The sequence below is a fragment of the Epilithonimonas sp. genome (assembly GCF_032055105.1).
Taxonomy (GTDB): Bacteria; Bacteroidota; Bacteroidia; order Flavobacteriales; family Weeksellaceae; genus Epilithonimonas.
Genome location: NZ_DAMBRK010000003.1, coordinates 1 through 57671, shown reverse-complemented (window position 1 = coordinate 57671; position 57671 = coordinate 1). Strand labels below are relative to the sequence as shown.

Here is a 57671-nt window from a genome sequence, read left to right as displayed (position 1 = left end):
CTCATCCATACTCCTGCCTGCATTAGAAGAATATATCCGGCTCCTGTAGAAATCATATAAAGCACTGCTATAAAACTGTAAGCAAGCTGTAATAGAATAGAATTTAGAAAGAATAGGAAAAAACCTAAAGCAAAAGTGATAATTATATTTTTCCAAGTGATCTTTTCATTCTTAACACCCTTAGTGCCAAGGCAGCTTAAACCCAGTAGAACAACTGCAAACAGCTTAGAATAGATGCTTTGAGAAAATAGTCCTGCAGTCTTATTAAAATTATGGAGTATCTTATTGATAAGTTCCAGTGTCCATTGACGTTCAGCAAAAAATCCATAACAAAACCAATAAAGATGCATTAGAACTAGAATGATACTTACAGCCCTCATAAACGCCATAATTTTGGCAAGTCCTCTTAAATCGTCTTCTCCCTGCATATGTTTTTAATAGCATAGATAGCAGACTATGCAGAAATAAATGCTAATTGACTGTGATCGTCATTGATTTACTTGCGTTGGCATTATCGATCATATTGAGGTGTTTTTGATGATGATATCTAAATGCACCAATTGTATTAAGCATACTTTTACGTATATTCGTCTCTTCAAAAAATTCTTATGAACAGATTAAGTTGCCTTCCGCCGCCAAGAGCTTAATTTAATTATTCTTTAAAAGAGAAGCAGATCCACTGGTTAATGAAATCAGAGGACTATTGCTTATTTCCCCAATTATTAAATTTTAAATCTTCGCTTTTTGTTTTAAGCGGACACTTTGTTCATTATGAAAAAATCATATATTTTACTACACCTTTCTGTAGTACTATTAGGCTTTTCCGGAATCTTCGGAAAACTGGTAACATTAAACGAAGGATTGATAACCTTTTACAGGGTCTTATTTTCTTCAATCATTTTATTTTTTATTGTTAGAATCTACAAGTTAGATACAAAAATATCTTTGTTGGAAAAGCTAAAAATTGGCATGGTTGGTCTTTTGATCACGACGTCCTGGCTACTATTTTATGCAAGTATTAAATATTCCAATATATCGATAGGAGTTGTCTGCTATTGTATGGCAAGTTTTTTCACAGCGATTTTTGATCCTTTGATTAATCGTCGGAAGATCAAAGTTTCCGAATTATTATTAAGTGGTCTGACAATAATTGGAATCAGTTTAATATTCCATTTTGACAGTTCATTTAAAATTGGAATTATATTAGGTGTTATTTCTCCAGCTTTTGCCTCTCTTTACACGATTTATAACCAAAAGCTTGTCAGAACTTACGACAGCAAGCTTATCAATTATTATCAAATGATTTCAGGAACTGCTGGTTTAGGATTAATGCTACCGATTTATCTTCATTATTTTCCGGAAAAAAGTATTTTTCCGGATTTAAAGAATACTATTTACCTGTTTTTACTGGCTGGGTTTTGCACAGTTTTTATCTACATTACTTTCACTGAAATTCTAAAAAAGCTTTCTGCATTTACGGTTAATCTCAGTTTAAATTTAGAACCGCTTTATGCAATTATTATTGCATTTCTATTTTTTAATGAAGGCAGGGAGGTTAACTTTTCATTTTATGTAGGTTTATTTTTTGTAATGCTGTCTGTCATTATACAGACCGTAACCTCACTAAAAAAATCTTAGATTAATTTAAAAATAGCCTATCACATATGATAGGTTATTTTTTTCTTCTTTTTCGTTGTTTCTTGTTCATTTGAGATTCAAAAATTTGTTCCTCCTGATCACTATTTGCGTCTGAAGATAACAAGCCGTTAAATAGTCCATCAAATAATTCCGATATGCTTTCAGCAACAAATTGCTCGGTAGTGTTTTCTTGAAATGAGTTTTCTGGAAGATTATTGTTGAACATTACTTCAGGTTTCGTTTCTCTTTGATTCCACATCCCATTGAAGACATTGGCGGAAAGCTCTTTACTAAGCTGTGACCCATTCCACACTGATTTAGAAGGATGGTCGATGAATGTGATCCCGTATATTCGACCTTGCTCATTTTTTCTAAGGACAGTAGCGATTCCCTGTTCCTGGAGCTGCATTTTAAAAGAATCTTCAGAGTTGCTGGTGGTGATTGCTGTTTCTATTGTTCTTTTGAGAATCAATATTGAAGGGTTATTTTTCATTTCAACTCTGGACTTCTCAATGATTGCTTGAATATTCTCCAAGCCTGCATGCTTCCCGAATAGCGATGATTTAAAAGGATGACTTACTTTTTTGCCGTTTTCATCAATAGCAAAATAAACAATTCCTTTTTTCATTTTTCCATGGAATTCTCCGCTGACTTCTTCAAAAGTGATATTAAATTGAGAGAGTAAAGCATTGTATGCACCTATACTTTGAAAGTTATAAGTCTTGGGAATATGTCTGAGTACAGATGACATCTGAGTCTTGACATTTCCTTTGTCGTAATCAACCGGTTTAAAAATTAAGTTTTGATTGGTGCTTTGTATTTCATTGGCAGCTTTTAAATTATATTGCTTTTCAATTTTCCTACAAGCATCCATCGATCGATGATGGTCATAGTTATCAGGTATTTTCTTACCGTCAAGCTGAACACAGGTGGTTACAATATGAATATGTGACCTGTCGATATCAGTGTGCTTAAAAACGACATAGGGTTGATTGGCGTACCCCATTTCCTGCATATATTGCTGAGCCATTTCTCTGTAAGTTGAATCATCAACCCTATCATCTGGGTCTGGATTTAGAGAGATATGTCTTACTGGTTTTTCAGTTTTATTATTGGCAATTAAGTAGGGTTCAAAATACTTACGAAAAAAATTGACAGAATAGGGACGATCCCATAAATCTGGAATTTTATTTGTGAAGAGAACCGCTCCATTTTCATTGTCCACTTTCTGCTGATTGTAGGTAAGTGCGCCCCACATATTCTCGCCTTTTCCGATTTTAGCAATCATTTATCAGTGTTTTTTTGAATATGTTTTAGCTCAAATTCTTTGGTCAACTCTATAATCTGTTTACAGATTAATGCCAGTTCTTTCGTATGATTTTCAAGTTTAAAGAGGTACAATGACGCTTTTTTGTCTGTAAAATTTCGATAAAGAATTTTTACAATTTGATTATAATTGTTTCCAATGGACTGAAACTGGTAGAATAATTTAGTCAGTTGTGTATGGTAGTCCATCGTTGAAACATCTACTTTTATAATCTTTAATTCTTTCTGAAACAAGATTGTTGTAATAAATTTTGCTTTGTTAGCCATTCCCGAAGCATCAAATAACTTTAAAAAATGGATGTTTTCTTCATCCGTAAGTCTAAATACATATCTGTTTTTGCTAGGGTTCAGCTTAGGTTTACGCCCTCCTTTATTGTTTTTATTTGTTTCCATATTCTCCAATTTAATTTTAAGAAAATCACGACTTCGGAGTGATTTTTAAAGCCCCAGCCCGGGCAAGTTGTTTTGAGGCACGAAAAAAGTTATGAGGCACTCAAAACATAACTTGCCCCTTTCGGGTGAAAGGATATGTCTTTAATAAAATAGATTTAAAAACCCCTATCAATTTAGACCATCCTATTTCAAAACCTCCTCAGCCTTCTGAAGCAAAGTAAGCCACTATCGATAAGAAAAACAGTACAGGGGACAATGCCAAAGAATGACACATAATTCCAAAGCCGACCATTACAAAAGCACTGCTATACAAATGTTTTTCATTTGCATCAGATTGAGAGCAGGACTTCACAAATGCTGACTTGATAGAAATCTTGATTCTTTTAGATCTTGTATTCCTGCCTTCAGGATTTCCAGACGTCAATAGTTTATTGTTGAGTGATAGAACTCAGAAAATCTATCTATCAGGATTGCAAGAAGGGCTGCATTGAGTAATGAATGTCGTAAGGCTATCTAGTTAGCAGGAATTTCTGCCAACTATGTAGATAGCAAAATAGACTTATTGAAATCATTGCTGCCTTAAGACTTGCAGTCAACCATTCTGAAAATAAGGTTTAATTAAAATTTAAAAAAAATGAAAACAAAGAAACAACCAACAGTTATTGCATTTTCCACTCAAAAAGGAGGGGTTGGTAAAAGTACATTTACAACGTTGATAGCAAGTATTCTTCATTATCGGATGGGCTATCAAGTTGCGGTTTTTGACTGTGATTTTCCGCAATACAGTTTATTACAGATGAGAGAGCGTGATTTAAAAATAGTTATGCAGAATGAGGTTTTAAAAAAGATCGCTCACAAACAATTTACGACGATCAATAAAAAAGCTTATCCTATATTTCAGAGCAAAACCGATAAGGTTCTAGAAGAGATGAAAACGTATGTTAATGACAATGAGATTACTCCTGATGTCATCTTCTTAGATTTACCTGGAACTGTTAATACTGCTGGTATTTTAAAAACACTAACGAATGTTAACTACATTTTTTCTCCCATAACTGCCGATCGGGTAGTGTTGGAAAGTACTTTAAGTTTCACTGATGTATTAACCAATATCTTGATGAAAGAAAATCAAACGGAGATTCGAGGTATCCATTTATTCTGGAATCAGGTAGATGGAAGAGAGAGAACAATGTTATACAAAAATTACAGTAAGGTGATTTTAGATTTAGGACTGCAGTTGATGGAGACCACAATTACGGATAGTAAAAGATTTAGAAAAGAAGGGGAGGTTATTACAAAAATGGTGTTTCGTTCGACATTACTGCCTGCAGATCCTAAGTTATTAGGCCAATGCAGACTTGATCAATTTGTAGAAGAATTTTTAAGAATTGTCAAATTATAGCAGTATGGATAATGAAAAGAAAAATAACAATGCGGACAGCGATATAGATGAACATTATCTGATGTCCATAATGGCAGGAAGTTCCAAAAAAGAAGTTCGTGAAGAAAAGAATAATATCCAAAAGGATAAAGATACGTCGAAAAATAAGTTGAAAAGTAGAAAATCATCAGATCTAAATTATGTGGAGCATTTTCTGACCCATCATACAATGACAAAGCGAGGTGATAAAAGTATCTATATCCGTCCGGAGTATCACGAACGTCTTTCCCGAATTATTCAAATCATTGCTGATGATCAGATACCGTTATATGCTTATTTGGATAATATATTGGCTTATCATTTTGAAATGTTTGAAAAGGAAATTACTGAAGATTTCAATAACAAATACCGTCCAATCTTTTAATCTTAAATAGTATGGAACAAATTATAATCATCGTTTTAATTATTGTTATCGTAATGATTCTCTTAAACAGAAAGTTTTCAATTAGTATTAGAGAAAAAGATAATGTAACTAAAAGTACAAATCTGCCGTCGATTATGGGAGATACTAAGCCAAGAGAAAGACATCCATTGCCAATCGATACCAATGAGGGACAAAACAATGTACCATTTACAGAAGAAAATAATTTTGAATCAGAAACTACAGAAGAGGAACTTGAAAATGTTGATACGGCTAAAAATCTCGGTGAAATCTCAGTCAAGAATGAAGATTGGCAGGAGGATGAAGATTGGAAGTATCAGCACTCTAATGTTGAAAGCGGGGTTGCTACAGGGGTTACCTTTCAAGAATTGAGTACTGCGGGTCAGCTGCTTCAGGAAGAGACGCTGGAGCCTGACTTAGAACAACAAGCAGTAGATATCATTCAAAAAATTCAGGGAACCGAGCTTTTTGATCTACTAGAGAGTTCATTAGGAGATGCTTCAAAAAGAATTGCCAGCTTATTAAAGGAGAGCATTTCGAATGAAGATGAGATTATTTCATCCAAGCGAAGTAATTCTTCAGACAGTTTCGACATTGGGGAGTTTATTTAAATAAGCTCCCTTTTTTACACAATCTTGTCTAATTTTTTATGAATATAAGAAATGGTTGTCAGAATATCTAGTGCCTCTTCTTCGCTTATTTCAAATCTAATTTTTGGTTCATGAGCTGTAGAGTTTCTAATTAGTCCAAAAACTCCTTTTATTAAATTACTTAAGCCAATATGTTCGCTTCGGTCAGTTGGAGTGATAAAATCATTAATTTTTATCAGTGGGTTAGTTGTAGAAAATGCGGCGTCCGCAAGAGCATTTCCATCACTATGTAATCCCGTTACATCTCTGATTCTATCAGCAATACTTTTTGTTGATTCAAAAACAGAATGAAAATAATTTTCTACTAGCAGTTCAGCACTACAATACTCATAAATTTTTAAATGTGTATTTCGATTTTCTAACTTTTGTTTTAAACGGTTTGCACGTCCTTCAGCCTCTGAAATAGTCGTTGCTTTATCAACCAATCTAAACCTTCCTTCATCCGTAATCTCAACGCCAATAAACAAAAGTCGTTTGTTGATCTCCAGCCTTCTATTATGATATTGTCCCGTCCTAAAATAAGTTTACACAAAACAGACTTATTATGGAAAATCGAGAAAATACAGTAGAAAAGCGAACACAACAAGATTACACAATGGCTTTTAAATTAGGTATTGTTAGTCGTGTAGAAAAGGGCGAATTCACTTACAAACAGGCGCAAAAACATTACGGTATCCAAGGTAGAAGCACCGTTTTGGTTTGGCTTAGAAAATATGGTAATTTAGATTGGAGCAAACCCACCATTCATACCATGTTACAATCCAAAGAAACACCCGCCGAAAAGATTAAAAGACTAGAGAAAGAATTAGCTGATGAGAAACTGAAGACCAAAGTTCTCAATATGATGATTGATATCTCCGACAAGCAATACGGCACGCAGATCCGAAAAAAGTTTACGCCCAAACAGTCAGAGAACTCCAAGAAAAAGGATTGAGTTTATCAAAAATCTGCAGATTGTTTGGGATAAGCAGACAAGCCATTTACCAGCAGCGCCAAAGATTATGTGTTCGGGAAAAAGAATTGGGGAAAGTTAAACAATTCGTTGAGGAGATTCGTTTTGAACAGCCCAGAATAGGAACAAGAAAACTTTATTATTTGCTTAAAAATAAATTCAGGCTGGAAAACATAAAAATAGGCAGAGATGCGCTGTTCAATTATTTGCGAAGAGAAAACCTTCTTATTTATCCTAAGAAAAGATATACAAGGACCACTTTTTCAAAGCATTGGCTCAGAAAACACCCCAATCTTTTGAAAACGACTTGTCTCAAAAGAAAAGAACAGGTATTTGTAAGTGATATCACTTATGTGAAAACCAAGACGTATGTCTGTTATTTATCTTTGGTAACGGATGCTTACAGCAGAAAAATTATGGGTTACGAGCTGAGTGAAAATATGAATGCTGAAAATGTAGTGAAAGCTCTGAAAATGGCCGTGAGAAACAGGACGACTCATCTTCCGCTTATTCATCACTCAGACAGAGGATTGCAATATTGTTCCGAAGTGTATCAGAAAGTACTTGTTGAAAACAAAATAATACCCTCAATGACAGATGGCTATGACTGTTATCAAAATGCTTTAGCAGAAAGAATAAATGGAATATTGAAGCAGGAATTTTTAATTTACAAATGCAAAAACATTCAGGATTTAAAACAAATGGTGAAAGAAAGTATTTATATTTACAACAACAAAAGACCACATCTTAGTCTGAAGATGAAAACTCCGGAAACAATCCACAAAAAATCCGGAAAATCAAAATCTTCCGGATTAATATTTTAATTAAAAACTTGTAAACCTATTTTAGGACTAGTCATATAATTCTTCTTTGCGAACATATCTTACAGGTTGCAATGCGTCCTGAATAAATCTTAAGATGTGATTTGAACATTGATTCATGTTTTGCCAATTAGCAAAAGCAGCATATAAACGCTTCCATTTTGTTGCATAAGGATCTATATCTTCAATATTGGAATTTATTAAGATTTGTCCAATTTCAGTTCCCGTTAAACCATCAACAGTATCACCGATTGTTTTACATAAGCTTTCTAAAACTGGAGGGGTGAACATAGGACGCCTAGGATTAGCCATTCTTTAAAATTTATGATTACTCACCTACACTATTTTTCGAAGGTAGTGCTAAAATACAAAATTATCTCTGCTCAGAGTAATTAAAAGACAAAATCTGCCACTAAGAGACATCTTAAAAACAAGTTGTTTTTCCAAAGCACATTTGCTTCTGAGTATTGTAGAGAGCAGTTCTCATTAACAACAAAATGTTTACAAAATGGAAAAACAGAGAAAAAAACTGATGTGTGCATTTCTGGCAATCTTGATTGCTCCTTATGCTTTTTCACAGGGTAACGGAAGTGCCGGAATCAATGAGGCAACCCAGATGGTCACCTCTTATTTTGAACCTGCGACACAGCTTATCTATGCCATTGGTGCAGTGGTCGGATTAATAGGAGGCGTAAAGGTTTACAACAAGTTTAGCAGCGGTGACCCTGACACCAGTAAGACCGCTGCCAGCTGGTTCGGGGCGTGTATCTTTCTGATTGTTGCGGCAACCATCCTTCGTTCATTCTTCCTATAAAAAAATGACTATGAATACCTATCATATCAATAAAGGAATAGGCAGGACGGTAGAATTTAAGGGACTTAAGGCACAATATCTTTTCATTTTTTCAGGCGGCTTGCTGGGATTGCTGATCTGCGTGATGATTATGTATATGGCTGGGGTCAATACCTATCTGTGTCTAATTCTCGGAGGTGCCAGCAGTGGTCTGCTTATCTGGCAGACTTTCGCACTGAATGGAAGATATGGTGAACATGGTCTGATGAAAATGGGCGCTCGCAAGAAGCACCCTAGGTATATCATCAGCCGTAAGAGTATCTACCGCTATCTGAAAACTAATCGTAAAAAAACAAAAGAATGAGAAACTCTTCCAAAGCAGCCACTTTGGAAAGTAAGTTTCCACTGCTGGCGATTGAAAATGATTGTATCATTTCAAAGGATGCCGATGTTACGGTTTGTTTTAAAGTTAGGCTGCCTGAACTATTTACCGTTGCTTCCGCTGAGTATGAAGCCATGCATTCCGCTTGGTTCAAAGCGATTAAAACACTCCCTGATTTTACCGTTGTTCATAAGCAGGACTGGTTTATCAAAGAGAACTACAATCCAGATTTGTCAAGAGAAGACCAAAGTTTTCTTTCCAAATCATTTGAAAGGCATTTCAATGAGCGGCCATTTCTAAATCATTACTGTTATCTGTTTATTACAAAAACCAGTAAGGAAAGAATGCGGATGCAGAGTAACTTTTCATCTCTATGCAAAGGTAAGCTGATTCCAAAAGAGATTAAGGACAAGGAAGTCATCGGTCGTTTTCTTGAAGCTGTCGATCAGCTGGAGCGGATTATGAACGACAGCGGATACATACATCTTGAAAGGATGACCGAAGATGAAATATCTGGAACTGCGGAACAATCAGGATTACTGGAACAATATCTCACCTTATCGCGTGAATTCAATCCGTCTTTGCAGGACATCAAGTTAGGGTCGGAGGAAATGCGTATTGGCAACAACCGTATCAGTATGCACACACTGTCGGATACGGAGGATTTGCCGGGTACTGTTTCATCGCATAGCCGTTATGAAAAGTTAAGCACAGACCGCAGTGACTGTCTTCTGTCATTTGCTTCTCCTGTGGGACTTCTACTAAGTTGCAATCATATTTACAATCAGTATCTATTCATTGACAACAGTGATGAAAACCTTCGTCAGTTTGAAAAATCTGCAAGAAATATGCATTCATTGGCGAGATACAGCAGGGCGAATCAGATTAATAAAGAATGGATTGAGAAATATTTGAATGAAGCCCTTTCTTATGGTCTTCAATCTGTCCGTGCTCATTTTAATGTGATGTCGTGGTCTGATAATCCTGCTGAATTGAAGCAGTTAAAGAATGATACAGGTAGTGCTTTAGCCTTAATGGAATGTAAGCCCCGCCATAATACGACGGATACAGCCACCCTGTATTGGGCAGGAATTCCGGGCAATGCAGGAGATTTTCCGAGTGAAGAAAGCTTTTACACTTTCATAGAACCGGCTTTATGTTTTTTCACTGAAGAAACCAACTATCAGGATTCACCATCTCCATTTGGGATCAAGATGGCTGACCGTCTCACGGGAAAACCGATTCATCTGGATATTTCAGATCTGCCGATGAAACAGGGAATTATTACGAACAGAAATAAGTTCATCCTTGGACCTTCAGGAAGCGGCAAATCCTTCTTCACGAACCATATGGTACGACAGTATTATGAACAGGGCGCTCACGTACTTTTAGTCGATACTGGAAATTCCTATCAGGGATTGTGTGAGCTGATTAAAGGAAAAACGAAAGGTGAGGATGGGGTTTATTTTACCTATACCGAAGACAATCCCATTGCCTTCAATCCATTCTACACCGATGACGGAGTCTTTGACATTGAAAAACGGGAGAGTATCAAAACCTTAATTCTGACACTTTGGAAAAGAGATGATGAACCACCTACCCGTTCAGAGGAAGTCGCATTGTCCAATGCCGTCAGCGGATATATTGAAAAGATTAAATCCAGTGAAGAGCATCCTTCTTTTAATGGTTTTTATGATTATGTGAAAGATGATTATCAGAAAGTATTGGAGCAGAAGAAAGTCAGAGAAAAAGACTTTGATATTGCCAACTTTCTTAATGTGCTGGAACCTTATTACCGAGGAGGTGAATATGACTATCTGCTCAATTCAGAAAAGCAGCTCGACTTGTTATCCAAACGTTTCATCGTTTTTGAAATCGATGCCATTAAAGATCATAAGATTCTGTTCCCTATTGTGACCATTATTATTATGGAAGTCTTTATCAATAAAATGCGAAGGCTCAAAGGAATCAGAAAGCTGATCCTCATTGAAGAAGCCTGGAAAGCCATCGCCAAAGAAGGTATGGCAGAGTACATCAAATACCTCTTCAAAACAGTAAGAAAATTCTTCGGAGAAGCCATTGTGGTGACTCAGGAAGTCGATGATATCATCCAGTCACCGATTGTGAAGGAAAGTATCATTAACAATTCAGACTGTAAGATTCTTCTTGACCAGCGAAAGTACATGAACAAGTTCGATGACATTCAGGCAATGCTGGGATTGACCGACAAGGAGAAATCTCAGGTATTATCGATTAATATGAACAACGATCCACGAAGATTGTATAAAGAAGTATGGATTGGATTGGGTGGAACACACTCTGCAGTCTATGCCACTGAAGTTTCTACCGAAGAATATCTGGCTTATACCACTGAAGAAACAGAAAAGATGGAAGTGATGAATCTTGCATCAGAACTTGACGGCAATGTTGAACACGCCATCAAGCGGATTTCTCTCAAGAGAATCAAATCGAATAAAAAAGACCATTAAATCATTTAAAATTTTAAAACAATGAAAAATTTAATCATCAAAACAATGATGGCAGCATGCTTCGCTACCGTAACATTTGGAAAAGCACAATTTGTAGTGACCGATCCAGCCAACCTGGCATCAGGCATATTAAACTCTGCCAATGAAATTGTGCAGACTTCATCGACCGTATCGAATGTGATAAAGAACTTCAATGAAGTTAAGAAAGTCTATGAACAGGGAAAGGAATATTATGATCAGCTGAAAGCCATCAACAATCTTATTAAGGATGCAAGAAAAGTACAGCAGACTGTTCTTTTGGTAGGCGATGTTTCTGAAATGTATGTGAACAATTTTGGAAAGATGCTGAATGATCCCAACTTCAATGCTCAGGAATTAGCTTCCATTGCCAATGGTTATTCTGCACTTCTTACCGAGAGTACAGAGCTCTTGAAAGAACTGAAAGAGATCATCACATCTAACGGTCTTTCTCTCAATGATAAAGAAAGGATGGACGTTGTTGATCGAGTGTATAAGGAGGTTAAAGCATATCATAATTTGGTAAGATATTATACCAATAAAAATATTTCGGTTAGTTATCTAAGAGCTAAAAAGCAGAACAATACCCAAAGAGTGTTGAATCTTTACGGAACTTCTAATCAAAAATACTGGTAAGATGGAACCGAACAACTTACACGAAGTCCTGCGTTCCGTTTACGAAGAAATGATGCCGATGTGCGCTGATATGGCCGCTGTAGCCAAAGGCGTTGCTGGTTTGGGAGCCCTGTTCTATGTGGCTTTAAAAGTCTGGCAGTCGCTGAGCCGGGCGGAACCGATAGATTTGTTTCCGATGTTGAGACCATTTGCTATCGGCATCTGCATTATGTTCTTTACCACATTGGTTTTAGGAAGCTTGAATGGAGTGATGAGTCCCATTGTTCAGGGAAGCCATTCCATCCTCGAAGATCAGGTTCTTGATATGAATGATCTCCAGCAGAAAAAAGACCTTTTGGAACGGGAAGCCATGCTTAGAAATCCGGAGATGGCCTATTTGATTTCAAACGAAGAATTTGACAAAAAGCTGGAAGAGCTGGGTTGGTCACCATCGGATCTAGTCACAATGTCGGGTATGTATATTGAGAGGGAGATGTTCGCCATTAAGAAAGATATTAGGGACGGTTTTCGTGAATTTCTAGAAATCCTCTTTCAGTCCGCAGCTTTGGTGATTGATACCATCAGAACCTTCTTTCTGATTGTACTTTCAATACTAGGACCGATTGCCTTTGCTATTTCAGTATGGGATGGATTTCAGACCACTTTGAGCCAATGGCTGACAAGATACATCAGTGTCTATCTGTGGTTGCCGGTTGCAGATATATTTAGTGCTATTCTTGCCAAAATACAGACTTTGATTTTAGAACGGGATATCGAGATGCTTGCTGATCCGACTTTTATTCCTGATACTTCCAATACAGTTTATATCATTTATATGGTGATTGGCATAATAGGCTACTTTACGGTACCGACCGTGACAGGCTGGGTCATTCAGGCAGGAGGAGCAGGCAATTTTATGCGCAATGTAAACCAGACAGCTATGAAGTCAGGGAATGTTGCTGGAGCAGCTGTTGGTTCAGTAACAGGAAATATTTCGGGAAGATTATTAAAATAAAAAAATACAGTTCTATGGAATTTAAAACTTTAAGAAATATTGAGAGCAGCTTCAAGCAGATCCGACTATTTACGTTTGTTTTTGCGGTGTTGTGTTTTGGAGTCGTAGGGGTCGTGGTATTCAAATCCTACCAGTTTGCTGAAGAACAGCGCCAGAAAATCTATGTGTTGGACAATGGTAAATCTTTAATGGTTGCATTATCGCAGGATATGTCCATTAACAGACCTGTAGAAGCCAGAGAGCATGTGAGACGATTCCACGAATTGTTTTTCACGATAGCACCAGATAAGAATGCGATTGAAAGCAATGTAAAAAGAGCCTTTAATCTGGCAGATCAATCAGCTTTCAATTACTATAAAGACCTTCAGGAGAAAGGCTATTACAACAGGATCATTTCAGGTAATATTCAACAGAGGATTGAGGTCGACAGTGTCGTTGCCAATTTCAACAGCTATCCTTATGGCGTAAAGACTTATGCCAGACAATTTATTATCCGATCCAGTAATCTTACCATCAGGAATTTAGTGACAGACTGTTCTTTAGTTAATTCAGTAAGGTCTGACAGTAATCCGCAGGGATTTACGATTGAAAAATTCAATGTGATTGAAAATAGAGATGTTGAAACCGTTGAACGCTAAAAATATCGGTAATGAAAAAACTAAGAGATAAAATTGAACATTTTGTTTTGACGACAGAGAACCATTGGAAAACTCTTTCTGTAGCGAAACAAAGATTACTGACTAAGGTTTTCTTTGGCAGTTATTGTTTGCTGACGGTCATCGTCCTGATCTATGTTATTGTTTCAACGGGTCAAAAGAGTAATACAATGTCTATCGATCACATTGACGGCATTTCTACGAAGTTGATAGAAAAAGCTTCAGAACAGAACGATCTTACAGAATCACCCATTAAAAAATAGCATATGAAAGATTCAGAGAAAATTAAATTGACAGAAAATGATCTCCCTCAAAATACTAACGGAGTGAATGAAGATCCAAAAGCTCAATGGGAAAAACTGAAAAAGCCTATCATCTACTTTTTGATGGCTGCCGTGTGCGCATCTTGTTTTTACCTCATTTTTAAACCAAAAGCTAACAATGCTCTAGTTGAAAAGACTGGTTTTAATGCGGCTATCCCGCAGGCAAAGGATGGTCAGTTACAGTCAGATAAGCAAAAGGCTTACGAGCAGCAGTTGTTGGAGCAAAAAAATGAAGAAAAAAGGAATGCCGTAACCACCTTATCGGACTATTGGAATGACCAAAGCGGTTTAAATTCTAGAACTAATACATCTAGTCCAGTTGGTAGTGGTGGGCTTCAGCAGTCCGATCAGAATGCTGTGAACAGTTATCGAAATGCACAGCAGACCTTGAGTTCATTTTATGGTCGGGATGATCAGGAAGTCAATAATCTGAGGAAAGAAATTTCAAGATTAAAGAACGACGCGATGCAGAATAATGCTGCTCCTGCAGGACTTGGAGTGAACGACCAGCTAGAACTGATGGAAAAATCATATCAGATGGCAGCCAAGTATCTTCCAACGACTACTAAACAGGAAGAACCGGCACCAAAAGAAGAGGATGAAAAGTCAACAGAAAAGAAAATTAAGCTGATACCGGCAAAACCCTTCCATTCGAATATTGTCTCTTCATTATACAGAGAGCAGTCAGATAGTGCTTTTATTGCGGCTTTGAATCAGAATCGATTTTATGAGACACAAAACGATATGAAGAATTCAGCCTCATCTAAAAATGCGATAAGTGCTGTGGTCTATGAGACTAAGACTTTAATAAATGAAAGTACACTATCCATTAGACTTGCTGAGGGAATGCAATTGGGACGTACGGAAATTCCCAGCGGAAGTTTATTGATTGCTGCAGGTAAATTTCAGGGTGGAAGACTTCAGTTAAAAATATCTTCCATTCAATATAAGGGAAATGTCTATCCTGTGGAAATCAACGTCCACGATAATGATGGTCAGTCAGGATTATATATTCCTTATTCACCAGAGCAAAATGCGGTCAATGATATCGTCGCCAATATGAGCCAGACTTCAGGTAGCAATATTATGATGACCCAATCAGCAGGACAACAGATTGCTGCTGATCTGAGCAGGGGAGTCGTGCAGGGTTTGTCTGGCTATTTCCAAAAGAGAGTCAGACAATTGAAAGTCACAGTAAAAGCGGGTCATCAGGTTTTGCTTGTACCCAAAAATAATTAATCATAAAAAATTACAAATGAATACACAAAAGAGCCAATTTATTCTGAGGATGTTATTTCTGCTGTTTTTTAGCAGAGCATTTGGTCAGGATTCGGTAATGACCTATGTTTCTCTCGAAGAGGCAAGATTGGAACCTTACAGAATGCAGGTGACTTACAGTAAAACGAGCCATGTGATTTTTCCATCTCCTATTCGCTATGTTGATTTGGGGAGTGAATTGTTAGTAGCCAATAAGGCTGAGCCTATAGGCAATGTTCTCAGAGTCAAATCTGCAGTGAGGGATTTTGAAGAGGAAACCAATTTTTCAGTCATCACAGAGGATGGAAAATTTTACAGCTTCGATGTTTTTTACAGTTCTTATCCTGATACCCTCAGTTACGACCTGGTAAAGATGCAGAGAACGATTGAAAGTCAATATTCAACGGATGTACTTTTTGAAGATTTAAAAGGAAGCTCTTCTTCTTTAACAGATTTGATTATGGAAAATCTTCATAGGAAGAGTCGAAAAACGGTTAAGCATATCGCAGCGAAAAGTTTTGGGATTCAGTTTTCTGTTCGTGCATTACATGTGAATGACAATAAATTCTATTTTACCTTACAGGTTGATAATAGCAGTAATGTAGCGTATGATATTGAATTAATCAACTTTAAAATTTTTGATAAGAAGAATTTAAAAAGAACTGTTGTTCAGGATAAATTGTTGGAAGCACTCAGGGTTTATTCACCAATGACAAATGCCAATCATAATTCGAGCATAACTGCTGTTTATCTACTGGAGCAATTTACATTGTTAAAGGATCAGGTCTTAGAAATTGAGATTTTAGAAAGAAATGGAGGACGCCATCAAAAAGTTCAGTTAGAGAATACGGAGCTGATTAATGCAAAGTTGATCAATAGTTTAAATTTTAAAACCAACTAAGATGAGCAGATTATTAGTAGCAGTGCTTTTCATTTTAACAATGAATGTACAATCATTTGCACAGCAGATGATTCCAAAGCAAAAAGGATTTGAACTATCCTATTCCGTATTTCCTAATTCTCCAGAAAAGCAGAATTATGTTTTAGCAGCAGGACTTGTTTCTTATGCAAAGAACGGGAACTACTTGTTTGGATTGGCGGAATACAGCAGGAAATATTATGAATATAGGGCTTATGATATTCCCATCGACACATTTCTATTTAATGTTGGTTACAGTTTTTATTTATGGGGTGACTCAATGCGGAATGTCAATTTAAATTTAGGAATCAGCGGGCTTGTCGGTTATGAGCAGGTCAACAGAGGTCAATCAATTCTTTATGATGGTTCATTACTGACCAGTACAGAAAGCTTTGTTTATGGAACAGGAGGGAAGCTCTCATTAGAAAGCTATGTGACGGAGCATGTAGTTTTTATCGTCAATGGACAGCTTCGTTTTTTGCAGAACAGTGAGCTAGGTGCTTTACATGCTTTGTTTGGTTGTGACTAAGGTTTAATTTTTAAATAGATACTATGAACAATCTAATTAATTGTAAGATTTATAATCTATGGAAGTATTCATTCATCCTGTTTTTCCTAAGTTTTGTTATCAATTCGTGTCAGGATAAGGATTTGGAAATATTGCAGAACTTTCCATTTGAGGTGACTGTTATGCCACTTCCCAGTAAAATACAGGAGAATGAAACTGTCGAAATTAGAATCTCTTTGGAAACAGCCTCTAACTTTAATGAAACAAAATACAGCATTCGGTATTTTCAGTATGAAGGAAGCGGAAGACTGCAGCATTACAATGATTCACCTTATCTCCCGAATGATGAATATGAATTACCTCAAAAACAGTTTCGGCTGTATTACACTTCTGAATCATCAGAATCTCACAAATTCAGTATTTGGATAAAAGATAGTTTTGGAAATGAGAGTAAGGTTGATTTTGAATTCGACAATGCTTCGTGATAATTGAATTTAGTATTGTATTAATAGAAAGTTTTTATAAAACAGTAAAATAAAACCACAACTTTTTTGAGAGCGCTGGAATAGGGAAGTTAGTCAAATAGGTTGTGTCCAATCACCATGCAAAAAGACTATTCCGACCGAAGGCGGATTTGTCTTTTTGCCAAAAATTAAACCAAGCAGCATTTATTTGTTGCTTGGTTAATTCACAGACAAAACTCAAAGATGACCTTCGGAGGTAAAAGAGAAAAAATCCGTTGATGTTAAAATAAAATGATCGAGTAATTTAATATTAAAAAGCTCAGAAGCTTTTTTAATATTTTGGGTTACCTTGATATCTTCTGCGGAAGGTTTCAGATTACCTGAGGGATGATTATGAGCAATGATGATTGCTGAAGCATTACTCAGCAAAGCTGCTTGCAGAATAATTCTTACATCAACAATGGTAGAAGAAATTCCTGATTCTGAAATTTTTCTAATGCCTAACACCTTATGCGCCTGATTTAAATACAGGGCAAAAAAAGATTCTCTATAATCGATTTCGTCGGTATTAAAATGCTGGCGGAAGATATCCACGGCATCCAAAGAATTATTAACTAATTTTTCTGAATTCCCTTTTCTTGAATAACTCAATTTTATTTCGTTTACAATATTATATTTCATTGGTGTTGCTCTTTCACGGCAGAGACTCCTATTTCCCGTGTTTATTATCATTATTTTAGTTTAGGATTAAATTCTCGGCTCCTTGCTGAGCATATTTTTCACAAAGCTCAAAAGCCTTTTGGGATTTCATTTGTGCCGTACCACCTAAAATAATGGATTGCAGTTTTGCTTCATTATTTTTATAGCTTCTGACATTCTGAAAGTAGCCTGTCACAGCATTGTAAGCACCAAACAAAGTTCCTTTGGTTGTATTCATTTGCTGGCTTTCACTGATCATAGCGTAGGCAAAAGCATCTTCAACCGTATTTTTAAAAACAGTTGATAGTTCATCAAGATTACCTTTGTGCAAATGATTTAAGGTTTCTTTGTTAGGGCAGAGTGCCAGTTGAATTAATTTTTTCATTTCAGCATCACCGACTGTAATCTTTGACCAATAATTGAAAGTTTTTTCTAATTCATTGCTCAGTCTGGTGGCTATACCCATCACTTTATGGGCATCCTCCAAGCGTTGTTTTGCACCTGCAGTATGTCTAATTCTTACTACATTACTCATGCTTTTTAGAGAAGCATTTAAAGTATTTTGGCAAACAATGCGGATGGGCGTAAATGCGGCGGTAATACTTCCGCTTCCATCATGCGAGGTTGTTAGGAAGATATATTTTTCTGTGATGTCGTCACCATTTCCGACACGAATATAGTCAGGAAGTTTAGCCGTAATAAAAATTCTTTCGCCATTTCCTAAAGCTCCCGCTGTCTCGTATAAAATACCATCTCCACCGCCTACAATAGAATCAAAAAAAGAAAAGGCTTCACGATTTTGGACAATCTGGTAATCTTTTCCCACTACACCTAATATAGTATTGTTATCAGTACGAATATTTGCGAAATAGTTAGGAACTTCCAATTCAGAATCAATTATTTCAATGCCGTTGCTGTTCTCGATAATTCCCGAACCTTTAGTAAATAGGGGAGATTTTTCTACATCGTAGTCCAGCCCTGCAACCTTTATAGCTTCTTCGCTTGTTGGATGTTCCTGCACAAGCTGTCCTAAGTTGTGCCAAGCTTTTTCTTTTACAGTAAAAAATGAGTATTTTCCTGTGCTGTTGTTGAAATTTAAATTATGTGCCATGATAATATTTTTTGATGTTATTAATTGCTGTTGGTTTAGAATGGTAAGTCATCGCCTTTATCATTATCTGACGATTTTGATTTAGCAGTAGTCGCTCTATTTTGAGATGTGCTCGTGTTACCATCCTTTTTGCTACTGCTGTGTAGTTTGATTTGTGAGATAAGAAAATTTAATCCTGCATGGGCTTCTCCGTCTTTTCCTATCCATGCAGAAGTGTAGGCTCTACCGCTTAATTCTACTAAAGCACCTTTTGTAAGAATTTCAGCCACCTTGGGAGAAATCCAATAAGAACAATCGAAGTAGGTTGTTCGTTCGATTTTTTCGCCTTGTTTGTTGCGATAATTGTCGTTGGTAGCAATTGAGAAATTAACTACTTGTTTTTCATTGGACAGGGTGCGCACTTCCGCATCTCTTGTCAGTCTTCCGATAATGTTCATAACTGTTTGTTTTAAGATTGTACAATTTGATTTGTTTTTAATCTCTTCTCCGTCCACTTTTACAAAGCCTTGTCGGCTTCGCTGAATATTTTTCAAAAGAAAAACCGGAAAAAAGAAAGCAGATATGAAGTGTTGACAATGAGAAAAAGCCAAAAGGAAACGGAATAATTGGAGGGTACCTTTAGGGAGGAAACCGTTTATGCCGTAGTCTTTTGGTGGGATAAGCCGACGGCTGGCAACAATACCTTAGCTGCCTTTTTACCGGTTTATTATGGAAAATCTTACACAAATAACTGATGTTTTTATGTTCAAGACTGCTTGTTTCTTATTCACCAAAACATCCTCAAACAAGACAGAATTCCAGAGGGAGAGATTTATTAAAATCATAAAAATTAAATACCATCAACAAAAAGAATTGAATTAATCTAATAATGACTTTCTTCAGGCTTTTAACAGCGGTTTTTTTGTGAGTTCAATAAGATGACCTAAACATAAGACACCTACCGCACCAACAGGTTGTATTGTTACAAGATTTACTGAAAATATAAGAAGTTCCAGAAATATGATCCAGGCAGATAAAGATGATATTTTTATGGTATTAACATACTCCGAACTCTCTGCTAAGGATATGAGAAAAAATGACTTAAATGGTAAAGGTGATGCTGGAGTAGGCGCTAAATCAGTTTATATAATTCTTCTATACCGAGATGCGAATAAAGATGGTGGGGTAGAATCCTCATCTATTTTTATTGACAACCTCAATCAACGCTATGGAATGTTAATTATCAAGAATCAGTTTTATATTTCGAAGAACGATGGTTTGTAGGTTTAGCCATATAAAAGAGGCGAAACTATAGTTACTAAGCCCAAAAAAAATGTTCGTCTTCTGGCAGGAGATTACAACAACCTTTGAATAACGAATTTGATTGCTAAAAAAGATAATACAAAAATTTATGTATTCATTGGATCTGGCAGCAATGTTGGTGAAAATGGAATAGAAAATGAAGTCAGAAGAGCAAACATTTTGGAGGTTAATACTTAGGAAAGTGGAGAAAAAATCTAAGGTTCGGGACTTCGAATCATTTAGGAATGAGTTGGATTCCAGTCACTGGACACTTATGGACAGTTCTCAGTGAAAGAGATGGGCTGGAAGATGAGTTAGTATCTGATTATCTTACAAGTGTTAAAAAAAATCATTCTATTGTTGGATCTATTCTTACAATGAAATCGTATTTTCCGGGAAACAGGCATTGGGAAAAACAACCTGGATAGAAAAACTGATGCCCAATCAGCTTAAAAAATACATCTTTTCAGGAACCATCAATCCGAGTAATAAAGATACTTTAATCCATTTAGCTGATTGTATGTTAATCAATCTGGATGAATTAGAAAACCTTAACCGTTCAGAAATCGGCAGCCTAAAAGAAATCATCACCAAAACCCATATCAGAATGCGAAAAGCCTACGGACACAACAACGAGAATATGCCAAGAAGAGCTAGTTTTGCAGGAAGTGTTAATACCGCCCAATTCTTAAACGATTCAACCGGCTCACGCCGTTTCCTTTGTTTCGAAGTTGAGCATATAGCATACACCCACGAAATTGACATCAACAAAGTCTATTCACAAGCTTTAAAACTCAAAAAAGAAGCTTTCCGCCACTGGTTCAACCAGGAAGAAATCAAAGAAATAAATGCCAACAATGAACAGTATCAGTTAAGAAGTCCCGAAGAAGAACTACTGTTAACGTGGTTCGAACCTGCAGACAAAAACAAAGCCCAATATTATTTTAATACAACTCAGATTGCAAATATCCTTTCTACAAAAGGCGGAATTGCAATAACAGAAACAACAGTCAGAAAAATTGGTATGGCATTAAAGAAACACGGTTTTCAAAGAATTTCAAAAAATAAAGCCTATGTATTTCCTGTAATCTTGAAAGATTTTGATTTGGTTGATATGGAAAACAAACAATCGGGAGAATCAATTCCAATCCCACAACATCAAGAAAAAATACCTTTCAGATTTGATAATTAAAAATGAGTGCAAAACTGCACTCATTTTCGTTTTTATTCATTCTTTTTAGGGAGTAACTGGAGTAAGTGATTTTTTACAAAACACTTTTTTATTTTTTTTCATCAGAAAAAAAATGCTGATATAAAGTCAAACAAAGCAAAAGACGAATTAGCCTTCATTACTTTGCTGTAATCCCTTTCTATTGAATAGTTTTTTTTTGAGCTAGAAAAAAAATATTTTCTTTTCACCAAATTCAGTTACTTACTTACTCCCTTTTGCTTTTCCTCTTTTTTCTTTCAAATGCACTTTGTATATTTAACGATTAATTTATTTTATAAAATTCAGTAAAACTAATGGCTAAAAAGAAAAAAGAAGAAGTTCAGGAAACGATTGAAAAAACCTTATGGAAAGCAGCGGATAAGTTGCGTAAAAACATCAATGCTGCGGAGTATAAAGATGTGGTTCTTGGATTGATTTTCTTAAAATATATATCCATTGCATTTGAGAAATTACACGCAGAATTAACAGCGCAAATCGATCAAGGAGCTGATCCGGAAGACAGAGAAGAATACACGGCAGAAAACGTATTCTTTGTGCCACCTTCAGCGCGTTGGTCGTTTTTACAATCTAGTGCAAAGCAAACAACTATTGGTAAAATTGTAGACGATGGAATGGATGCTATTGAGGCAGAAAACCCACAATTAAAAGGGATTTTACCAAAAGTATATGCCAAACAAAACTTGGATCCTACCAGTTTAGGAGATTTGATCGACTTGATTGGTAACATTAATTTTGGCGATACGCAGGAGCGTTCTGCCGATGTGTTAGGACACGTATTTGAATATTTCTTAGGGCAGTTTGCATTGGCGGAAGGACAAAAAGGCGGACAGTTCTATACGCCACGTTCGGTTGTAGAATTATTGGTAGAAATGCTGGAACCACACAAAGGTCGTGTATTCGATCCGTGTTGTGGTTCGGGTGGTATGTTTGTACAGTCGGAAAAGTTTGTGGAAGAACATCAGGGAAGAATAGATGATATCTCGATTTACGGACAAGAATCCAACCAAACCACTTGGCGTTTGGCGAAGATGAACTTAGCCATTCGTGGAATTGATTCTACGGGAGTTAAATGGAATTCGGAAGGTTCGTTCTTAAACGATGCACATAAAGATTTAAAAGCCGATTTTATCATTGCAAATCCTCCGTTTAACGTGAGCGATTGGTCGGGAGATGTATTGCGTAACGATGCGCGTTGGCAGTTTGGTACCCCTCCAGTAGGGAATGCCAACTTTGGTTGGTTGCAACATTTTATCCATCACTTGGCACCTACAGGACAAGCAGGTGTGGTATTAGCAAAGGGAGCATTAACTTCTAAAACTTCGGGGGAAGGAGAAATCCGTAAAAACTTGATTGAGGAAGGATTAATCGACTGTATCGTCAACTTACCAGCGAAGTTATTCCTGAATACCCAAATTCCAGCGGCGTTATGGTTTATGCGCCGTAAGAAAGTACCAAATGAAAAATATCGCAATACGGAAAACGAAATCCTGTTTATCGATGCCCGTAATTTAGGACATCTCATCAACCGTAAAAACCGTGAGTTGAGCAAAGAAGATATCGACTTAATTGCTTCTACTTACCACAATTGGCGTAACGTAGATGGGCAATACGAAGATGTTGCTGGTTTTTGTGCTTCGGTTCCTGTATCTAAAGTAGCGGAGTTGGATTATGTCTTAACACCTGGGCGTTATGTAGGTTTACCTGACGAAGAAGATGATTTTAACTTTGTAGAACGTTTTACTTCGTTAAAAGCAACATTGGAAGAACAATTAGCCAAAGAAGCAGAATTGAATGCAATGATTGCCGAAAACTTTTTAAAAATTGAATTGCCGAATGATGGAGAATAGAGATTGGAAAGAGACAGATTTCGGAAGAATTCCCTTTAATTGGGAATATTTGACATTAGATGACATAAAATCTGATGTCAAAAGATCACTTATTTCAGGTCCTTTCGGTTCTAATATAAGTGCAAAATTTTTTAAACCATCAGGTATTCCTGTTATAAGAGGAAATAATCTCTCTTTAGATTTATCTATTAAATTTAAGGACGATGGTTTTGTTTTCATAGATGAAAATAAGGCGAATGAATTAAATACATGGGCAAAGAAAGGAGATGTAATTTTTACAGCTGTAGGAACTATAGGACAAGTAGGATATTTAGATGGTAATGAAAGATTTGAAAAATATATTATATCTAATAAACAGATTCGATTATCAGTTAATGAGAATTTGATTCTGCCTTTATATTCATATTATTGGTTTGCTAGTGATTTATTAAAGGATATGATTATACAAAGAAATACTGGTTCTTCAGTGCCTTTAATTAATTTGACCGTTTTAAAATCATTGCCAGTAATAGTTCCCCCACTTCCCGAGCAAAAAGCCATTGCATCGGTATTGTCGGGTTTGGATGATAAAATCGACTTATTACACCAACAAAACCAAACCTTAGAGACCTTGGCAGAAACTTTATTCCGCCAGTGGTTTATTGAGGAAGTTAAAGAGGATTGGGAGGATTGTACTATTGAAGATTTATGCATAAAAATAAATTCTGGAGGAACTCCTTCTACAAAAATTGATTCTTATTATAATGGAGATATAAATTGGTACTCAACAAAAGAATTAAATGATAATTATCTTTTTTCGAGTAATTCTAAAATTACACAAGAAGGTTTAGATAATTCATCAGCAAAGATTTTTCCAGCAGGTACTGTAGTTATTGCAATTTATGCTGCACCAACAGTTGGAAGATTGGGGATTTTAACTGAAGATTCAGCTTTTAATCAGGCTGCCTGTGGACTAGTTGCAAATGATAAGATATGTAGTAAAGAGTTTCTTTATTTATATTTAAAAAATCAAAGGGTTGAACTGAATTTAATGGCTTCAGGTTCAGCACAACAAAATTTAAATGTTGGGAAAATTAAATCGTATCCTTGTTTTGTCCCAGATTCGATTATAATGGAAAAATTTAAATTTCAGGTTGAACCATTATTTTCAAAAATTTTAGATAACTCAAAACAAATCCAAACCCTAACCCAACTTCGCGATACCTTATTGCCTAAGTTAATGAGTGGCGAGGTGCGGGTGAAGAATTAGATATAATAAACCATAAAAAACAAAGTATGGCTGAAGCAATTGAAAGTATCAAACTAAAAGTAAAAAAATATCTTGAATTAGAAAATGTGAGTTTTCTTTTTGGTGCTGGTTCAAGTTTTCACTTAGGAGCCCCTGTAATTAGGACAATTCCCCAACCATTAAAAGATCAATGTTTGGACGAAACAGCTCATTATTTTGGGAAAGGTGCAGATCCATCATATGAAGATCTATTCAATTGTTTACAAGCTGATCGTTACCTAAAAGAAATGAAAAAAGAAGATGTCTCTTCTTTGAATTCTTCTATGGTTAAAATGCAAAAGTGGTTGTTTGAACAATGTGATACTAATAAAACCTCTATTCATTCTATATACTCATCAGATTCAAAACTTCAGAAAAATAGATATCATTATCATGAAGTTCTAGTTAAGAAACTTTTACAAAGACCAGTACATTTGAAACGAGCAAATCTGTTTACAACTAATTACGATATGGCCTTTGATTATGCTTTAGATAACTTAGGAGTACACTACATAAATGGTTTTATGGGAGTTCATAACAGATGTTTTAGACCAGAAGTATATGACTATGATTTGTATTATCCTGGACAGAGTGCAATAGGTAAAGTACATAGAGCAGAAAAGGTTTTAAGATACTATAAAATGCATGGCTCATTATCATGGGTTTCAACAACACCCAATGTATCTAATACATATGGTATTAAAGAGATTCCATTGAATGATAATTTTCCTATTGATGAAAATAATGAAATTATGATTTATCCATGTGTTAGTAAGAAATCTTTTACACTTGATTTACCATACTCGGAATTATTCAGACAGTTTTCACAATCAATTAATCAACCGCAATCGGTGTTGATTTGTGTAGGATATTCTTTTTATGATGAACATATAAATGATATTATTAAGCAAGCATTATCTATTCCTTCTTTTACTCTAATTATAGCCAACTTTGCCCCAAAAGCTGATCCTGAATCTGAAATTGAAAAACTACAGGCTTTGGGGGATAGAAGAATTATTATTTTAGATCAGACAATTGCAGATCAATCAACTTTTGTAGGTTTTGTAGATAAGATTATGCCTGATTTATATGAAGAGGATGAAATAACTTATGTAGCGGAAACAATGGAAAAAATTTATCCTGCCAAAAAGAATGATCAAGATGTTATAGGAAATGATACTATTTCTCAAGATGAAAAAGTAGAATCAGATTCGAATACAAAACAAGATGTAGAAGCTACCGATGACTTACCGTTTTAATCTATAAACCAGACTTTTATGAGTAGTAACAATAGAATTGTAGGTCGAGTTCTTTCAGTAGATAATTTTAGAGTTTTTATTAAAATTGAGGAAGACCTTAGAGGAACATATAAAAGTGGAGTTTTAGATGTCTATGAAATTGCTCGTATTAATTCCTATTTAATTATACCGGTAGGCGCAGATCGAGTAGTTGCATTAATTACCCGTGTAACAATGAAAGAAGAGGTTGAATTTGGTAAGAATTCAACTTCAATATCTTTACCAACATCAGCTCGATATATTTCTGCTACGATGTTGGGTACAATTTCAAAAAATGGGAATACCGAGAAATTTATTCAAGGCGTATATAACTTTCCAACATTAGATAATCCAGTCTGGTACGTTACTGAAAAAGATTTAAAGCATATTTTTGATGATAAGATAGACAAAGTTAAAATAGAATACGAAAAGGATTTTTATCTTCCTGTGGGTACATCTCCAGCATTTTCTGATTATCGAGTAAAAATATCACCAGATCAATTTTTTGTTAAACATGCTGCAATTCTAGGCAATACAGGTTCAGGTAAATCTTGTACATTAACATCAATCCTTAGAAATCTTTTCAAATATGATTACAATGGGAATTATTTAAAAACTGCACATATAGTAATTTTTGATACCAATGGTGAATATAAAGATGCATTTTTACCAATTAAAGAAAATTTTGACAACTTAAGTACTGAAATTCAAGAAGAATTAAAATTAATTAATGCCAATTATTACGGGGGAGAAGATAAAGTTCAGGTTCCTTATTGGTTAATGAATTGGTCAGATTTTAAGTCTTTATTAAATCCGAGTGATGCCACTCAAGCTCCATTATTAAATAGTGCAATTGGTTTAGCAAAAAATAGTGAAGAAAGTATTGCTAGATTGGTTCTTCCTTTAAATTTAGCAGGCGATTTGGAAAGTATAAGAACATTTTCAAATGAAGATATAAAGAAAAGAACAGGATATCAAGATTTTGGTAGATGGAAGTGGCTGGTAAATAATGAAATCTTAAATATTGCAGAAGCTATAAGACCTTTTGATAATGAACTGGCTGACTTTGTATCAAATTTAGGAGCAGAAATAAATTTTAATAACGCTGCATTACAAACGCCAATCATAGGAAATATTCAAGATCGTTTAAATGTATTGATGGAAGAAGCTACAGAAACACAAATAACAAGCTCTCAAAATATAGATTTACCAATATATTTTAGTTATCAAGAATTGTGTACTAAATTTTTAGATGCAGCTATAAAAAATGAAGGTTCTGGAAACGCGAGACTTAATGAGTTTATTTCTACTTTACGTTTAAGAATGAATAGTTTTCTGAACGACAAAAGAATGTCAATTCCCTTGATGTTGAAGAATACAGAAGAAATAAATAAAAATGTCTTACCCCAATTTCTAGCTTTTCTTTTAGGAGATTATAATAGTGCTTTTTCGCACGAAACAGAAGAACATTTTATTAAGAAATATAATGATACTTCTGGAGCCTATGATAAAACTAGAGCCCATCAAGTAAATATTATAGATGTTTCTCAACTTCCATTTGAAGTATTGGAAACGGTAACAGCATTATTAGGAAGAATAATATTGGAGTTTGTTTCATATTTTGTTCCTGCGGACAGAGGAAAATATCCCATTGTCATAGTTTTAGAGGAAGCTCAAAGTTATATAGCTGAGAATAAATATTCAGTAGCTAAAACTGTTTTTGAAAGAATAGCAAGAGAAGGGAGAAAATATGGAATTTCATTAATTGTGAGTAGTCAAAGACCGTCTGAATTATCAAAAACAGTTTTATCTCAATGTAACTCATTCATTATTCATCGTCTGCAAAATCCAGAAGATCAAAAATATATTCGTGGTTTGGTATCTAGTGCAAATGCCGATATTTTAGATCAGTTACCAGTTATTCCACAGCAACATGCAATTATTACAGGTGATTGTGTACGTGCACCTATACAAGTTAGAATTGATGATGTTTATCCAACTCCTAACAGTCATAACCCTAGATATATTGAAAATTGGTTAGGTGATGAAATAATACCGTACGAACAGACAGTTAGCCGTTGGTTAGGAGAAAATAACAATCAATGAGAATCAGAAAATAATATAGCACCATGACCGAAAACGAAATAGAAAAACTTGCTATAGCATTATTAGAACATCAGGGATATACATATATCAATGGGGTTCAATTAGCTCCTGATGCAGGAGATAGGGAAAGAACATCATTTGAAGAGGTTGTTTTAAAACAACGTTTAGAAAATGCGGTTCATCGTATTAATCCAATGATTCCTCTCGATGCACAACAAGATGCAGTGAAGCAAATTTTGCGTATTGCTTCGCCTGATGTGTTATCAAACAACGAAACATTTCACCGTTTACTAACGGAGGGTATTCCGGTAACCAAACGTGTAAATGGACAGGAACGCGGGGATCGTGTGTTTTTAATTGATTTTGAAAATCCATTGCACAACGAATTTTTAGTCGTCAATCAATTTACTATTGTAGAAAATGGCGTCAATAAAAGACCAGACATTATTCTGTTTGTTAATGGTTTACCCTTAGTTGTCATAGAATTGAAGAACGCTACGGATGATAAAACCACCATTCAATCTGCATTTCGCCAGATAGAAACCTACAAAGCAATGATCCCTTCGTTGTTTACTTTCAATGCTTTTTCGGTTATTTCTGATGGATTGGAAGCAAAAGCAGGAACTATTTCAGCAGGTTTGAGCCGTTTTATGGCTTGGAAAACCACAGATGGTGTCAACGAAGCATCGAAACAAATCAGCCAATTAGAAACATTAATAAAAGGAATGTTGCAACCAAACGTATTGTTGGATTTGGTCAGACATTTTGTGGTTTTCGAAAAATTTAAAAAAGAAGACGCTGATGGAATTGTTACTGTACAAACAGTAAAGAAATTAGCAGCCTATCATCAATATTATGCCGTAAATCGTGCGGTAGAATCTACAAAAAGAGCTTCTGGATTTATCTCAAAGCAAACTTCAGATTATGTAGTAAAAGAATCTCCTGAAAGCTACGGTTTACCAGGTGTAAAAAACCAACCCGAAGGCGACCGTAAAGGAGGTGTGGTTTGGCATACACAAGGTTCGGGTAAATCTTTGTCTATGGTGTTTTATACAGGTAAAATTGTATTAGCCTTAGATAATCCAACGGTTTTAGTCATTACGGATCGTAATGATTTAGATGATCAGTTATTTGACACCTTTGCGGCATCGAAACAATTATTGCGTCAAGATCCTGTTCAAGCGACTGATGGAAAACAGTTAAAAGACCTTTTAAAGGTAAATTCAGGAGGGGTAATTTTTACTACGATACAAAAATTTCAACCGGAAGAAGGTAACGTTTTTGAAACGTTATCTGCTAGAGAAAATATCATTGTAATAGCAGACGAAGCACACCGTACACAGTATGGTTTTAGTGCTAAAACCGTAGATGATAAGGATGAGAACGGGAATGTAATTGGTAAAAAAATAGTGTATGGATTTGCTAAATATATGCGTGATGCCTTACCCAATGCAACGTATTTAGGTTTTACAGGAACACCTATCGAGAGTACGGATGTCAATACACCAGCAGTTTTCGGTAATTATGTAGACATCTATGATATCGCTCAAGCGGTTGAAGATGGCGCAACGGTTCGTATTTTCTATGAAAGCAGACTGGCGAAAGTAAAACTAACTGAAGAAGGAAAAGAATTGGTGGATGAGTTGGATGACGAATTGGATCAGGAAGATCTAACATCCACTCAAAAAGCCAAAAGTAAATGGACACAGTTAGAAGCTTTAATTGGAGGTAAACAACGTGTACAAAATATTGCTGCTGATATTGTCAATCACTTTACGCAACGGCAGGTGGTGTTTCAAGGAAAGGGAATGATCGTGTCGATGAGTCGTAGAATTGCGGCAGAATTGTATAATGCGATTATTGCGATAAAACCTGAATGGCACTCGGATGATTTGAAAAAAGGAAAGATAAAGGTAATTATGACTTCCGCATCTTCGGATGGCCCTGAATTAGCTAAATTCCATACAACAAAAGATCAACGTAGAATGTTAGCCGAACGTATGAAAGATCCTAATGATGAATTAGAATTGGTGATTGTTCGTGATATGTGGTTAACGGGTTTCGATGCTCCGAATATGCACACGTTGTATATCGATAAACCTATGAAAGGGCATAACCTTATGCAGGCGATAGCTCGCGTAAATCGTGTATATAAGGATAAGCCAGGAGGTTTAATCGTCGATTATTTAGGCATTGCTTCCGATTTGAAAAAAGCATTGGCTTTCTATTCGGATGCTGGAGGTAAAGGAGATCCGGCGGTCGCACAAGAACAGGCAGTTGCTCTAATGTTAGAAAAAATTGAAGTGATTTCTGCGATGTATCACGGTTTCCATTATGAAGATTATTTTGATGCCGATACATCAAAAAAACTGTCGTTGATATTGGCTGCCGAAGATCATATTTTAGGATTAGAAAATGGCAAGAAAAGATATATTGATGAAGTAACTGCTCTATCAAAAGCATTTGCTATTGCGATACCACACGATCAAGCTATGGATGCTAAAGATGAAATTTCTTTTTTCCAAGCAGTTAAAGCAAGGTTAGCAAAGTTTGATAGTGTGGGGCCAGGCAAAACAGATGAAGAAATTGAAACCACCATTCGTCAAGTTATTGATCAGGCTTTGGTATCCGATCAAGTGATTGATGTATTCGATGCAGCAGGTATAAAGAAACCCGATATTTCGATTCTTTCGGATGAATTCTTGATGGAGTTGAAAGATATGCAACATAAGAATGTGGCATTAGAGGTTTTGAAGAAGTTGTTGAATGATGAAATAAAATCCAGAACTAAAACCAATTTAGTGCAGAGTAAGAAATTGCTGGAAATGTTGGAGCAATCAATTAATCGCTACCACAATAAAATTCTAACAGCTGCAGAGGTGATTGATGAGCTTATAAAGCTGAGTAAGAATATTGTCGAAATGGACGATGAACCAAAAAAACTTGGTTTAACATCTTATGAATATGCTTTTTATACCGCAGTTTCTAATAATGATAGTGCTAAAGAATTGCTTCAGCAAGAAAAGTTACGTGAACTTGCGGTCGAATTAACCAATACCATCCAGCAGAATGCAAGCATTGATTGGAATATAAAAGAAAGTGTGCGAGCAAAACTGAAAGTTGCTGTAAAACGGTTATTGCGTAAATATGGCTATCCGCCTGATATGCAATTGTTGGCTACGGAAACAGTGTTAAAACAAGCCGAGATGTTAGCGAAGGAGTTGAGTAAATAATCTAACAATAGCATTAGCAGATTTCATTTTTCGTAGAAAAACTTACACAATGACCCGAATAAACCAGTTATTCGGCTCATTATTTTTAGTATATTTGAGCCGAATATAAAACATAATCGGCTCATGACTTTTATTTGGCAATTAGAAAACTTCCCTAATTTTTCTTTTAGTACAAAGAAATTACTTCCTAACATACAAAACTTTGCTTTACAATTGGGCGAAGCCAACGGAATGCTGAGTAGCTTTTCACAGGAAAATAAACAGGAAGTTTTTACTGAAATTATGTTGTCTGAAGCCCTAAAAACTTCGGAAATTGAGGGTGAATATTTTAGCAGAGAAGATGTAATGTCCTCACTAAAAGTTAATTTAGGAGTGAAAGATTTTCATAAAACCTCTAAAAACAAAAAAGCCAACGCCATTGCATTACTGATGATTGAAGTGCAGAATAGCTACGCAAAACCTATGGATAAAGCATTAATCCAGAATTGGCATAAAATCCTGATGGATGCCGAAAAAGGAATTAATGCAGGCATTTTTCGTACTGGCGCAGAACCGATGCAGGTGGTTTCTGGCAGTTATGGAAATCTCAAAGTTCATTATGAAGCGCCACCATCAAAGGATTTACCGGAATTTACCCATCAGTTTTTAAATTGGTATCAAAACTTTTCAGAAAAAGATTTAGGAAAAGTAGGAGAAGCGATGCTATTTTCTGCTTTAGTTCATTTGTATTTTGAAACTTTACACCCTTTCGAAGATGGTAACGGCCGTATTGGTCGTGCTTTAGCCGAAAAGGCCTTAGCCGAAAAATTGGAAATGCCCATTTTTATTAGTCTTTCAAAAGCGATTGAAAAAGACAAAGCAAAATATTATGAGGAACTTAAAAAAGCCCAAAGAAGCCTACAAATCACAGATTGGGTGGTTTATTTCTTCAATATTTTACAGTCAGCTCTGGATGATACCAAAAATCTAGTGCTTTTCACTTTGAAAAAGACCAATTTTTTTGATCGCTTCAAAGACCAATTGAATGAACGCCAACTCAAAGCTATAAACAAAATGATGGAAGCAGGCGAAGATGGATTCAAAGGAGGAATGACCGCCAAAAAATACATTTCCATCAACAAAACCTCCAAGGCCACAGCAACTAGAGATTTACAGCACCTTGCCGAAATCCAAGCCTTCATCAAAATAGGAGGCGGCCGTTCCAGTGCTTATCAATTGAATTTTGAAAAATCACAAAATGAATAATAAGGAAAGAAAATCAACCGAACTAAAAGATAAAAACGCTCAAGAAATCTTTGTGGGAGATATTTTGCGTTCTTATTCCGGAGAAATACAACTAAATAGTCCACTCAATGAAAAAGTGGTTTACCAGGAAGGATGATTCTATCTTGAAAACGAAGATGGAATTTCAAGTTTAGAAAGTGATTCTTCCTTTTTTGAAATTATCGGAAATAGTAATGAAAATCTAGAAGTTTCTAAGGAGGGCTTCCGTATTTCTTTTTGGGGTGCTGTTTTAGAGGTCATTGTAAACAAACCACAGCTCTACCACCGCAAGTTACATAATCCAAATTATACTCGCAGTAGCCACGATCGGAGGCTACTTCCATTAATTTTCCTTTACAATAAGAAAATATCCAGGTCGTCATTTCTAAACCCTGCACGTAGTTTCACTACGCTTGGGATTGCTCATTCCTTTGCTGTATATTTCTTACATTAGCAACTAATTACTAAACTGAATGTTATGTGCTATTACGTTGATACAAGTCTTACAAAAAAAGCAATCAAAGAAGTTTATGGAGTGGGATTTGAGGGACAAGACTATAAACCCACCAAATTTCTGAATGGTTTCGCCCACCCCTTAGTTCCGGTGATTTTAGATGAAAATCCTGATGTGTGCACAACGGCAAATTGGGGACTAATTCCATTTTGGTCAAAAGACAGGAAAATACAAAAGCAAACACTTAACGCCAAGATTGAAACCATTAAAGAAAAACCTTCCTTTAGAAATAATTATAATAAGCGCTGTTTGGTATTGGTTAATGGTTTTTATGAGTGGAAATGGCTGGATGATAAGGGTAAAGACAAACACAAACATTTTCTTACAGTTAAAAATCAGGAGATATTTTCATTAGGCGGTATTTATAGTAATTGGACAGATAAGGATACCGGCGAAGAACTTAACACCTTCTCGATTGTTACCACACAGGCAAATGAATTAATGACGGAAATTCACAATACTAAACACCGTATGCCGATAGTTTTATACAGATCAATGGAAAAGGAATGGCTGAAAGACAGAGATATAGAAGACTTTGCTTTTCCAAATCACGAATCTGAATTACTTGCAATTAATCTTGATGAAAACGTTCAACCTAGTACTTTGTTTTAATGGAAAATAATCGGAATGCCATTGTAACTGCTATTCAGGACTTAATTATCTGTAGAAATAATATTTTTGATAACATTGTTAATATCGCTATGTCTGGAGAAATGAACCATCTCGCCGATGCAATTGACATTGGAGAAAAATATAATTTTAAATTGAATCATTTCAGAAATCTAGAAGATGAGAACGTAAATGCACTGATAAGAATAGTTGAATATATTGAATCGCATATCCTTGTATTAATGGATGTAAATGGAATAGATATAACCGAATTAAACTTTGATGATTAAATTTACTTGAAAATTCCGATGCATCTTTCCTGAAATCTTTTAAGGAGAAATAAGGCTTAGATCATATCATTTTAAATAATAATATAGTTTTCTCAAATGGACATATATTAGATGATATTTCAAGTTTACCTAATAAAGTGAAAAGCTAGAACGACTATCTTATTTTGTTGGAACTCTATTCAGAATTACTTGAAAAAATTGACAGCTAAGGTCCGTTAAAAATTTTGATTAATTTGGACGATATTAAAATTGGAAGAATGCAACTATCACTGCTCTGCCACAGCAAGTTACATAATAGAAATTATGGTCAATCTGCCGGCGCAAAACGTTGCCCTCCAGTCCGCAGGCTCCCTTACGTGCAAAACCAACTGCATCATTGCCCACAATTTGAGATTATGTAAAATGCTTCTGCTTGTAACGGAATAGCCATTTTTCACCCACCTTTTCCCTCCGTTTTATTCCCACCCAGCCAATTTGTAGGATGCACAAAAATGAAGCAGATAGAGTAGTCAATTGTCAATAGTAAAAGATAGCCAATATCCCCAGCCAATTTTTTTATTGCCAGAGAGATTATAATTAATTGGCTGTCGACCTTCGGTCTTTCCCTTACGCATATAGTCTTATTCCTTCATTCCTCTAAAAGCTTATGCCAGCACAATGTTTCCATACCACTAGAAAAATACTTTGGTTTTATAAGCAAATAGTTTCAGTGTATTTTTCTATCATTTTGAAAAAGATCCTACAAAGCACCTTCCGTAAGTCTTTCATACCGCTATTTTTGTCATCGCTCATCACATTCTTTAATTAATTTTAGAAATAAACTAACAACTTTCTTTAGTTGGAAGAATGCCTATATTACGAAAGATCAAACTCTTTCCAAGATCATTAATTCTCGAATATAATCTAAGAATCAATAAATTTTAAATCCTAAAAAAATGCAATTAAGTTTCTAAAGATATATAATTCTCTACACAATATCTTTGATGCTCAACATTGTTCATCTTGAATATATAAGTCCAAATTTTTCTAACAAAGGGTGTATATTATATCTAAGGTGTTCGATTAGAATCTATACAAGATTACGATAATATTCTAAAGCAGCTAATCTGATTTTTAATGAGTTATATATTGTGATTCAAATCATAAATAATATTTCCTTATCTAGTTCGGAAATATAATATCATTTGGCAGAAGAATTGTTTTAAAGAATCGAACTGAATTATTCTTTTTTAATCACTTCAAATTATATTATTATGGAATCATCTAACCTGACATTAAATAATATTGGACAGCATCTTCTTAAAAGAGAAGAAACTATTTCAATAGCAGAAAGTGTTACTTCGGGTTCACTGCAAATGGCTTTTTCGCAAATTCCTCAAGCGGAACAATTTTATAAAGGAGGCTTAACTGCATATAATTTGGAACAAAAAGTTAACCTATTAAATATTGATAAAGACGAGGCTATATCTGCGAACTGCGTATCAAGAAATATTAGTGAGCAAATGGCTATAAATGTTGCTAAGCTTTTTAATACAGAATGGGGAATTGCCACAACCGGATTTGCTACTCCTGTGGAAGAATCCAACGGTGAGATCTACGCTTACTACTGTATTTCTTATAAGGGGACAATCATTAGAAGTGATAAGATTGAACTTCATCCTATGACAAAAGCGGTTGATGCACAGAACTATTTTATGGAGTATGTTATCGGTTGTCTCAGATGTGAAGTGAAGAGAGATCATTTAGAAGTAATAGCTTAGGATGACGGATAAATTACAATTACTAAATAAATCGGTTTTAATATCCGGAGCTGATAGTGGAATAGGGAAAGCGGTTGCATTGTTATTTGCTAGAGAAGGCGCAGATGTTGCGATTATTTATCACACTAATGACAAAGAGGCTGAAGAAACCAAAAATGAGATTGAAAAATTAGGAAGAAAGTCTATCATTTTTTCCGGGGATGTCAATAATTTCCAATTCTGTAAAGTAGCAGTCAATAAGGTGATATCTGAATTTGGAAAGTTGGATATTTTGATCAATAATGCAGGTGTTCAATTTCCCTGTGATGATATTTTAGACTTACAGGAAGAGCATATCCGAGAAACATTTAATGCCAATATCATCGGAATGATATTGCTTACAAAGGCAACTTTTCCACATCTGAAAATGGGTGATTGTATTATCAATACGACTTCAGCTACCGCTTATCAAGGACACAAACAACTTCTGGATTACAGCGCAACAAAAGGAGCCATTGTTTCATTTACAAGATCGCTCGCATTACAATCAAAATCCAAGGGAATTCGTGTCAACGCTGTTGCACCCGGTCCTGTCGCAACACCGTTAACCGAGAAAACCTTTAACGAAAAGGAAGAAGATCCAAATAAGCCTCCGTTAGAAAGAAATGCAACCGAAGAAGAAATTGCGGGCAGTTTTTTATTTCTTGCCACAGATGCCGCAGCGCAAATAACGGGACAGGTAATTCATCCGAATGGTGGATTAATTATAAATGGCTAAAAATCAAAATATTAATATAAAAAAATAAAAATTATGGCAACTACTACAAAAACTACCGCAAAAAAGACGACTGCACGAAAAACTCCGGCAAAAAAAGATGCGGCGAAAGAATTGAAAGATCTTTTTGAAGATGGCCTTAAAGATATCTATTGGGCTGAGAAAGCATTGGTAAAAGCCTTACCAAAAATGCACAAAAATGCTACCAATGAGAAGTTGAAAAATGCTATTGCCCAACATTTAAAAGAAACTGAAGTACACGTAAGCAGATTGGAAGAATGTTTCAAATCTATGGGTAAAAAAGCACAGGCTAAAAAGTGTGATGCAATGCAGGGCTTGTTGGATGAAGCAGATAGTATTTTAAAGGAAACAGAGCAGGGAAGAGTAAGAGATGCAGGGATTATTGCTGCTTCTCAAAAAGTTGAACACTATGAAATTGCAACTTATGGAACATTAGCTGCTTTTGCAAAAGTGTTGAAAGAAAAAGTATCATTAAAAAATCTTCTTGCCACATTAGAAGAAGAAAAACAATGTGATGAAACTTTGACTCAGCTTGCTGATACAAATTTGAATACGAAAGCTAAGTAAAATAAATTATTAAGATTTTTTAATTAAAAGTATATCAGGCAGAGAGCAATTAATTGCTCTCTTATTTTTTCTAATGGATTTTTTAATTGTAAAAAAATAAAGCAAATCATATGAAAGCAAAATCAATAAAAGGCGTTCCCAGACAATATAAAGGTTCATTTCACGATACAGAAAGTCAAAAAAACATTATTATACCGGAAATATTAGATGATAAATTTAGCATTCTAAAAAATCGTTTTTACTCTATTAATCACTGGAATGATTATTCGGGAAATGGTTTTGCTGACTTTAAACTGTTTAATTCTTTAGGATTGTATATAGACAGGCATCCTCGTGTTGGGGATTTTATCAGAATCGATATTCCCGGTCCAGGTAATATCGGTTCAAAAGGTTTTGACTGGGTAAGAATCGATGAAATCACTTTGACAACTAATAATGAAAAAGAAAGACATCTAATTACATGCAGACCTTCTGCATCTCCAAAAGGAGATCCAAAAACTATAGAGCACTTTTATTCTGATAGTGCGACATCAACATTCATCATTGAAAAAGGAATTGATTATATAAAGGTTGGTATCTACGGACGAAATGAAATGCTGAATAAAAAAAATGTTGGAATTTTAAATACAATTAGAAATTTCCTAGTGACTTTCGGGGGCTTCTTAAAATTAACGAAAATACAGTGGAAAGCACTTGCTGATGGAATGCTGGATTTTTACAATTAAGTTTGGTAAAAAAGAATCTTTTTTGAGTGAAAAAAACAATTACAAATTTCAGTGTTTTACTTTCTTAAAAACAAAGCTCTTCCGTATTCAAAATTCATTCTTGCAATATTTAAAACAGAAATTCCTTGCGGACATTCTATTTCGCACGCTTCAGTGTTGGAACAATGACCAAAATGCTCAGCATCCATTTGTTTTACCATATTCAAAACCCGATTACTTCGTTCTTCTTTTCCTTGTGGAAGCAAAACCATGTGACTAATCTTTGCGGAGGTAAATAAGGCAGCACTTGCATTTTTGCACGTTGCTACACAAGCTCCGCAACCAATACATGCTGCGGAATCAAAGGCTTCCTCAGCAGTTTGATGGGTAATTGCAATGGCTGTGGCATCCGGTGCTTGACCAGTATTTACCGATACAAAACCACCGGCAGAAATAATTCTATCAAATGCAGAACGGTCTACTTTTAAATCTTTTTTTATAGGAAAAGCTAATGCACGGAAAGGCTCAATAACAATGGTATCTCCATCTTTGAAAGACCTTAAGTGAAGCTGACAGGTGGTAGTATGTTCCAAAGGTCCATGAGCCAAACCATTAATCATTACCCCACATTGGCCGCAAATGCCTTCCCGACAATCATGATCAAACTCAACTGGTTCGTCACCTTGTAGGATCAATTTCTCGTTCAAAGTATCCAGCATTTCTAAAAAAGACATGTGAGGATTTAAGTCTTTTAAATCATAATTCACCAGTTTCCCTTCACTTTGATTATCTTTCTGTCTCCATATTTTAAGATGTAAATCCATAGGTTTTTGTGTTTTATTTGTAACTTCTTACAGTTGGCTGTATTTCTTCAAAAATCAGAGGCTCTTTAATGAGCTCAGGTTCATTGTTTTCACCTTTCCAGGCCCAAGCTGAAATAAATTGAAATTCATCATCATTCCTCAAAGCTTCTCCATCTGGAGTTTGAAATTCTTCACGAAAATGTGCACCACAAGATTCATTTCGGGTTAGAGCATCATAGCACATTAATTCACCGATTTCAAAATAATCAGCAACGCGTCCGGCTTTTTCAAGTTCAGCGTTCATTGCTTCGGCTTTTCCTGATACTTTTACATCTCTATAAAATTCTTGTTTTAGCTTTTTTATCTCTTTGATGGCGAATTGTAAACCTTCTTCATTCCGAGCTAAACCACAATAATCATAAAGTAATTTGCCCAAAGTTTTGTGGAAATAATCAACAGTTTTTGTTCCATTAATATTGATGAAACCTTCAATTTGCTGTTTAATGTGATTTTCAGCTTTCTCAAATTCTACACCATCGGTTGAGATTTTTCCGGTATGGATTTCCTGAGACAAGTAATTGGCAATGGTATATGGTGCAATAAAATACCCGTCCACGGAAGCCTGAAGTAGGGAATTGGCTCCCAATCGATTCGCGCCGTGATCGGCAAAATTAGCTTCTCCTAAAGCAAACAATCCGGGAATGGTGGTCATTAATTCATAATCTACCCAAAGTCCACCCATAGAAAAATGTGCGGATGGCGAAATCATCATTGGCTCCTGATAAGCATCATATCCTGTAATTTTCAGATACATATCGAATAAATTCCCGTATTTCTCCTCAATTTTTTCTTTACCTTGTTCTTTAATTGCTTTAGAAAAATCAAGATATACTGCATTTTTTAACGGTCCGATTCCAAAACCTGCATCTATTCTTTCTTTTGCAGCTCGCGAAGAAATGTCTCTTGGCGCTAGATTTCCGAAAGCTGGATATCGTCTTTCTAGATAATAATCTCTTTCATTTTCAGGGATTTCATTAGGAGGCCTGGTTTCATTTTCTTTTAAAGGAACCCATATTCTGCCGTCATTTCGCAAAGATTCCGACATCAAAGTTAACTTCGACTGATAATCTCCAGACTGCGGAAGTGAAGTAGGGTGTACCTGAATCCAACTCGGGGAAGCCATCAAAGCTCCTTTTTTGTGAGCCCGCCAAATCGCAGAACCGTTGCAACCCATCGCCAAAGTAGATAAATAATAGATTTTTCCATAACCTCCTGTAGCCAAAACAACGGCGTGGGCTGAATGCCTTTCGATTTCTCCAGTATCTAAATTTCTTACAATAATACCTCTCGCTTTTCCTTCAATGATGACCAAATCCAGCATTTCGTGTCTCGTAAATAACTGAACGCTTTTCTTCCCGACCTGACGCATTAAAGCTTGATAAGCGCCGAGAAGCAATTGTTGTCCCGTTTGTCCTCTCGCATAAAAAGTTCGGCTTACCTGAACGCCACCAAAAGAACGGTTATTCAAATATCCTCCATATTCTCTTCCAAAAGGAACACCTTGTGCAACCGCTTGGTCGATAAGGTTTAAAGAACATTCTGCCATTCGGTAAACATTGGCTTCACGCGCTCTGAAATCTCCACCTTTTAAAGTATCAACAAACATTCGGAACACACTGTCGCCATCATTTTTATAATTTTTAGCGGCATTCACTCCTCCTTGAGCCGCTACAGAATGTGCCCTCCTCGCACTGTCCTGAAAACAGAATGATTTTACATTATAGCCCATCTCACCTAATGAAGCTGCAACCGAGCTTCCTGCCAATCCAGTACCGACAACAATGATATCCAATTTTTTTCTGTTGGCGGGATTGACAAGCTTCGCAGTTTTTTTATAGTTTTCCCATTTCTTTTCTAATGGTCCTTCCGGTATCTTTGAATCTAAGATCATACTGTCAAAATTTAGCGGTTAGTGAAAAATATATAAATCGGCATTAATGCAAAGCCACAACTTATGATTAATGAATAAGCGATTCCAGCATTTTTAAACCATTTTACAAATTTCGGATGAAATACACCTAAAGTTCTAACTGCACTTTGAATTCCGTGAATCAGGTGATAGCACAATGCAATCATTGATACCACATAAATGAGCACGTACCACCATTCTTTAAAAACGGTTATGACTAAAATGTACAAATCTTTATTTCCGTTATCATCCAAAGGAAGATTACCAAATTTATAGACATACCAAAAATTCTGAAAATGAATTACAAGGAAGATTAAAATCAATGTTCCCAAAATTCCCATATTTCTGGATGCCCATGTACTGGCTCTTTTTCTGTTGTCGGTTCTGTATTTTCCTCCTGATTTCTGATTTTTTATAGTGATGATTAATCCATCCACGGCATGCACGATGATGCTCGTATATAAAACATACGAAACGATTTTTATAATTATATTTCCTGCCAAAAAATGGGAATAGGCATTAAATTGAAGATGAGCCTGCTCCTGCGGTAAAAACAGCTGAAGATTTCCAAGGAAATGAATCAACAGAAAGAAACTAAGGAACAACCCCGTAACGCACATCAGTATTTTTCGTGATAACGTAGACAGCATATTGTATGGTTTATGATTAATAGTACCCTAGAATCTTCATCCACAGACCACCCACGCCCATATAAATGATTAGTAAAACAATTCCTATTTCCAAACCTCTAAGCCACCATTCTTTTAAATCAACATATCCGCTTCCAAAAAATACAGGAGCAGGACCATGACCATAATGGGTTAGAACTCCATAAATTGAACCCAAAAATCCAAGCATCATTGCTAATAACATTGGAGGAATTCCTACGGCAATTCCAACGCTCAATAAGGCTGCATACATTGCTGCTACATGCGCGGTAGCACTTGCGAAAATATAATGGCTAAAAAAGTAAACGAGAATAATAACTGGAAATGCAATGATCCAGGTCATTCCACCAATTTCCATTTTAATCAGATTGCTAAACCATCCAATAAATCCTAGCTCATTAAGAGAGCTGGCCATCATAACAAGCACAGCAAACCATACTATGGTATCCCAAGCTCCTTTTTCTGCTTTGACGTCTTCCCACGTTAAGACTGATGTGAGCAGTAATAGCGTTAAACCGATAAAAGCTGTAGTAGTGGCATCAATTGACAATGCACCACCAAAAATCCAAAGGGCCAACAGAATAAAAAATGCTAATAACATGAGCCATTCATTTTTAGAAATAGGTCCCATTTCTTTTAATTTCTCTGCAGCCATTCTAGGAGCATCTGCGGTTTTCTTTAATTCAGGTGGATATAATTTATACAAGACCAGCGGCACTATAAAGAACGCTACCAATCCTGGTACAAATCCTGCTGCAGCCCAAGACATCCAAGTGATGTTGATTCCCAAGTTGGCAGCGAATTTCTGACACATAGGGTTACTTGCTGTTCCGGTCAAAAACATGGAAGATGCAATAAGATTCATGTAATAACTGTTCAACGTCAAATAAGAACCCAATTTTCTGTGTGTTTCAGGTTTATCGGGAACAGAGTCAAAGCTGATCGCCATGGATTTCATAATAGGGTAGATAATTCCGCCACCTCGTGCGGTATTACTCGGAATTGCCGGAGCCAAACAGACATCGGCTAATCCTAAACCATAAGCCAAGCCTAATGAACTTTTACCGAAAATTCTGATGAAAAGGAAAGCAATTCTGTTTCCAAGTCCTGTTTTGATAAATCCTCTTGCGATAAAGAATGAAATTCCTATCAGCCAAATTACTTTATCTCCAAAACCACTTAATGCCTTGGTAATTGATTTTCCTGCATCTCCCGGAGCAACCACTTGCGTAAGAGCAGTAAAACCTATTGCCATCATGCACATCGTCCCCATTGGAGCAGCCTTTAAGATGATTCCAAGAATTGTGGCTGCAAAAATTGCAAAAAGATGCCATGCATTTTCCGCCACTCCTTGCGGTGCGGGTATAAACCATATTACAAGTGCGACTGCAAAAGTAATTGCAACAGCTTTGATGTTAATTTCTTTCATAATGATTGGTTTTATTAAAATCTACTTTGAACCTGAACAATGAAAAGATTGTTATTGTATTGACTGGTGTTTTCAATGGAATGTTTATAACGGTCGAATTGCATACCTAGTTGAATTCTTGCACCATAGTCTTTTAAAAATTCCAATCCAAACATAGGGGTGATGGTCTGTCTGGGATTTGAATTAAGCCTAAAATTGGTATCCAAATATTCATAACGGCACGATAGTTCAAGTGCGCTGAGATTGTTGTGATTGATTTCGTAACGGAGATGCGGCAAAAAATAAGCACCCCGAATTTGATATTCATCTGGATTTACTGGCCGTAATTCAGGTGCTACAGCAAAATAAAGAGGATGATTTGTTGCCTGTTTTGCTTCAAGCTGCATATCAAAACTCCACTTGGGATTAAAATGAATAAGTGAACTTAGGTCTAGTCCAACGGCATATACCTTTTTGCTCATTACTTCTCCCACACCGCCATTGAGGCCAATATTTAAACCGTATTTTTTCAAAAGTCCAAAAACCAACCTTGTGGAATACTGTTTCCCATTGTCATTGTCATTAATCTGATTTTTACCATTTCCATTGACTACGGAGACTGCATACTGAAAAGGAATATCTCCAAGCTGCAGTTGTCCGGTTGCAGATAAACCAATCTGAAAGCTAGTCCAGCCTAATTTTCCAAACTCTGTATATTGATTTGACCAATCAAAAGACTTAATGATATCAACAGGATAAGTTTCCTCAAGTCCGAACAATGGTCGGAACTGCCCAACAGTAAAGGCTAATTTAGGACTGAAAGTATATTTTAGGTAGGCATTTTCAAGAACTCTTGATTTAGGATCATTCTTAAAGTCTGCGAGATTGGCGAGGACAGCTACTTCGGTATGTTTACTGATTTGAGCGCGCACCTGAACTCTCATGTATTTGATCATGAAATTATTGTCAGTCCCGCTATTATCTAGGTGATGAAGTCCATTAACATCCACATTATCCTTCATACCTACAAGATACCTTGCCTGAAATAATCCCTTGATTTGAAGTTTGGGATAAACTACAGACTCCGCAGGCTTATGGATGGTTTGTGTAGAATCCGGAATCTGAGCTTTTGTAACGGAAAAGAACAATAAGAAATAAATAGGAAGAAACTTTCTTATGGCTAAATAAGTTTTCATATTGCTATCGTGTTTCTTGGTTTTTAAATTTTCCTGAAGATAACTTGGTATCGTTAAGATATGTTAAAGGTAGTCAAATGTTATAAAAATTTCACCTGATTAGGATTAAATATTTAAGAATACTTTCAAAAGTCATAAAAATGAATGTTGAATTTCTCTAGCAAAGCCATGACCTCTTGATTCCACCAAGATCGATCCCGGAATTCCACGACATTCAAAAATCTTTGCTCAACCGTTTGAATTATTCGGCTTAAATTTTCGTCAGAATATTTAAAGGATGGCGGAAGCTGATATAAAAATCCTGCAAGTTTCTCTTGAAGTTCTGAATGAATATGTTCGCAAAACTCACTCGTTTCGATAGAAGTATCCTGAAGACGCATGATGTGCGTAAAGTTTTTTGGAATTTTAATGAAGAATTTGAAATCTACAGGTGTAGTTTGGTGGCACTTTTAAAGGGTTTTATTGGTCGGCCTTCTATAGAATGTGGAATAGATTTCAAGCGAATTTAAATTTTCGGAATAAAATTGCAGGTAATCTCTTGCCGGCAATGCCCAATTATGAATAGGCATCGTCCATTTTTTAGTTGATTCTTTTAGGGCTAAATAAACAGACTTCAAAACCGCATCGTGGGTAGGAAAAGACATTTTATTTTTGGTGTATTTTCCTATTTTTCCGTTCATATTTTCGATTAAATTAGCAGTATATATAATTTTACGAATTTGGATTGGGAAATCAAAAAACACAGTTAATTCATCCCAATTGTTTGTCAAGATTGAATCGCATATAAATATTTACATTCTCATTTTGCTGCAAAATCTGCTAAAGGGCTTTTGCTGCTTCTTTTGTAGGATCGGTGTAGACATATCTCATATCGGCAGAAACACTTTTCTATCTTTCCAAACCACATATTTACAAGCATTTATGATTTGATGAACCAAGCAAATTATTAAAGTAACTGTTCGACAGCACTTTCAATTACCGATGATTCAAGCTCTTTAAGATAAGTTTGCGTTATGGCCACATTCTGGTGCCCCAAAGCTTCTGATATGATATCAGTTGAAACTCCTTTTTGCTTAAGATTTGTAGCAAAACTATGTCTTGCTACATAACTTGTTAATTTAGTTTCTATTTCACATAATTTGGCAATCTTTTGTAAATCATTATTGAACTTTTGAAGTGTTTTATGCTTTCTGTATTCTAACTGCTGTGGAGTACATTTTTCATTCACAATTAAAGGAAAAACATATTTTTTACTCTTCTGTAACTTTTTATAATACAATAATATTTCAGAGATTGGCTGAGTTATTTTGATGACAAAATTTATTTTAGTTTTACTACGCTGATAGTGGATATTATCATCAATAATATCTTTCCATTGAAGTTTCATCATATCGAAAAAGTTCATGCCTCTTGTGTAGTAACTAAATACAAAATAATTTCTGGAATTGATCAGTGTTGGTTCTTTACTCAAATCTAAACTGCGGATCTTTTGAATATTTTCGAATGAGATAGCTCGTTTATTGCTTGCAGCTTTCAATTTTGAAATCTTGTAGCTGTTAAAAGGGTAGTTGTCTTTAAAGGCAACACCCTTAATGATTGCGGTATTGTAAATCGAACGGATAGCGCGCATTCTAACAGCTATGCCGCTGTCTTGAGAACCTCTCGATCTTAAATAGACTTCGTAGTCCATTAAAAGTGCTGGCGTAATGCTTTTAAAATATATTACTTTATTTTCTAAAAAGCCCAAGAATGAAATTTTACACTCTTTATAGTATTTTGCATTCCCAGTTCTTCTAGCCTTGTTCAGACTTTCAACATGATCATCCCAAAATTGATTTACTGAAATTTTATTATCGTTTTTATATTTAAAGAATATCTCTTCGAATTCTTCTATGGATAATGCTTCACCATTACCTAAAGCCGTAGAAAAAATATCTTCCGCTCTGTTCTTTATTTTTATTAAAGCTGCATTTTTCTGAATATATTCAGGATAAGATTTTCTAAACTCTGACTTATTTTCATTCCAATCCGATTTTTCGCAAGCATATCCGATTGAAATTAATTTCCTTTTACGCTCAACTGTAACTCTTAAATATATAGGAAACAGTCCATTAGAAAGCTGTTTGTCTTTTAATGTTATTTTTAAAGTTGCCATACAATTTTATATTTTCTGGGTAACACATAGGTAACACAAATATATAAAAAATAGGAAAAAAAAGGAATTTTAAGTTAGAATAATTTCATTTAAACAATTGTAAATCAATAAAATATACAGTAAGGGAAAATATAGGAAAGTATAAAATTCTGACTCATAATCAGGTGGTCCCTGGTTCGAGCCCAGGTGGGACCACGTAAAAACTCCTTAATACACTGATATTAAGGAGTTTTTTTATGCTCTGCATTACTATTTTGTATAACTCACTCACTTCTTACTTATGTTTAATATCAAAATATTCAAAACTTTCAATCATAGGTAAAAAAAGCTATAAATATCGGATTCAGAATGTAATTCTTAATACTATCTTGAGTTATGACCAACGTATAAGTGTGAAAATAAATGAATTTTGGTCTTTTGATTGAACAACGAATGATTATTAACTGCTTCTTTCGATTTAAGTCAAATAAGATTATATTTTTTCAGGATCTATACTTAGAATTTTAATATCCCCAATATTAGTTATATTTAAAACATGAGCTTTTTCAGCATCGTTATTATCTATAACAACCACAACAACAACCACAACAACAACCACAAAGTTATTTAACCGAAAATCATCGAATAAAATACTGTTGAAAAACTTTAAGATTTATAATATACTTTTCTGCATTTTTCATGAAGTTTAGATCACATTTTAACATTATTTATTATATCAACCACAAAAATGGTGAATACGAATTCAATAATTTTGATAATTTATAAAGTTAAAAAGCATTTTTAACACTTTTTTTTGAAAAAAAATACTAATGTTTTTTTTCTATTCTTATCATATATATGAATTGATTTGTATTTTTTGATATTTAATTAATTTATTGTCTAATAAATTGATATTAATGGGTTTGAAGAATTTTGTATTCGTATAAAGTATGATAACCTTATCATATTTTGTATTCAAATCTTATCATGAAAAATAGATATGTAAATAGTTGATAAGCAGTAAGTAATGAAGAAAATATTTTTTTTTATTCAATTCTATTTTTATATTTGTGATGTTACGTAAATGTTAACACGCTAATGAGCCCAACTTTTATTCATACTTATGTTTCTGTTGACTGTGTTGTTTTTGGTTTCGATCACGAGAACAGACTCAATATTTTGTTGGCGCAAAGGTATCTTGAAGATATGCCAACTGAAAAGCAGAAAAAACTACCTGGAAGTTTAATTTTTAGCGATGAAGATGTAGATGATGCTGCAGAGAGAGTATTACACGAGTTGACGGGAATCAAGAAAATGGTACTTAAACAATTCAAATGTTTTGCAGACCCCAACCGTAGTAGTAATAAGCACGATATACAGTGGATGGATAAAGAGTACAAAGAGAATATTGATAGAATCATTACTGTAGCATATCTATCGCTTTGTAAAATAGATCACAAAATTAATAGCAGCAAGTATGATACTGTTGATTGGTGCCCAATAGACAAAGTTCCGTCGTTACCTTTTGATCATAATCAAATTATCAGAGAGTCATTGGTGGAAATCAGAAAGTGGATTGAATCTGATTTTTCTATCATTTTTGAATTGCTTCCGAAAAAGTTTACAATAAGACAACTTTACCAGCTGTATAATGCAGTAAGTGAGAGAAATATTGATATCAAGAATTTTCATAAAAAGATTTCCTCCTTCAATTACATTATTCCTTTGGATGAGATTGAAACCAATGTAGCACACAGAGCTGCAAGGTATTATAAATTCGATGCCAAAATTTATAAAAAAAATAATAACAAATTAATTAAATAAATCTTCGATAATAATGTATTTGCTAGGATATGATATAGGTAGTTCGTCTGTAAAGGTTTGTCTGATCGAAGCTTCCAGCGGAAAAATTATTGCTTCAGATTTTTCACCAAAAAAAGAAATGAAGATTACAGCAATTCAACCAGGATGGGCAGAGCAAAATCCTTCTGACTGGTGGACCAATCTGAAATTGGCACACGAATCTGTAATATCTCATTCTGGAATAGATCCGGAAGATATCAAAGCTATCGGAATCACTTGGCAGATGCACGGATTGATCTTGGTGGATAAAGACCAAAATATTCTTCGTCCTTCGATTATCTGGTGCGATAGTAGAGCAGTTCCTTATGGTGAGAAGGCGTTCAAAGCTATTGGAGAAGAAAAATGTCTCTCTCATCTTCTTAATTCCCCGGGTAATTTCACAGCTTCGAAAGTGGCTTGGGTAAAGGAGAATGAGCCTGAGCTTTTTGAGAAAATTGATAAAATAATGCTTCCCGGAGATTATATCGCTATGAAACTATCAGGCGAAATTGGAATCACTGTAGAAGGTCTTTCAGAAGGAATCTTTTGGGATTTTAAAAACAATTGTATCTCAGAAGATGTTATTAATTATTATGGAATTCCAAAAAGTTTTTTCCCAGAGATTGTTCCGACTTTCGGAGTTCAAGCAACAGTTTCAGCAGAAGCCGCTCAGGAATTAGGTTTGAAGATAGGAACACCAATTTCTTACAGAGCAGGCGATCAACCAAACAATGCACTTTCACTTAATGTTTTCAATCCGGGAGAAATTGCCTCAACTGCGGGTACATCGGGTGTAGTTTATGGTGTTTTGGATCAATTGGATTATGATAAATTATCAAGGGTCAACACTTTTGCTCACGTTAATCATACCGATGAACAAACAAGATTAGGCGTTTTACTTTGCATTAACGGAACTGGAATTCTGAATTCTTGGCTGAAACACAACTTTGCAACATCATTATCCTCTTACGGAGATATGAATGACTTAGCATCGCTTTCACCGATTGGTTCTAAAGGTCTTAGTATTATTCCGTTTGGTAACGGAGCAGAGAGAGTTTTGGAAAATAAAGAAACAGATTGTTCTATCCACGGAATCAACTTTAACATTCATTCCAAAGGTGATATTCTGCGTGCTGCACAAGAAGGAATTGTTTTCTCTTACGAGTACGGAATGGACATTATGAGACATATGGGAATGGATATCCAAGTCGTAAAAGCAGGAAATGCCAATATGTTTTTGAGTTCTATATTCCGTCAGACCTTGGCAAGTGTAAGTAATGTTACAATAGAACTTTATGATACAGATGGAGCTGTTGGTGCAGCCAGAGCCGCAGGAATGGGAATCGGTTTCTATGCAGATTCCAAAGAAGCTTTCTCATCATTAGAAAAAATAGCAGTTATAGAACCAGAACACGAGAAAAGAGAGCAATATCTAGAAGCTTATCACAGATGGGGTAATCACCTAAGGCAAATCGTTTAAATCCAATTCATTAACAATAATTATTTTACTCGCTGAGAGTCAAAAAAATCAGTGAGAATGTTATTCCTACGCCTAATTTTAAAAAAATAATTAAATATATAAATCAAAAATTATGAACATTTTAAAAGGAACTAAAGAGTTTTTTTCAGGTATTGAGCAGATCAAATTTGAAGGGAAAGAAAGCAGAAATCCAATGGCTTTCCGCTACTATGAAGCGGATAAAGTTGTGATGGGAAAACCAATGAAAGAATGGATGCGTTTCGCAATGGCTTGGTGGCATACACTATGTGCAGATGGTAGCGATCCATTTGGTGGCCGAACTATTCATCATCCTTGGAATATTGGAAATGATGCCGTTTCCAGAGCAAAATATAAGATGGATGCAGGTTTCGAGTTTATGACCAAAATCGGTTTCGAATATTACTGTTTCCACGATGTAGATTTGGTTGATGCAGGGAATAGCTGGAAAGAATACGAATCTAATCTTCAAGCGATTGTAGAATATGCTAAAGAAAAGCAAGCAGCTTCTGGAATCAAATTGCTTTGGGGAACTGCCAACGTTTTTTCTCACGAGAGATATATGAACGGCGCTTCTACCAATCCAAACTTTGATGTGGTAGCTTGCGCAGGAACTCAAGTTAAAAACGCTATTGATGCAACAATCGCTCTTGGCGGAGAAAATTATGTTTTCTGGGGCGGAAGAGAAGGTTATATGAGTCTTCTTAACACAGATATGAAACGTGAGAAAGAGCATTTAGCTAAATTCTTGACAATTTCTCGTGATTATGCTAGAAGTCAAGGTTTCACAGGTAATTTCTTGATAGAACCAAAACCAATGGAACCTACAAAGCACCAGTATGACTACGATGCTGAAACAGTAATTGGTTTCTTGAGACATTACGGATTGGATAAAGATTTTAAATTGAATCTTGAAGTGAATCACGCAACTTTAGCTGGTCATACTTTCGAGCACGATCTTCAAGCAGCAGTTGATGCTGGAATGTTAGGAAGTATTGATGCCAACCGTGGTGATAATCAGAATGGTTGGGATACAGATCAATTCCCGATTGATTACTACGACTTAGCACAAGCTTGGTTAGCAATTATTCCTGGTGGAGGATTAGGAACAGGAGGCGTGAACTTCGATGCAAAAATCAGAAGAAACTCTATAGATGCAGACGATTTGTTTATTTCTCATATTTCTGGAATGGATGTTTTTGCAAAAGGACTTTTGGTAGCAGCAGATATCCTTGAAAAATCAGATTATAACAAATTAAGAACAGAACGATATTCATCATTTGATAGTGGAAATGGGAAAGCTTTTGAAGAAGGAAAATTATCATTGCAAGATCTTCAAAAATTGGCGCACGAATTAGGAGAACCTCAACCGAAAAGCGGTAAGCAGGAGCTATTCGAAGCGATTGTAAATATGTACATCTAGTACAATAGCTTTTACTAACACTCAAACAAACAAAAATTATGAATAGATTTAATTTTGCCAAAAATAAAGCTGCAATTTTCTTTGCAATGGCTTTATTGCCTTCTGGCCTTGTTTATTCTCAAACTACCAATGATACTGTTGCAAATAGTGAAAAGAAGATAGAAGAGGTTGTAGTTATTGGATATGGTAAACAGAGAAAAGAGTCTGTAACAGGATCTGTGGTTTCTGTAAAAGGAGATGTGATGAGGGAAGTTCCATCGTCTAATATCAGCCAGGCTTTGCAGGGTAGAGCGGCTGGTGTGGATATTTCTCAGACGTCTAGTAAACCAGGTGCACCTATGCAGATTAGAATTAGAGGAACACGTTCTCTTACTGGGAATAATGATCCTTTGATTGTATTGGACGGGATTCCTTTTCAGGGTTCATTAGCTGATATTAGTCCTAATGATATCCAAAGCTTGGATATCTTGAAAGATGCTTCTGCAACAGCTATTTATGGCTCAAGAGGAGCTAATGGGGTTATCATTGTAACTTCTAAAGCTGGTAGAAAGAGACAAAAAGCAACTTTTTCATATAATACTTTTACAGGACTTTCTGAGGTTTTCTCAAAATATCCGATGATGAATAATGAAAAGTTCAACAAGCTTCGTGCAGATGCCGGTCTTTTTACGCAACCGGGTGTAGATGAGGTAGATAATACTGTTAATACAGATTGGCAAGATCTTCTTTACAAAAAAGGAATTACTACAAACCACGATGTTGGTATTGCTGGTGGTTCTGAGAAAGGAGCTTATAACTTCGGATTCAGCTATTACAACGAAAAATCTGTTTTGCCAGGACAAGGTTTTGAAAGATTAAATTTCCGAGGAAGTTTAGATCAGGAATTAGGCAAATACTTTAAAGTAGGAATGTCATCCAACAATGCTTATACTGTTAACAAAGGTTCTAATCTTGGAATAGGTAATGCATTAAGTAATACTCCTATTGCTAATCCGTATAATGCAGACGGAACTTTGAAAGAGAGAGTAGAGATGGCAAATGACATCCAATATGTTACTACTAGAGCTAGCATAGAAAGATTGGGTGACGCTTGGATAGATAAAGAGATTTCATTCAGCTCTTATAACAATTTATATGGAGAATTTAATTTCCCTTGGATAAAAGGACTTAAATTCAGAACTAATGTTGGTCTTAACTTCAAAACATCCAATTCTGGATCATATACAGGTCAAGGCATTTTCAGTTCAGATCCTAACAATCTTTCAACAGCATCCATTGGAAATTCTTTGATGACACATTGGGTTAATGAGAATATCCTGAGCTATGACAGAACATTTGCTGATAAACATAAAGTAAGCGTAGTAGCATTGCAATCACAGGAACAAAGAAAATTCAATAGTTCTTATATCACAGCTAGAGATATTCCAACAGACGCTTTTCAGTTTTATAACTTAGGTCAGGCCGAGGGAGAAATAACTATAAATCCAAGTAATCAAGGTTACCAAGTTTGGGGACTGAGTTCTTGGATGGGTCGTGTGATGTATGAGTATGATGGACGTTATATGTTTTCTGCTTCTATCAGAGGAGATGGTTCTTCCAGATTATCGCCAGGATATCAATGGCATACATACAATGCATTTTCTGCTGGTTGGAATGTCGCGAATGAATCATTCTTAAGAGATTCCAAATATATTAACCAATTAAAATTACGCTTCGGTTATGGTGGAACAGCTAATCAAGCTGTAAATCCTTACCAAACCTTAGGACAATTAACACCAACGCCGTATAATTTTGGTGAGTATTACACGATTGGTTATAATGGAAACAGATTACCAAATCCAAAATTGGGATGGGAATATTCTGAAACTTTAAATTATGGTTTGGACTTTGGCTTATTTAATAATAGAATTTCCGGTACTTTCGAATATTACATAACCAATACCAAAGATTTACTTTTGGACTTAAGGTTGCCAGCAACTTCTGGTGCTGATGTAATCTTGTCAAATGTAGGATCTACACGAAATAGAGGTTTTGAATTATCGCTTAACGGAAGTATTATTAATGGACAAGATTTCAGTTGGGATTTAGGGTTTAATTTAGCTGCTAATAGGAATAAAATTACTTCTTTAGCCTCTGGTGCAACAAGAGATGAAACCAATTGGTGGTTTGTAGGACATTCTATTAATTCAATTTATGATTACCAATATCAGGGGCTTTGGCAAAATGGTGATCCTTATTTGGATATCTTGGAGCCAGGTGGTAATGTCGGAATGATTAAAGTTCTTTACACAGGCGATTATAATGCAGATGGAACACCGGTAAGAGCTGTAAATGCATCAGATAGGCAAATCATTAATACTGATCCAGATTTTACAGGAGGTTTCAATACAAGATTAGCTTATAAAAATTGGGATTTGAGTATTGTAGGAGCATTCAAAAGCGGAGGCGTTTTAATCAGTACACTTTATGGAAATACTGGTTATCTGAATATGCTGAGTGGTAGAAGAAATAACGTAGATGTAGATTACTGGACAGAAGAAAATCCAAACGTAAGATATCCAAAACCAGGAGGTATCCAGAGTAGTAATAACCCAAAGTATGGAAGTACTTTAGCATTATTTGATGCTTCTTATCTTAAAATCAGAACAATCACTATTGGTTATAATTTTGATCAAGAAATTTTCAAAAAAGCTGGAATTACGAAATTAAGATTATATGCCACTGTTACCAATCCATTTGTATTCTTCTCACCTTATCACGACGAATCTGGGATGGATCCGGAGACAAATTCATATGGTAATGAAAATCAAGCTGTTAATGATGTTTACAAAAATAGATTTCTTACAGTGGGTAGCAGCACACCATCTATACGTAACTATATGATTGGTCTTAATTTAACATTCTAAAAATTGTTCAAAATGAAAAAATTCAGAATAAATATAGCAGTCAAAGCAGTTTTGGCAACATTGGTTTTATCAAGCTGCGCAAAAGATTTATTGGAAGAAACACCTCGTGGTACTTTTACATCGGCTTATTTTGAAACCGAGGAAGGTGTTTTAGGAGGGATCACATTTATGTATGCTAACCTTAGAAATATCTATGGTAACGGTTATTGGCTGAACGCTACAGAAACTGGAACTGATGAATATACTTACGGTCACGGAGCAGATGGAAACTACAAGGATATGGATCTCTCGGGTGTAGGTCAATTAACACCTGCCAGCAGTAGGTCAGATGTTTTATGGAACAATGCATTCAAATCTATTAATACATCTAATGGAGTTCTTGAAAAAGGAGGGCAGTTCAATATTTCCAACAGCTTACTTGCAGAAGCGAGATTTTTTAGAGGTTTTATGTACTTTAATTTAGTTCAGACTTTTGGTGGAGTTCCTTTGGATCTTGGATCAGGAGAATTAGCTTTTAATAATAGTACAATAAGAGCTTCAAAGCGTAATACAGTTTCTGAGGTCTATACAAAAGCCATTTTTCCAGATTTGATAAAAGCAATCGAAGATCTCCCAGCAGCTCCACGTGTAACTGGAGGAGTTACAAAAACTTTGGCTAGATTATATTTAGCAAAGGCTTATTTAACTTACGGTTGGTGGTTGCAAAATCCAAACAATATACCAACATATCCAGAAACATCCCGAACTGATCCCAACGGACAGAATGCACAATGGTATTTCCAGAATGCTTATAATATTGCTTTGGAAGGAATTAATAGTCCAGGTAGTTACGCATTACAGCCAACTTATTATGATGTAAACGTTGGTTCAAACGATCGTCATAGTGAAATGATGTTGTATGCAGATCACACCGAGAATAGCGAATATTTTGATGGTTCAAGTGCTTCTTATAATACAGGGTCTTCTCCTGGGAACTTTGCAATGTGGATGACTACTTGGGATTATACGTTCTTAGAAAGTTCTTCAGACGCTGCTTGGACGGGGGCAAAAGTAAGAACTGTTCAAAGAGAATCAGCACAAGCCTACGGAAGACCTTGGAAATGTATGGCTCCACCAATTGAAGTTGTTAAAAACACTTTTGCAGATAAAGTGAATGACTCTAGATATGATGGAACTTTTGTAACTACTTTTAGATCCAATTGGAACAAAGCAGGAATTACAACCAATACATTGTATGGAGCCAATGGCTTACCGGTGCAAGTTGGAAGTGCAATTCTTTCTTTTTTGGATGATGAACCAGCAACAACTATAGATTATTCTAATTCTCTTTACAAAAGTAATGTTGGAGCAGGGGTAATTCCTGGAAGAGCTGATTTTGTAATCTCACCAAATGGGATCAACAGATATGCTTATCTTAACTTATGGAAGATTGGGTATTACAGATCTTCATACACTGGTTTAGGTCAGCCTAATGGAGGAAATCCAAGACCTTTCCCAATTGCTAAGTTTTCAGAACTATATTTCGTAGCGGCAGAGGCGGCAGTGAAGGGAGCAACTGGAGCTAGCAGTGCAAGAGATTTGATTAATGTAATTAGAGCTAGAGCAGGTAAGTGGAGATGGAACAACAATGGAAATATAGCTAAAGTTGAAGACAATAGTGCTGTTATGAAAGCTGCAACACCTGCGGTAATTACTATTGATTATATCTTGGCGGAAAGATCAAGAGAGTATTTTGGAGAAGGTTATAGATGGTTTGATTTAGTAAGAACTCAGAAATGGGGAGAGTTGGCTAAGTCCTACACAATTGGAGGTACTGCTCTTACAGATCATACACCAAAAGTTTATAACAGAACAATTCCTAACTATTTATATCTAAGACCTATTCCTCAAGGGCAAATGGATGCGATGGAGCTAAGTCCAAGCGAATTAGCAGCTTATCAAAATCCTGGATATTAATTTTTAAAAAATTTTACATTCATATCAATCAAGAACAAAGTAGATGTAGCTTTTACATCTGCTTTGTTTAATGATTATCAATAAAATAATTATGGAAAAAACTTGGCGCTGGTTCGGTAAAAAAGACAAAATTACTTTAAGTATGCTACGTCAAATAGGAGTAGAAGGAATTGTTTCTGCTTTACACGACATCAAGAATGGAGATGTTTGGTCATTAGATGCAATCACAGAATATAAAAGTCATATAGAAATTCACGGTCTTCGCTGGTCGGTTGTAGAAAGTCTTCCGGTAATGGAAGCTATCAAATATGGAGGCGCAGACAGAGATTCTCTTATAGAAAAGTATATTCTAAGCTTAGAAAATCTTGGCAAAGCAAGCATCACGACTGTTTGTTACAATTTTATGCCGGTTTTAGATTGGGCGAGAACTGATCTTTATTACCAATGGAAAGATGGTTCTTCATCATTATATTTTGATAAGACCAAGTTTGCTTATTTCGAGATTTATATCCTTGAAAGAGAAGGTGCTAAAAATGACTATTCTGATGAAATTTTAGCTAAAGTTGAAGAACTTAAATCTAAAATTACAGAAGATGATAAAAATGATTTGATAGATTCTGTCATTGTTAAAACTCAGGGTTTTGTCAACGGAAATATTTCCGAAGAAGATCAAAATCCGGTTCGGAAGTTCAAAGCTTTATTAGCATTATATGACGGAATCGATAAAAATCAGCTTCGAGAGAATATGAAGTATTTCCTCGAAAAAATAATGCCTGTCTGTGAACAATACGGAATCCAAATGTGTGTCCATCCAGACGATCCGCCATTTTCATTATTAGGTTTACCGAGAATCGTAACGAATGAAGAAGACATCGATTGGTTTTTAAATGCAGTCGATAATCCTCACAACGGATTGACTTTCTGTACAGGTTCGTTAAGTGCAGGATTGCAAAATGATGTTCCAAAATTAGCTCAAAAATACGCTTCCCGAACCAAGTTTGTCCATCTTAGAAGTACCAATGTTTTTGATAATGGAGATTTCATAGAAGCGAATCATTTGGAAGGTAGAGGAAAATTAATTGAAGTCATTAAAATCTTCGAAAAAGAAAATCCAAGCTTACCAATGCGTGTCGACCACGGCAGATTGTTGACAGATGATATCGATAAAGGTTACAATCCAGGTTATTCGTTTTTGGGAAGAATGCTTGCTCTAGGTCAAATCGAGGGCGTAATGGCAGCTGTCAATTACAAGTAGAAATAAAGAACCCAAAGGGTTCAACATCCAATCATTAATTATTAAAAATGAAAAACATTTTCAGCATAAAAGATAAAGTAGCAGTCATCACCGGCGCTTCCGGCGTTTTAGGAGGAAGTCTTGCCAAAAGCTTCATAGAAGCCGGAGCAAAAATCGTGGCTTTAGGAAGAAATCAGGAAACTCTTGATGCTCGTGTGAAAGAATTAACAGATTTAGGCGGAGAAGCTTTCGCAGTAGAAGCCAACGTGATGAATGTCGAAAGCCTTGAGTCAGCTTCAAAAAAAATCATTGAAAAATATGGTAAGATTGATATTCTGCTCAATATCGCAGGAGGTAATATTCCGTCTGCAACACTTTCTCCAGAGCAGTCTTTTCTGGATATGAAAATGGAAGCTTGGGATGAGGTGACCAATCTTAATATCAATGGAACGGTTTACCCAAGTTTTGTTTTCGGAAAAGCGATGGTGGAAAATGGCGGTGGAAGTATTGTGAATATTTCTTCAATGGCAGCTTATTCGGCGATTACGAGAGTAGCGGGATATTCTGCGGCAAAGTCAGCGATTACCAATTTTACACAATGGCTGGCTTCGGATTTGGCTTTAAAATATGGCGATAAAATCCGTGTGAATGCGATTGCTCCGGGATTTTTCATCGGTGACCAAAATAGAGCCATTCTCTTGAATCCAGACGGTTCGCTCACGGACAGAAGTAAAAAAGTCATTGCAAAAACGCCGATGGGACGTTTCGGTGATGCAGAAGAACTGAATGGCGCTGTACAATTTTTATGTTCAGAGGCTGCAAGTTTTATTACAGGCGCTTTACTGCCTATTGATGGTGGTTTTAGTGCTTTTAGTGGCGTATAATTTTTCTTTAATATTTTATATATTACCCGTAGTGCATTATAAAAAAGGTTACTCATAATACGAAAATTTCGTATATTGTATTGACTACCAATCTAATACATGATGAATAACCTAGATGTAATTTACGATTTTATTTTAAAGGAATTAAGAAAATTAACCATCAAAGAAAATTTT

The 57671-nt window shown here is 35.6% G+C and carries 54 protein-coding genes and 2 pseudogenes (1 of these 56 running past the window's edge); 39 read left to right on the top strand and 17 right to left on the bottom strand.

Annotated elements, in window-relative coordinates; all coding sequences use genetic code 11:
* Positions 1-428 carry the beginning of a conjugal transfer protein MobC gene (mobC, locus tag RTY06_RS03105; protein WP_312822741.1) on the bottom strand. Its footprint begins 1579 nt before the window's first position, so only the first 428 of its 2007 coding nucleotides appear in the window; the start codon lies at positions 426-428; its stop codon lies beyond the left edge, outside the window.
* A gap of 343 nt (positions 429-771) precedes the next feature.
* Between mobC and RTY06_RS03100 the strand changes: the two genes are divergently transcribed.
* Positions 772-1638, top strand: coding sequence for a DMT family transporter (locus RTY06_RS03100; RefSeq protein WP_312822740.1), 867 nt, complete (start codon positions 772-774; stop codon positions 1636-1638).
* A 34-nt stretch (positions 1639-1672) separates the two neighbouring features.
* Here the strand turns inward: RTY06_RS03100 and mobB are convergent, their stop codons facing one another.
* From mobB to RTY06_RS03085, 3 genes are all read right to left on the bottom strand, one after another.
* Positions 1673-2926 carry a conjugal transfer protein MobB gene (mobB, locus tag RTY06_RS03095; RefSeq protein WP_312822739.1) on the bottom strand — a complete coding sequence of 418 codons (1254 nt, stop codon included), beginning with the start codon at positions 2924-2926 and terminating at the stop codon, positions 1673-1675.
* On the bottom strand, positions 2923-3357 hold the full coding sequence (gene mobA / locus RTY06_RS03090) for a conjugal transfer protein MobA (RefSeq protein WP_312822737.1): 435 nt from the start codon (positions 3355-3357) through the stop codon (positions 2923-2925). Before mobA ends, mobB begins: the two co-directional genes overlap by 4 nt.
* Positions 3358-3556: 199 nt before the next feature.
* Positions 3557-3781: a hypothetical protein gene (locus tag RTY06_RS03085; RefSeq protein WP_312822735.1), complete on the bottom strand. Its 225-nt coding sequence runs from the start codon at positions 3779-3781 to the stop codon at positions 3557-3559.
* Between the two features lie 210 nt (positions 3782-3991).
* Here RTY06_RS03085 and RTY06_RS03080 point away from each other — a divergent pair, with 210 nt between their 5' ends.
* The 3 genes from RTY06_RS03080 to RTY06_RS03070 are packed head-to-tail and all read left to right on the top strand — an operon-like array spanning position 3992 to position 5791.
* Positions 3992-4759, top strand: a complete 768-nt coding sequence (locus RTY06_RS03080; protein ID WP_312822734.1) for a ParA family protein — start codon at positions 3992-3994, stop codon at positions 4757-4759.
* A 4-nt stretch (positions 4760-4763) separates the two neighbouring features.
* Complete coding sequence (locus RTY06_RS03075) at positions 4764-5162, top strand: DUF3408 domain-containing protein (RefSeq protein ID WP_312822733.1); 399 nt, start codon at positions 4764-4766, stop codon at positions 5160-5162.
* Positions 5163-5173: 11 nt separating this feature from the next.
* Positions 5174-5791 carry a hypothetical protein gene (locus RTY06_RS03070; protein WP_312822731.1) on the top strand — a complete coding sequence of 206 codons (618 nt, stop codon included), beginning with the start codon at positions 5174-5176 and terminating at the stop codon, positions 5789-5791.
* Between the two features lie 14 nt (positions 5792-5805).
* Here the strand turns inward: RTY06_RS03070 and RTY06_RS03065 are convergent, their stop codons facing one another.
* A complete protein-coding gene (locus RTY06_RS03065) occupies positions 5806-6297 on the bottom strand; it encodes a TIGR02391 family protein (protein ID WP_312822730.1) in 492 nt (163 codons plus the stop codon).
* A 77-nt stretch (positions 6298-6374) separates the two neighbouring features.
* Here RTY06_RS03065 and RTY06_RS03060 point away from each other — a divergent pair.
* Positions 6375-7606, top strand: a protein-coding gene (locus RTY06_RS03060) for an IS3 family transposase (RefSeq protein WP_409450822.1) whose coding sequence is annotated in 2 segments (ribosomal slippage) — positions 6375-6714 and positions 6714-7606 — 1233 coding nt in all. Because the reading frame shifts where the segments join, the coding sequence is not laid out codon by codon here.
* 27 nt (positions 7607-7633) lie between these two features.
* Here the strand turns inward: RTY06_RS03060 and RTY06_RS03055 are convergent.
* Positions 7634-7915: a hypothetical protein gene (locus tag RTY06_RS03055; protein ID WP_312822727.1), complete on the bottom strand. Its 282-nt coding sequence runs from the start codon at positions 7913-7915 to the stop codon at positions 7634-7636.
* A gap of 196 nt (positions 7916-8111) precedes the next feature.
* Between RTY06_RS03055 and RTY06_RS03050 the strand changes: the two genes are divergently transcribed.
* Genes RTY06_RS03050 through RTY06_RS03000 form a run of 11 tightly spaced genes read left to right on the top strand, consistent with a single transcriptional unit; the run spans position 8112 to position 17063 of the window.
* Positions 8112-8417 carry a DUF4134 domain-containing protein gene (locus RTY06_RS03050; protein WP_059153796.1) on the top strand — a complete coding sequence of 102 codons (306 nt, stop codon included), beginning with the start codon at positions 8112-8114 and terminating at the stop codon, positions 8415-8417.
* Between the two features lie 10 nt (positions 8418-8427).
* Positions 8428-8760 (top strand): DUF4133 domain-containing protein, encoded by a 333-nt coding sequence (locus RTY06_RS03045; RefSeq protein ID WP_312822722.1) that lies wholly within the window; start codon positions 8428-8430, stop codon positions 8758-8760.
* Complete coding sequence (locus RTY06_RS03040; protein WP_312822721.1) at positions 8757-11267, top strand: TraG family conjugative transposon ATPase; 2511 nt, start codon at positions 8757-8759, stop codon at positions 11265-11267. The genes RTY06_RS03045 and RTY06_RS03040 overlap by 4 nt, the downstream gene beginning before the upstream one ends.
* A 45-nt stretch (positions 11268-11312) precedes the next feature.
* Positions 11313-11921 carry a DUF4141 domain-containing protein gene (locus RTY06_RS03035; RefSeq protein ID WP_409450824.1) on the top strand — a complete coding sequence of 203 codons (609 nt, stop codon included), beginning with the start codon at positions 11313-11315 and terminating at the stop codon, positions 11919-11921.
* Between the two features lies 1 nt (position 11922).
* Complete coding sequence (gene traJ, locus RTY06_RS03030) at positions 11923-12915, top strand: conjugative transposon protein TraJ (protein WP_312822719.1); 993 nt, start codon at positions 11923-11925, stop codon at positions 12913-12915.
* A 14-nt stretch (positions 12916-12929) separates the two neighbouring features.
* Positions 12930-13553, top strand: coding sequence for a conjugative transposon protein TraK (traK, locus tag RTY06_RS03025; protein WP_309997278.1), 624 nt, complete (start codon positions 12930-12932; stop codon positions 13551-13553).
* 11 nt (positions 13554-13564) lie between these two features.
* Positions 13565-13834, top strand: coding sequence for a hypothetical protein (locus RTY06_RS03020; RefSeq protein ID WP_312822715.1), 270 nt, complete (start codon positions 13565-13567; stop codon positions 13832-13834).
* Positions 13835-13837: 3 nt separating this feature from the next.
* Positions 13838-15133, top strand: coding sequence for a conjugative transposon protein TraM (gene traM / locus RTY06_RS03015; protein ID WP_312822714.1), 1296 nt, complete (start codon positions 13838-13840; stop codon positions 15131-15133).
* 16 nt (positions 15134-15149) lie between these two features.
* Positions 15150-16052: a conjugative transposon protein TraN gene (gene traN / locus RTY06_RS03010; RefSeq protein ID WP_312822713.1), complete on the top strand. Its 903-nt coding sequence runs from the start codon at positions 15150-15152 to the stop codon at positions 16050-16052.
* A gap of 1 nt (position 16053) precedes the next feature.
* Entirely contained in the window at positions 16054-16599 is a 546-nt protein-coding gene (locus RTY06_RS03005; RefSeq protein ID WP_312822711.1) for a conjugal transfer protein TraO, read from the top strand.
* Between the two features lie 23 nt (positions 16600-16622).
* Complete coding sequence (locus RTY06_RS03000) at positions 16623-17063, top strand: TraQ conjugal transfer family protein (protein ID WP_312822709.1); 441 nt, start codon at positions 16623-16625, stop codon at positions 17061-17063.
* A 216-nt stretch (positions 17064-17279) separates the two neighbouring features.
* On the opposite strand, the gene RTY06_RS02995 is transcribed toward RTY06_RS03000, so the two are convergent.
* The 3 genes from RTY06_RS02995 to RTY06_RS02985 are packed head-to-tail and all read right to left on the bottom strand — an operon-like array spanning position 17280 to position 19289.
* Positions 17280-17774 carry a JAB domain-containing protein gene (locus RTY06_RS02995; RefSeq protein ID WP_312822707.1) on the bottom strand — a complete coding sequence of 165 codons (495 nt, stop codon included), beginning with the start codon at positions 17772-17774 and terminating at the stop codon, positions 17280-17282.
* A 4-nt stretch (positions 17775-17778) separates the two neighbouring features.
* Positions 17779-18852 carry a DUF932 domain-containing protein gene (locus RTY06_RS02990; RefSeq protein WP_312822705.1) on the bottom strand — a complete coding sequence of 358 codons (1074 nt, stop codon included), beginning with the start codon at positions 18850-18852 and terminating at the stop codon, positions 17779-17781.
* Positions 18853-18887: 35 nt separating this feature from the next.
* A complete protein-coding gene (locus tag RTY06_RS02985; protein ID WP_312823027.1) occupies positions 18888-19289 on the bottom strand; it encodes a single-stranded DNA-binding protein in 402 nt (133 codons plus the stop codon).
* A gap of 592 nt (positions 19290-19881) precedes the next feature.
* Between RTY06_RS02985 and RTY06_RS02980 the strand changes: the two genes are divergently transcribed.
* From RTY06_RS02980 to RTY06_RS02905, 16 genes are all read left to right on the top strand, one after another.
* Positions 19882-20115, top strand: a complete 234-nt coding sequence (locus tag RTY06_RS02980) for a hypothetical protein (protein WP_312822703.1) — start codon at positions 19882-19884, stop codon at positions 20113-20115.
* A 263-nt stretch (positions 20116-20378) separates the two neighbouring features.
* The gene (locus RTY06_RS02975; RefSeq protein ID WP_312822701.1) at positions 20379-20561 is read left to right on the top strand and encodes a hypothetical protein; all 183 of its coding nucleotides are present in this window, start codon (positions 20379-20381) and stop codon (positions 20559-20561) included.
* On the top strand, positions 20540-21325 hold the full coding sequence (locus tag RTY06_RS02970) for a VapE domain-containing protein (RefSeq protein ID WP_312822699.1): 786 nt from the start codon (positions 20540-20542) through the stop codon (positions 21323-21325). The genes RTY06_RS02975 and RTY06_RS02970 overlap by 22 nt, the downstream gene beginning before the upstream one ends.
* A gap of 332 nt (positions 21326-21657) precedes the next feature.
* Positions 21658-23211, top strand: a complete 1554-nt coding sequence (locus RTY06_RS02965; protein WP_312822698.1) for a class I SAM-dependent DNA methyltransferase — start codon at positions 21658-21660, stop codon at positions 23209-23211.
* Positions 23198-24460, top strand: a complete 1263-nt coding sequence (locus RTY06_RS02960; RefSeq protein ID WP_312822697.1) for a restriction endonuclease subunit S — start codon at positions 23198-23200, stop codon at positions 24458-24460. The genes RTY06_RS02965 and RTY06_RS02960 overlap by 14 nt, the downstream gene beginning before the upstream one ends.
* Before the next feature lie 26 nt (positions 24461-24486).
* Positions 24487-25737, top strand: coding sequence for an SIR2 family protein (locus tag RTY06_RS02955; RefSeq protein ID WP_312822696.1), 1251 nt, complete (start codon positions 24487-24489; stop codon positions 25735-25737).
* Positions 25738-25755: 18 nt separating this feature from the next.
* The gene (locus RTY06_RS02950) at positions 25756-27861 is read left to right on the top strand and encodes a helicase HerA domain-containing protein (RefSeq protein ID WP_312822694.1); all 2106 of its coding nucleotides are present in this window, start codon (positions 25756-25758) and stop codon (positions 27859-27861) included.
* Positions 27862-27884: 23 nt separating this feature from the next.
* The gene (locus RTY06_RS02945; RefSeq protein WP_312822692.1) at positions 27885-31094 is read left to right on the top strand and encodes a type I restriction endonuclease subunit R; all 3210 of its coding nucleotides are present in this window, start codon (positions 27885-27887) and stop codon (positions 31092-31094) included.
* A 123-nt stretch (positions 31095-31217) separates the two neighbouring features.
* The gene (locus RTY06_RS02940; protein ID WP_312822690.1) at positions 31218-32339 is read left to right on the top strand and encodes a DUF4172 domain-containing protein; all 1122 of its coding nucleotides are present in this window, start codon (positions 31218-31220) and stop codon (positions 32337-32339) included.
* Positions 32332-32475: a YopX family protein gene (locus RTY06_RS02935; protein WP_312822688.1), complete on the top strand. Its 144-nt coding sequence runs from the start codon at positions 32332-32334 to the stop codon at positions 32473-32475. The genes RTY06_RS02940 and RTY06_RS02935 overlap by 8 nt, the downstream gene beginning before the upstream one ends.
* 360 nt (positions 32476-32835) lie before the next feature.
* Positions 32836-33483: an SOS response-associated peptidase gene (locus tag RTY06_RS02930; RefSeq protein WP_312822687.1), complete on the top strand. Its 648-nt coding sequence runs from the start codon at positions 32836-32838 to the stop codon at positions 33481-33483.
* On the top strand, positions 33483-33770 hold the full coding sequence (locus RTY06_RS02925) for a hypothetical protein (protein WP_312822685.1): 288 nt from the start codon (positions 33483-33485) through the stop codon (positions 33768-33770). Before RTY06_RS02930 ends, RTY06_RS02925 begins: the two co-directional genes overlap by 1 nt.
* Positions 33771-35023: 1253 nt before the next feature.
* Positions 35024-35530 (top strand): nicotinamide-nucleotide amidohydrolase family protein, encoded by a 507-nt coding sequence (locus tag RTY06_RS02920; RefSeq protein ID WP_312822683.1) that lies wholly within the window; start codon positions 35024-35026, stop codon positions 35528-35530.
* 1 nt (position 35531) lies between these two features.
* Entirely contained in the window at positions 35532-36287 is a 756-nt protein-coding gene (locus tag RTY06_RS02915; RefSeq protein WP_312822681.1) for an SDR family oxidoreductase, read from the top strand.
* 33 nt (positions 36288-36320) lie between these two features.
* Positions 36321-36872, top strand: a complete 552-nt coding sequence (locus RTY06_RS02910; protein WP_312822680.1) for a ferritin-like domain-containing protein — start codon at positions 36321-36323, stop codon at positions 36870-36872.
* 110 nt (positions 36873-36982) lie between these two features.
* On the top strand, positions 36983-37597 hold the full coding sequence (locus RTY06_RS02905; RefSeq protein ID WP_312822679.1) for a hypothetical protein: 615 nt from the start codon (positions 36983-36985) through the stop codon (positions 37595-37597).
* A gap of 56 nt (positions 37598-37653) precedes the next feature.
* Here the strand turns inward: RTY06_RS02905 and RTY06_RS02900 are convergent, their stop codons facing one another.
* The 8 genes and pseudogenes from RTY06_RS02900 to RTY06_RS02865 all read right to left on the bottom strand — a co-directional run bounded on the left by RTY06_RS02900 (position 37654) and on the right by RTY06_RS02865 (position 45775).
* On the bottom strand, positions 37654-38400 hold the full coding sequence (locus tag RTY06_RS02900) for a succinate dehydrogenase/fumarate reductase iron-sulfur subunit (RefSeq protein WP_312822678.1): 747 nt from the start codon (positions 38398-38400) through the stop codon (positions 37654-37656).
* A 13-nt stretch (positions 38401-38413) separates the two neighbouring features.
* Entirely contained in the window at positions 38414-40330 is a 1917-nt protein-coding gene (locus RTY06_RS02895; protein WP_312822676.1) for a fumarate reductase/succinate dehydrogenase flavoprotein subunit, read from the bottom strand.
* Between the two features lie 11 nt (positions 40331-40341).
* Complete coding sequence (locus RTY06_RS02890) at positions 40342-40998, bottom strand: succinate dehydrogenase cytochrome b subunit (protein WP_312822674.1); 657 nt, start codon at positions 40996-40998, stop codon at positions 40342-40344.
* A 16-nt stretch (positions 40999-41014) separates the two neighbouring features.
* Positions 41015-42445, bottom strand: a complete 1431-nt coding sequence (locus tag RTY06_RS02885; RefSeq protein ID WP_312822673.1) for an anion permease — start codon at positions 42443-42445, stop codon at positions 41015-41017.
* 14 nt (positions 42446-42459) lie between these two features.
* Positions 42460-43572, bottom strand: a complete 1113-nt coding sequence (locus RTY06_RS02880; protein ID WP_312822671.1) for a porin — start codon at positions 43570-43572, stop codon at positions 42460-42462.
* 173 nt (positions 43573-43745) lie between these two features.
* Positions 43746-44051 (bottom strand): annotated as a pseudogene (locus RTY06_RS02875) (DUF72 domain-containing protein); the annotation flags it as partial.
* A gap of 18 nt (positions 44052-44069) precedes the next feature.
* A pseudogene (locus RTY06_RS02870) lies at positions 44070-44564 on the bottom strand (transposase); the annotation flags it as partial.
* Between the two features lie 2 nt (positions 44565-44566).
* Positions 44567-45775 (bottom strand): site-specific integrase, encoded by a 1209-nt coding sequence (locus RTY06_RS02865; protein WP_312822669.1) that lies wholly within the window; start codon positions 45773-45775, stop codon positions 44567-44569.
* A 1077-nt stretch (positions 45776-46852) separates the two neighbouring features.
* On the opposite strand from RTY06_RS02865, the gene RTY06_RS02860 reads away from it, so the two are divergent.
* The 7 genes from RTY06_RS02860 (at position 46853) to RTY06_RS02830 (ending at position 57497) form a co-directional block, all read left to right on the top strand.
* Positions 46853-47578, top strand: a complete 726-nt coding sequence (locus RTY06_RS02860) for an NrtR DNA-binding winged helix domain-containing protein (protein ID WP_312822668.1) — start codon at positions 46853-46855, stop codon at positions 47576-47578.
* 13 nt (positions 47579-47591) lie between these two features.
* Positions 47592-49076: a xylulokinase gene (locus RTY06_RS02855; RefSeq protein ID WP_312822666.1), complete on the top strand. Its 1485-nt coding sequence runs from the start codon at positions 47592-47594 to the stop codon at positions 49074-49076.
* Between the two features lie 112 nt (positions 49077-49188).
* Positions 49189-50517: a xylose isomerase gene (gene xylA, locus RTY06_RS02850; protein ID WP_312822664.1), complete on the top strand. Its 1329-nt coding sequence runs from the start codon at positions 49189-49191 to the stop codon at positions 50515-50517.
* Positions 50518-50555: 38 nt separating this feature from the next.
* The gene (locus RTY06_RS02845; protein WP_312822663.1) at positions 50556-53423 is read left to right on the top strand and encodes a SusC/RagA family TonB-linked outer membrane protein; all 2868 of its coding nucleotides are present in this window, start codon (positions 50556-50558) and stop codon (positions 53421-53423) included.
* A gap of 12 nt (positions 53424-53435) precedes the next feature.
* A complete protein-coding gene (locus RTY06_RS02840; protein WP_312822661.1) occupies positions 53436-55379 on the top strand; it encodes a RagB/SusD family nutrient uptake outer membrane protein in 1944 nt (647 codons plus the stop codon).
* 91 nt (positions 55380-55470) lie between these two features.
* Positions 55471-56634, top strand: coding sequence for a mannonate dehydratase (gene uxuA / locus RTY06_RS02835; protein ID WP_312822659.1), 1164 nt, complete (start codon positions 55471-55473; stop codon positions 56632-56634).
* A gap of 47 nt (positions 56635-56681) precedes the next feature.
* Positions 56682-57497 carry an SDR family oxidoreductase gene (locus RTY06_RS02830; protein ID WP_312822657.1) on the top strand — a complete coding sequence of 272 codons (816 nt, stop codon included), beginning with the start codon at positions 56682-56684 and terminating at the stop codon, positions 57495-57497.
* The last annotated feature ends 174 nt before the right edge of the window (positions 57498-57671 follow it).

Bases quoted from the DNA above. Each gene is read 5' to 3' on its own strand.
- RTY06_RS02840 (WP_312822661.1), top strand. From the start codon at position 53,436: ATGAAAAAATTCAGAATAAATATAGCAGTCAAAGCAGTTTTGGCAACA.
- RTY06_RS02955 (WP_312822696.1), top strand. From the start codon at position 24,487: ATGGCTGAAGCAATTGAAAGTATCAAACTAAAAGTAAAAAAATATCTT.
- RTY06_RS02865 (WP_312822669.1), bottom strand. From the start codon at position 45,775: ATGGCAACTTTAAAAATAACATTAAAAGACAAACAGCTTTCTAATGGA.
- RTY06_RS03035 (WP_409450824.1), top strand. From the start codon at position 11,313: ATGATGGCAGCATGCTTCGCTACCGTAACATTTGGAAAAGCACAATTT.
- traN (WP_312822713.1), top strand. From the start codon at position 15,150: ATGAATACACAAAAGAGCCAATTTATTCTGAGGATGTTATTTCTGCTG.
- RTY06_RS02930 (WP_312822687.1), top strand. From the start codon at position 32,836: ATGTGCTATTACGTTGATACAAGTCTTACAAAAAAAGCAATCAAAGAA.
- RTY06_RS02950 (WP_312822694.1), top strand. From the start codon at position 25,756: ATGAGTAGTAACAATAGAATTGTAGGTCGAGTTCTTTCAGTAGATAAT.
- RTY06_RS03055 (WP_312822727.1), bottom strand. From the start codon at position 7,915: ATGGCTAATCCTAGGCGTCCTATGTTCACCCCTCCAGTTTTAGAAAGC.
- RTY06_RS03020 (WP_312822715.1), top strand. From the start codon at position 13,565: ATGAAAAAACTAAGAGATAAAATTGAACATTTTGTTTTGACGACAGAG.
- RTY06_RS02995 (WP_312822707.1), bottom strand. From the start codon at position 17,774: ATGATAATAAACACGGGAAATAGGAGTCTCTGCCGTGAAAGAGCAACA.
- mobB (WP_312822739.1), bottom strand. From the start codon at position 2,926: ATGATTGCTAAAATCGGAAAAGGCGAGAATATGTGGGGCGCACTTACC.
- RTY06_RS02945 (WP_312822692.1), top strand. From the start codon at position 27,885: ATGACCGAAAACGAAATAGAAAAACTTGCTATAGCATTATTAGAACAT.
- RTY06_RS02895 (WP_312822676.1), bottom strand. From the start codon at position 40,330: ATGATCTTAGATTCAAAGATACCGGAAGGACCATTAGAAAAGAAATGG.
- RTY06_RS02890 (WP_312822674.1), bottom strand. From the start codon at position 40,998: ATGCTGTCTACGTTATCACGAAAAATACTGATGTGCGTTACGGGGTTG.
- RTY06_RS02915 (WP_312822681.1), top strand. From the start codon at position 35,532: ATGACGGATAAATTACAATTACTAAATAAATCGGTTTTAATATCCGGA.
- RTY06_RS03080 (WP_312822734.1), top strand. From the start codon at position 3,992: ATGAAAACAAAGAAACAACCAACAGTTATTGCATTTTCCACTCAAAAA.
- RTY06_RS03075 (WP_312822733.1), top strand. From the start codon at position 4,764: ATGGATAATGAAAAGAAAAATAACAATGCGGACAGCGATATAGATGAA.
- RTY06_RS02980 (WP_312822703.1), top strand. From the start codon at position 19,882: ATGGTATTAACATACTCCGAACTCTCTGCTAAGGATATGAGAAAAAAT.
- RTY06_RS02885 (WP_312822673.1), bottom strand. From the start codon at position 42,445: ATGAAAGAAATTAACATCAAAGCTGTTGCAATTACTTTTGCAGTCGCA.
- RTY06_RS02960 (WP_312822697.1), top strand. From the start codon at position 23,198: ATGATGGAGAATAGAGATTGGAAAGAGACAGATTTCGGAAGAATTCCC.
- RTY06_RS02830 (WP_312822657.1), top strand. From the start codon at position 56,682: ATGAAAAACATTTTCAGCATAAAAGATAAAGTAGCAGTCATCACCGGC.
- RTY06_RS03050 (WP_059153796.1), top strand. From the start codon at position 8,112: ATGGAAAAACAGAGAAAAAAACTGATGTGTGCATTTCTGGCAATCTTG.
- RTY06_RS02985 (WP_312823027.1), bottom strand. From the start codon at position 19,289: ATGAACATTATCGGAAGACTGACAAGAGATGCGGAAGTGCGCACCCTG.
- RTY06_RS02905 (WP_312822679.1), top strand. From the start codon at position 36,983: ATGAAAGCAAAATCAATAAAAGGCGTTCCCAGACAATATAAAGGTTCA.
- RTY06_RS03070 (WP_312822731.1), top strand. From the start codon at position 5,174: ATGGAACAAATTATAATCATCGTTTTAATTATTGTTATCGTAATGATT.
- RTY06_RS02855 (WP_312822666.1), top strand. From the start codon at position 47,592: ATGTATTTGCTAGGATATGATATAGGTAGTTCGTCTGTAAAGGTTTGT.
- mobA (WP_312822737.1), bottom strand. From the start codon at position 3,357: ATGGAAACAAATAAAAACAATAAAGGAGGGCGTAAACCTAAGCTGAAC.
- RTY06_RS02965 (WP_312822698.1), top strand. From the start codon at position 21,658: ATGGCTAAAAAGAAAAAAGAAGAAGTTCAGGAAACGATTGAAAAAACC.
- uxuA (WP_312822659.1), top strand. From the start codon at position 55,471: ATGGAAAAAACTTGGCGCTGGTTCGGTAAAAAAGACAAAATTACTTTA.
- RTY06_RS02900 (WP_312822678.1), bottom strand. From the start codon at position 38,400: ATGGATTTACATCTTAAAATATGGAGACAGAAAGATAATCAAAGTGAA.
- xylA (WP_312822664.1), top strand. From the start codon at position 49,189: ATGAACATTTTAAAAGGAACTAAAGAGTTTTTTTCAGGTATTGAGCAG.
- RTY06_RS02920 (WP_312822683.1), top strand. From the start codon at position 35,024: ATGGAATCATCTAACCTGACATTAAATAATATTGGACAGCATCTTCTT.
- RTY06_RS02935 (WP_312822688.1), top strand. From the start codon at position 32,332: ATGAATAATAAGGAAAGAAAATCAACCGAACTAAAAGATAAAAACGCT.
- RTY06_RS03040 (WP_312822721.1), top strand. From the start codon at position 8,757: ATGAGAAACTCTTCCAAAGCAGCCACTTTGGAAAGTAAGTTTCCACTG.
- RTY06_RS02845 (WP_312822663.1), top strand. From the start codon at position 50,556: ATGAATAGATTTAATTTTGCCAAAAATAAAGCTGCAATTTTCTTTGCA.
- RTY06_RS02975 (WP_312822701.1), top strand. From the start codon at position 20,379: ATGAGTTGGATTCCAGTCACTGGACACTTATGGACAGTTCTCAGTGAA.
- RTY06_RS03100 (WP_312822740.1), top strand. From the start codon at position 772: ATGAAAAAATCATATATTTTACTACACCTTTCTGTAGTACTATTAGGC.
- RTY06_RS02940 (WP_312822690.1), top strand. From the start codon at position 31,218: ATGACTTTTATTTGGCAATTAGAAAACTTCCCTAATTTTTCTTTTAGT.
- traK (WP_309997278.1), top strand. From the start codon at position 12,930: ATGGAATTTAAAACTTTAAGAAATATTGAGAGCAGCTTCAAGCAGATC.
- RTY06_RS02910 (WP_312822680.1), top strand. From the start codon at position 36,321: ATGGCAACTACTACAAAAACTACCGCAAAAAAGACGACTGCACGAAAA.
- RTY06_RS02925 (WP_312822685.1), top strand. From the start codon at position 33,483: ATGGAAAATAATCGGAATGCCATTGTAACTGCTATTCAGGACTTAATT.
- RTY06_RS02860 (WP_312822668.1), top strand. From the start codon at position 46,853: ATGAGCCCAACTTTTATTCATACTTATGTTTCTGTTGACTGTGTTGTT.
- traM (WP_312822714.1), top strand. From the start codon at position 13,838: ATGAAAGATTCAGAGAAAATTAAATTGACAGAAAATGATCTCCCTCAA.
- RTY06_RS02990 (WP_312822705.1), bottom strand. From the start codon at position 18,852: ATGGCACATAATTTAAATTTCAACAACAGCACAGGAAAATACTCATTT.
- RTY06_RS03005 (WP_312822711.1), top strand. From the start codon at position 16,054: ATGAGCAGATTATTAGTAGCAGTGCTTTTCATTTTAACAATGAATGTA.
- RTY06_RS03045 (WP_312822722.1), top strand. From the start codon at position 8,428: ATGAATACCTATCATATCAATAAAGGAATAGGCAGGACGGTAGAATTT.
- traJ (WP_312822719.1), top strand. From the start codon at position 11,923: ATGGAACCGAACAACTTACACGAAGTCCTGCGTTCCGTTTACGAAGAA.
- RTY06_RS03000 (WP_312822709.1), top strand. From the start codon at position 16,623: ATGAACAATCTAATTAATTGTAAGATTTATAATCTATGGAAGTATTCA.